Source organism: Paraburkholderia humisilvae (assembly GCF_902859855.1).
GTDB lineage: Bacteria > Pseudomonadota > Gammaproteobacteria > Burkholderiales > Burkholderiaceae > Paraburkholderia > Paraburkholderia humisilvae.
Map to the genome: position 1 here is coordinate 1 of NZ_CADIKH010000052.1, position 44,991 is coordinate 44,991.

Here is a 44,991-nt window from a genome sequence, read left to right on the forward strand (position 1 = left end):
CGGCAACATGGCGCGCTGGGAGGCGATCACGCCGCTGATGCGCAATGCGCGCGTGAACTGGGAGTGTGAGCTCGAGCGGGTCGGCAAGCTGCAGTGGTGGGACCAGGTGAAAGGCAAGGTTGAAGGGTTTCCGGATAGTCCGGTTGTGCATCATATTCATCCGGTTGCGCTGGTGGGGAATTTCTCGAGAAAACCCCTTATCACCGTAGCGATGCTGAGAAAAATTTGGAGCGGTCCTTCAGTGTCCGATGACCGATTGACGGAGTTGGCGAATGAAATTAATGCCAACATGGCCGATTACCGGTTAGATACCGAGCTTCGACTTGCACACTTTTTCGCTCAGGTGCGTCAGGAGGTCGGTCCTGCATTTTGGCTTGTGGAAGTACTGAGCTACTCCCCTGCTGGTCTAAAGGAAAACTTCATGTATTTCCGGAATCGACCATCTGAAGCAGAAGCGTATGGGAAAACCCCCACTCACGAGGCCGATCAGCAGGAAATAGCCAACCGAGCTTATAACGGCATTTCAGGAGTCGCGTCGCTTGGCAATGGTTCAATCGATAGCGGTGACGGATGGCGTTACAGAGGGCGTGGGTTGAAGCAATTAACGGGTAAATACAACTATCGGGAGTTCAATTCTGCCTATTCTTCAATATGGCCCGGTGAAAACGTTGACTTCTTGCGAAATCCGGATCTGCTCGCTCAGATGAAATATGGCGTCAGATCGGCTGTTTTCTTCTGGCTGAACGCCAGACTTTATGAAATTGCTGACCAGACAACGCCTGCAAACATGGACCAACAGGTCGACGACATCACACGTGCTGTCAATAAACATACTGGCAGCTATGCAAATCGTCGTGATAATTTTCACAATATCTTAAATAATAGAATTTTTAGGGAAATCGATCAATGAAAGAAATAACTTTAACAGTGCTTCTTTCATTGATTTGTTCGATCGCTTCGGCGTGCGGTGAGTTCGCAAATAATGTCACCAGCATGGTGCAAAATAATATCAGATCATCGCTAACTCAGAAATTCAGTGCTATCAATATTAGTTTTGATACGTTGCACTCACAGTGCAAGGTGTGGAAGCAGAGGCTTGATAAATCTATCATCGTTGTTCCGTATCAATATGAAATTCCGAGCGATAGGGCTGGATCGCAATATTTTGGCTTTACAGTGGTCGTTATTGACGAAGCCCGGAAGGCAATTGTCGGTAAATCTGATGAGCGGAAACTGTTTGTTGTGAATTCGGTTACGCCCGATTTAGTTGAGATTGACACGGCAAATTACAAAATTCGCGAATCGATACTGGCTTTTGGGGTTAGGCTCACCCGTCGAAATGGTTCGAGCGCAAGTAGCTTCCGCATGGAGTCTATGAATCTCTACATATTGGAACAGAATAAACTCAAGAAAATTATAGACGGGATTTTGATGTCATCTTATTTTGTGGAGGGTGATGGCCAATGCAATGTTGATGGAGTCAATAGTGAATCTACCATTGCGATAGGTAAATCTGTGTCTAATGGATATTCAGACCTTTTGATCAACAGAAAAACAAGGTATTTTGAGTCATCCAGGGACAAGACGAATTGCAATGCGGTTAATAGAAAATCCGGGTCTGAGAAATATATGCTCGAATTTGATGGTATTGCGTACAGAATTCCAGATGTTTTGCGAGCCCCGTTGGATTGATACTGCAAATGGAAATGTGTACAGGATTCCAGGCGGCTTGCCAGTCTCGTTCGAGTAAAAAAGGAAAAAAGCATTCCATTTCAGGTTATCAGTTTTTGCCTCCGTAGAGAGTAAATTGAACCGAACGCCTCCCCCAACCAGCAGCCAGCAGATCCGCTACTTCTCGCTCTTTCCAACCTACGTCCTCTGCTGCCCGGCAGAGAACGGGAAAGTGCAGGTCGCAGGCGATGACGACGAAACCGGCGCCGCAGTGGGTTGTTACGTCTCTCCAATCCACGCACAACTCGCTTATCGGTAGGCGCTTTGACGTGACGCACGCGGGCTGGATCGACCGCAAAGCATTTCGTACCGCGGACGGAGAAGGGCTGACCGCCGACCTTCGTCTTGCGTGGCCAGTCCGTAACGGGAAGATTCTTTTACGACCCGACGGTGGACTGGCTGTGCTCGCGCGCCGTATCGTTCATCGCACAAATACTTCAACTCCGCCCGCGTACTTCGAGATCAGTCAGGAGGCGCTCGACCAGATCGATAGCCTTCACGAACGCGCCGGATTGTTCGCATGGCGCGAAGCGTATCGCAACGTGACGAAATGGAGTTCGCGGCGCGTGACCGATGTGGTGACGCGGGCGGTCGCGTCAATGAAAGTGACCGAAGGGGATATCTCGCGATGCGTCGAGGCCGCGCTCTTCGATCCGGAGTTCGAACAGTGGCACATCGTGCCCTACGCGGTCCTCATCGGCTAAACATCGACTGCCGCACACACCAACAGGGAAAATACATGAGCATTCGCTACGACATCTGCAACGGCGACACCACGACTGCCGGCGGCCTTGTCATCGCCACCTCCACTCGCGATACGCTCCAGCATCGCGCTGTCGCTTACGAAGGCGACCTTGTACGCTGCGCAAAATGCAGCAGCACAGGCAAGATCGTCTGCAACGGCGCCGGTGCGCGCGATCGAGGCCCGGATGGTCGAATGTCGGCGCTCAGTGGCGATTGGTGCGTATGCAACTGTTCGGAACCCCCGTGTCTTGGCTTCGGTACCTTGACGATAACGCGGTATCGTTGAACCAAGTCACAGAAGAAACGATTGCGGTGTACCGGTCACACCTCGCATATGCGCGTCGCCCACAGACTGGCGAGCGCTATGCAAGCGCTACCGCTAACAACCGTGTTGTTATTCCTGTCCACTTCCATGCATGGGGTCAACGACGCGGAATGATGCCTTCGCCCCTCGGACGTTTTCTTTGTGACGACGCCACAGACGCATACTCGCGCCGATGTTCGGCGAATCCCCAATACGCCCCCCGAGAAACTTCGAAGATCCCCTTGCCTCGGTCGTGCGATCGTCAAGGTCGATGCCGAGGTATCAAGCGTCGAGCGCGAAAAGGATAGATTGCTCGTAGCAGTAAGGTTTATTAACAGCGGGCGATATCCAATCACGTTGCGAACGTCGGATCAGTGGCCATCCTCGAGACGTTACGCGTTCAGTATTGGGGGATCAGGTACCGACAATAAAAATGAATGGAGTGCCACTCTTGCTGGATTGCCTCTGGCCAACAAAACGGAATTCGTCGATGGAAAAGTGACGATATCGGCTGGAAGTGCAGTTACTTTCAAGTTTCTTGTCGTGCCGGACGCGAAGGTGCCGCGCGGTACCTATCGCTTGAATGTGTTCGTTGTTACGAATGCCCGTGCCCCTGATGTGATACCCAGCCTGGGCTATGTCGACTTTCATTCCGACCGTAGCAAACCCGCTACCGTTACCTTCGACCACGACTACCCGTCAACCCCCGGCGAGCGTGAAAACTACGAGGCCCAGAAGCGCGAAGCGATGTCATCGCAGCCCGTCTATCCCGGCGAACAGTTTGCCGAAACCGGCCGCTACCGTCTCGTTCCGAATGCCGTGCAACGCAGTCGCTTTCTGCAAAGGTTTAGCGCGGGTGAGCTGGCGCTCGGCATGGCAGATCTGGCGAAATTCGTCGGCACAGCGAACATCGAGGACGAACGCGGCCAGAAGATTCGCGTTATAGACGAGGGGTATGGATGGGTCTGGGAGGCTGATTCACTACCTGATGTGTTCGCGCCAGATATCCGGTGCGATCCGGGTGAGCCCTGTCCGCGTAGCGGGTGCTGGTTTGCGCGCGTTAAATCAAACATCACGTTCTTCACCTACGATGACAGCCTTGATGAAGTCATCCAATGCAGGGCCGGTCAGATCATGCCGACCTCAAGGAAATTCCCTGCGTGTGACAGGTTGCGCTGGGAATGGATAGGTGCCTGAACCATGCCACGACGCGCGTACACCATGCAGTTCGACAAAACGACAAGCGGCGGCCTCGTGCTCGAGGGCGATCCCGACATGCAGTCGCTGGGCCGCTGCTTCAGTTACCTGTACGCGAAGGTCTCGTGTCCAGTATGCAAAACGGTCGGCATCATCACGCCCAGTGGTGAACGCCCAGACGATCGCATGCTGGACAAACAACCCGTTTTGCACTGGGACATCTGCAACTGCGAGTGTGAACCGAAACCGCGCGTGATGGCGTCGCAGGACGATCTGGTTGTCTGGACCTGAGAGCTGGCCGTGCCATGGCAGCGCCCGGACGGGAATAGATCGCGCTACCATACCCATTTTTCCGCACCCCCACGCCTACCCCTCCATGCACTTCGACTTCGTCGACCTGAGCCTGATGACCGCGCTGGCGGACACAAAGAACCTCGCGCGCGCTGCGAGCCGCTGCCATCTATCCGCGCCGGCCGCAAGCAACCGCGTGAAGAACCTTGAAGAAGGGCTCGGGTTTCGTCTGCTCTACCGCACGAGCCAGGGCATGACGCTCACGCCTGCCGGCGAGACCTTCGTGCGCCACGCGCGCCTCGTGCTCGAAGAGACCGAGCGTCTTGCCGCCGACATGCAGGACTACGGCGAAGGCATCAAAGGACACGTACGAGTCTGGGCAAACACCACCGCAATCAGCGAATTCCTTCCCGCAGTGCTAAGCCAGTTTCTACGCGAGCATCAGGATGTCAACATCGAGTTGCGCGAAGTGTTAAGCGGCGAGATCGTCAAAGGCCTCACTGAAGGCGCGACCGATATCGGCATTGTTGCGGGTAACGTCGATACGGGCCACCTGGAAACGCTGCCGTATCGCGACGATCATCTCGTGCTCGTCACGGCGCTCGATCATCCGCTCGCGCAACGCGACACCGTCGATTTCGCGGAGACGCTCGACGAAGACTATATCGGTCTGCCGACGTCTAGCGCGATTCACTCGTTCATCAACATCGCCGCCGATGCGCTCGGCCGGCGCATCAAGCTGCGCATTCAGGTCGGCAATTTCGAGGCCGCGTGCCGGATGATCGCAGCAGGCGTCGGTATCGGCATCGTGCCGGGCTCGGTCGCATTGCGGCACGCAAACACGATGAACATCAAGATCGTTAACCTGAACGACGCATGGGCAGAACGCAAGCTGAAGATCTGCGTACGCAGCGTCAAGGACTTGCCGCAGTTCTCCCGCGAACTGATCGACATGTTGACCGCCGAAGCAGACTAGCCGCGCTGCAATCCCCGACCATTAGCCGCGCCGATGCCCGCATCGTGAACCAGAAAAACGCGCTGGTGAAGCCGCGCGGCTATGTCAAGCATTCGACCGATATGTCGTGATTCTCACGCCCCTGCATCTGTCCGACGGCAAGCGCGTGGCGTTCTATGGCGTGGTCAATCGCGGCCGCAAGTATGCGCAAGAGTATTTCATCGGCGGAAAAGGGTCACTCGATACGCGTCTCGCCGGCGCTGCTGCCGAACTCCCGATGCGACCCGACGCGCGACGCCGGGGATTGACGTGCGCCCACGGAACCGGCGGCGCCGCGAAGTGCGCCAACCGGCGAGGCGCCCGATCAGCGCGGTACATCGGCCTCAATCTGCGGAATCTTTACGGACGTGCGATGTTTACCCGCGCAGGAGTGAGGTGCCGCGTGACGCCGACGCGATGCCAGGGTTTCTACTGGTTTGCGAGGGGCTGACAGGTCTCTAGCATGAACGACTTGGTCTTCTGGTCGACCAGTAGACCAAATGAAGGGTTTCGAGAGCATGGCAGCGCGCGGGTGGTTGCAGATGCAAGCGGGGCGTAAGCGACGCAACGCGTCCGCGGCACGCAGCGGCATCCTTGGCGGGCTGAAGGAGACGTGATGAGTTACCTATACGACGAGAAGCTCGATGGAGCGCTCGAGTCGCACGATCGGGACACGGTCGTGGCGGAACTGCAGAAATTGCTGCCGGACCTGCAGTTGCTGCATTCGCGCGAAGAAGTGCGTCCGTTCGAATGTGATGGACTGTCGGCGTATCGCACATCGCCGATGCTGGTCGCGCTGCCGGAACGCGTCGAGCAGGTGCAAGCAATACTGAAGTATGCGCACGCGCGCCGTATTCCGGTGGTCGCGCGCGGCGCGGGCACGGGGCTGTCCGGCGGCGCGATGCCACTGGAAAAAGGCATCCTGCTGGTGATGGCGCGCTTTAACAAAATTCTCGAAATCGACGCGGATGCCGGCTTTGCCCGTGTCCAGCCCGGTGTGCGCAATCTTGCGATCTCGCACGCGGCCGCGCCTTACGGCCTTTACTACGCGCCGGACCCTTCGTCGCAGATCGCCTGTTCGATCGGCGGCAACGTCGCGGAAAACGCGGGCGGCGTGCACTGCCTGAAGTACGGGCTCACCGTGCACAACATTCTGCGCGTCGACATCATCACGATCGACGGCGAACGTCTGACGCTGGGCTCGAACGCGCTCGACAGCCCGGGCTTCGATCTGCTCGCGTTGTTTACCGGCTCGGAGGGCATGCTCGGCGTCGTCACCGAAGTGACCGTCAAGCTGCTCACCAAGCCGCAGAGCGCGAAAGTCTTGCTGGCAAGCTTTGACGATGTCGAAAAGGCGGGCGGCGCGGTCGCGAAGATTATCGGCGCGGGCGTGATCCCAGGCGGCCTCGAGATGATGGACAACCTGTCGATCCGTGCCGCCGAAGACTTTATCAAGGCCGGTTACCCGGTGGACGCGGAAGCGATCCTGCTATGTGAGCTCGACGGCGCGGAGTCGGATGTCGACGAAGATATCGCCTGCGTCGATGCGATCCTGCGCGAGTCCGGCGCGACCGACGTGCGGCTTGCGCAAAACGAGGCGCAGCGCCAGCGCTTCTGGGCCGGCCGCAAGAACGCGTTCCCCGCGGTCGGCCGCATTTCCCCCGACTACTACTGCATGGACGGCACCATTCCGCGCCGCGAACTGCCGCGCGTGCTGAAAGGCATTGCCGATCTGTCGACCGAATACGGGTTGCGGGTCGCGAATGTGTTTCATGCGGGCGACGGCAACATGCATCCGCTGATTCTGTTCGATGCGAATGTGCCCGGCGAAATGGATCGCGCCGAAGGGCTCGGCGCGCGCATCCTCGAGCTGTGCGTCGAAGTGGGCGGCAGCATTACCGGCGAGCACGGCGTCGGCCGCGAAAAGATCAATCAGATGTGCTCGCAGTTCAATAGCGACGAGCTGACGGTGTTTCATGCGGTCAAGGCGGCATTCGACGAGTTGGGCCTGTTGAACCCCGGCAAGAACATTCCGACGCTGCATCGCTGCGCGGAATTCGGTGCGATGCACGTGCATCGCGGCGCGTTGCCTTTTCCTGAACTGGAGCGTTTCTGATGCGCCGCGATTTCGAATCCGTGGACGACAGCCTCCGGCTGATCGACCAGGTCGCCGCGGCGGCGGCGCGGCGTGTGCCGCTGCGCATTCGTGGCGGCGATAGCAAGGCATCGCTGGGCCGGCCGGTCGAAGGCGAAGCGCTCGATATGCGCAGGCATCGCGGCGTCGTGAGCTACGATCCGACCGAGCTCGTGATCACCGTGCGCGCCGGTACGCCGGTCGCGGAGCTGAATGCGGTCCTCGATGACGCCGGCCAGATGTTGCCTTGCGAGCCGCCCGAGTTCGCCGGGCAGGCGACGGTCGGCGGCGCGGTCGCGAGCGGCCTGTCGGGGCCGCGTCGTCCGTGGGTAGGCGCGGTGCGCGATTTCGTGCTCGGCTGCCGGTTGATGACGAGCGAAGGCAAGTATGTGCGGTTCGGCGGCGAAGTGATGAAGAACGTCGCCGGCTACGATCTGTCGCGCTTGATGGCCGGCAGCTTCGGCTGTCTTGGCGCGATCGCCGAGGTGTCGTTCAAGGTGCTGCCGAAACCGCGCGCGCAGTACAGCTTGCGACACGCGATGAGCGCGGCCGATGCGCTCGAGCGGATCGTCGAATGGCGTCGGGCCGGGTTGCCGGTTACTGGCGCGTGTCATCTCGGCGATGCATTGTATGTGCGGCTTGAAGGCGGCACCGCGTCGGTGCGATCGGCGGCGCAACGCATCGGCGGGACCGAGATGGATACGTCGTTCTGGACCGATCTGCGCGAGCAGCGGCTGCCGTTTTTCTCGGGGCCCGAGTGCCTGTGGCGCTTGTCGGTGCCGAACGGGGTCGGCGCGGCAGCGTTGCCCGGCGAGTCGGCGCTCGACTGGGGTGGCGCGCAGCGCTGGCTAAAGAGCAATGCGCCCGCATCGAACGTCCGGCGTGCGGCCGAATCCGCCGGCGGACACGCGACGTGCTTCACGCCCGCCGCGGGCGTCGAACCGTTTCATCCGCTGCCTGCGCCGCTGCTGCGCTTTCACCAGCAATTGAAACGGAAGCTCGATCCGCACGGCATCTTCAATCCGGGGCGGATGTACGCCGAACTGTGAGCCCAATCGAGGGACAGCATGCAGACGAACCTTTCCGATCGCGCACGCGGCTTGCCGCGTGCCGAGGAAGCCGATGAAATCCTGCGCTCATGCGTGCATTGCGGCTTCTGCAACGCGACGTGCCCGACCTACCAGCTTCTCGGCAACGAACTGGATGGGCCGCGCGGCCGTATCTATCTGATCAAACAGTTGCTCGAAGGGGAAGCGGCGACTGAGAAAACGCAACTGCATCTCGACCGCTGCCTCACATGCCGCAATTGTGAAACGACCTGCCCGTCGGGCGTGCGTTACCACTCGCTGCTCGATATCGGCCGCGCCGAACTCGAAAGCCGGATCGAACGGCCGCTGCGCGAGCGTGCGCTGCGGGCCGGTTTGCGTCATGTGATTCCGCGTCCCGGCGTGTTCAATACGCTGCTGAAGGCGGGCCGTGCCGTGCGGCCGATGTTGCCCAAGGTGCTTGGCGAAAAGATTCCGGCGGACAACGTCGCGGCGAAGCCGCGCCCGGCTCGACGTCACGCGCGCCGCATGCTGATGCTCGAAGGCTGCGTGCAGCCGTCGCTGTCGCCGAATACGAATGCCGCGACCGCGCGGGTACTCGACAAGCTCGGCATCAGCATCGAAAACGCCCCGCAGGCGGGCTGCTGCGGCGCGACCGACTACCATCTGAATGCGCAGCAGGCGGGTCTGGAGCGTGCCCGCCGCAATATCGATGCGTGGTGGCCGGCTATCGACGCGGGCGCCGAGGCGATCATCCAGACCGCGAGCGGCTGCGGCGCATTCGTCAAGGAGTACGGACATCTGCTGCGCGACGATCCGCGCTATGCGGAGAAAGCGCGGCGTGTCAGCGAGCTCACACGCGATCTGGTCGAAGTGCTGTCGGCGGAAAATCTCAATACGTTGCGCACCACCGAAGCCGAGCGGCGCGTCGCATTTCACTGTCCGTGCACGCTGCAGCATGCGCAGAAGTTGGGCGGCGCAGTGGAGGGCGTACTGCAGCGGCTTGGCTTTGAACTCACCGCGGTGCCCGATGGACATCTATGCTGCGGTTCGGCAGGCACGTACTCGTTTACGCAGCCGGAATTGTCAAAACGGTTACGCGATAACAGGCTGGATGCGCTCGAGAGCGGCAAGCCGGATCTGATCGCGACTGCGAATATCGGCTGTCAGACGCATCTGGATGGTGCGGGGAGAACCAGGGTGCGTCACTGGATCGAGATCGTCGAGGAGGCGCTGACGGATGTGTGAGCGCGCGGTATCGCGTGCGTGGGTGCGCGTGTCCGCGTATCGGCGCGTTTGCGTGCCTAACGCGACGCGTTTTCGCGAATGAACTCGAGGTGGGTGCCGAGCGCACTGCGCGCGGCGCCCGGATCGTGCTTGCGAATCGCCTCGTAGATCGTGCGATGCTGCTGCACCAGATAGAACAGATCGGCATTGCGCTTCTTGAACGTCGCGTAGGTCTCTTCGATCGACTTCTGAACGAGATTGTGGATGCCGTGCATTACGTGCACGAGCACGATATTGTGCGTCGCGTCCGCGATCCGCAAATGAAACGCCGCATCGAGCTGCGGCAACGTTACGCCGCCGTCGGCGACGTCATACGGATGATCCTTGCTGAACGCGGCTTCCAGTTCGGCGAGTGCTTCCTTGATATTCTGGATGTCGGTCTTCGTGGCGCGCACCGCCGCCAGCTCGACGGCGACGGCCTCCAGCCCTTCGCGCATTTCCAGAATATCGCCAGCGGCCTTGCGATGGCGCGCCATCAGATGCGCGAGCGGGTCCGCGATCAGCGGCGCGGTGGAATTCGCCACGACGTAACCGCCTCCCGTCTTTGCCTGGATCAGCTTGCTGCCTTCCAGACGCAGTAGCGCTTCGCGCAGCGACGGCCGCGATACGTTGAGCTTCTGCGCCAGATCGCGCTCGGACGGCAGCGATTCGCCCGCCCGCAGCGTTCCGTCGACAATCAACTGCTCGAGCTGGTCGCAGACCGCGTCGGAGAGTCGAAAGCGTGGTGGCGGAACGATCGGGGAGTAGGACATCGGCGTGGTGCTCCTTCTGGCTTCCGGTTGTTATATCGGCGGAGGGTGCGGCTGGCGGGTCGCGAGGTCAGGATATTCCAGCCGTGACCGATGCTCTGTGCGTTCGGGAACCCACTCAAGCACGGCAATAATTTTCAACGGGGAACTGTAGCCAGTAACCGGAATGCGGTCAATTGTGGCTGACAGGGGGCAGGAAGGGGCGGAAAGGGAGCGGGACGGGGACGGCTGATCGGCTGTGGCAGGCACGCGCACGCTATGACGGCGATGCGCGGCGGGTGACCGATGCGTGAGTAGCACGGGCGCGTCGCGCCCGTTTGAGAAGGAGTTGGCCGGCGGACCGGCCGGGAAGGTTAGTGAACGGTCTGCACGGAAGCCGTGGGCGTTTGTTGCGTCGGCCGGTCTGGCGCCGCCACACCGTCGCTCACATGCTGCGCGACGTCGCGCTGCGCGAGCAATTCGATTTCCTGCTCGATTCGCGCGAGCGCGGGCGTCAGCTGTTTGCGCAGAAAGTCGACCAGCGTGCGCGTTTTCGCGTCCAGATAACGGCGCGATACGTAGAGCGCATAGACGTTCATTTGCCGCACCCGCAACTGCGGCAGCACGCGCACGAGTGCGCCGCTGCGCAAATCGTCAACCGCGTTGTACGGGGCCACCACGCCGATGCCGGCACCGGAATGCAGCGCGTAACGCATTGCGTCCGGCGAGTTGCTCTGGAAAGGGGATGTTTTCACGCTGACGATCGTCGAGCTGCCGGCGCCTTCCAGATGCCACTCGTCGACCGGCATACCCGGACAGGACAAACGCAGCAGCGTATGCTGCGCGAGGTCGTCGGCGCTGGACGGCATGCCGTATCGTTCGATGTAGTCGGGCGATGCGGCCAGTACCGCATGACAGGAGCCGAGCTTCTGTGCGATATAGCCGGAGTCGGGCAATTGCGTCGAACCGATCAGCGACACGTCGTAACCGTCTTCGACGAGGTTCGGCATGCTCTGCGCGATTTCGAGGTCGACTGACACGTCGGGGTGCGCGGCCTGGTACGCGATCAGCGCTGCAGTGACCGCTCCGCGCGCGAGACCCGGCGCCGCGTGCACGCGCAGCCGCCCATGCGCATGCGACATCGCATTGCGTGCTTCAACGTTGGCATTGTCCAGTTCAGCGAGAATCAGTTTTGCACGTTCGAAGTACTTCGCGCCGGCTTCCGTGACCGACAGATGCCGCGTAGTGCGATGAAGCAGCAGCGTGTGCAGTTCATCTTCGAGCAGCGAGACCGCGCGCGACACCTGCGCGGTCGTGATGTTGCTCTCTTTCGCGACGGCCGTGAACGTACCGGCTTCCACGACCCGCACGAACGTGCGCATGCTGTGAACCATGTCAACCATGATGAACCTCATCCGTGGCGAACTATCGCCCTATGTGAACGATGCTGCCATATTTAGACAGGAGTGTCAAGAATGGGGGCGCGGCGCTTCATGATTCGGCGCGATTACCGCAATCTGGGTAAAGAGTCTCTATCCGAGTAAACCCTTAAATGTCAGGCAGGTGATGACTACACTTCGAACCAATGACGAAATGCGAAGCGCGCATGGATCGTCGAGCATTAACCTGATCTTTACGAGGTGACTCATCATGAACATCCGACATCTTCTGATTGCATCTGTTGTGGCTTCTGCGTTGGCCGCGCCGGCTGCGGCATTCGCGCAGCAAAACTCCCCCGTCACACGTGCCCAAGTAAAGGCCGAACTGGCTCAACTGCGTGCGGCAGGCTATCAAGGCGATACGGAAACGTCGTATCCGGTCCAGATTCAGGCTGCTGAAGCGCGTGTTGCCACGCACGACGCTCAAACCGCGGCGGCTAGCTCGTATGGTCCGGGCACGGCCGGTACGTCTGCGGCGGGCGGCGGTGCTACGCCGGGCCTGAAGTCCATCTACTTTGGTCAGTAATCCGATTTTTCCAGGAGTTCAATGGAGCGGACCATGACCCGGGTTGATTCCGTGCGAATTGCCGAAGATTTTTGGCGGCGGGTGTGGCAGGCGCGCGATCCGAATGCGATCGACGCGCTTGTCGCCGAAGATTTCGCGTTCACGGCCGGCGGCGTGCGGGTCGGCTCGCGCGATGCATTCAAGAGGTGGGTTGCCACCTTTCTGTCGAGCATCGACGATTTCGAGTTTCACGTGCTGGAGATATTTCGGAGCGCGTCCGGGCGCCGTGTGGTCACGCACTGGCGGATCACCGGCAAGAACAACGGCTTTATGAGCTTCGAGCCGGACGGTGTGCCGATTGACATGACCGGCACGGCAGTATTCGACATGCGCGAAGACGGTTTGCTGCAACACAACTGGGTCGAGCGCAGTGCGCTTGAAGTGGAGCGCAATATCGAGCGATTCAGACGTGCGGCCTGAATTGGCATCGAGCCTGCGGGTAACAGCGCTCAGAGCGCCGCATCGACCAGCAGCGATGCTTTCAGATGCCGTATGCGCTGATCGACAAAGTAACCACCGCCTTCAACGTAACGCAAATAACAGCGGCCGCAAACGGTGCACTCAGCGACCGTGCATCGGTTATACGGGAAATAGCGCGGCGCGATCGGCGCATCCTCGGACCAGTACCGCGTGCCGTTCGGGTGGTATTCGGCGAAGGTGGCGTCGTCTTGCGGTTGCTCGGCGAGCGTGCCGGCTTCACGCAGTTGCGCTTCGGGCATCGACAGCGGCAGCGTTTGCCATCCGTCGGTGGGCGTCGCGGTGCATGTGCACGCAACGGTAGCCGCTTGCGAGCGCGACGCGAGTTCGGACAGGGTGGCGAAGTCGAGAAGGGATGGGGTGGTCATCGGAGCGTGAGTGGCATGCGTAGCGACGGGAGCAAGCGCGCGGCGGGGTGGTTCAGGCATTTGCGCGTCGAACCATGCGCCGCCGCGAATTGCGGCAAGCTTCGCACATTCGGGCGCGGGTTGCGAGCAATGCGGCGAGTCAATGTCGCACACCACGCCCTACACCACGCCGCGCCCGATGCTTGCGTCATTGCAGGGCGCTCGATTCCGCCAGCGCCTGGCTTTCCTTCACGACCGCCCGCTCGGGCAGCAGGAAGGCGATCAACGCGGCAAGGAACGCGGCCACCGCGAGCGCGATCAGCGCCGCGCCGAAGTGCCCGGTGAAGTCCTTGATGATGCCGACGAGCCACGGTCCGAGCAGCCCGCCGAACTGGCCGATCGTGTTGATCAGTGCAATCCCGATCGCGGCCGCCGCGCCCGTCAGGAATTCGCCGGTGAGTGTCCAGAACACGGCGAGACAGCCCCAGATGCCGCCTGCGGCAATGCACAGCAGCACCAACCCCGCGAGCGGCTGCGTCACGAATGCACACGCGAGCAGCGCGAGGCCGCCAATCGCCATGCAGATCGCAATGTGCATCCGTCGTTCGCCGACGCGGTCCGAGTGACGCGCGACCAGATACATCGACACGGCCGCGCAGCAGAATGGCAGTGCGCTGACGAAGCCAACCTGCAAATCAGACAGCGAGCCCATGTTCTTGACGATCTGCGGCAACCATAGCAACACGCCGTAGAACGCGGTGAGGAAGCAGACGAACAGCAGCGACAGGCTCCACACGCGCGGCATCACGGCGATCTTGATGAACGGCAGGCTCGCCGTCTTCGTGAGCTTCGATGCTTCGGTTTCGAGCTCGGCCACGAGCCACGCGCGCTGATCGTCGCGCAGCCAGGTCGCGCTCTGCGGACGGTCAGTCAGCCAGAACAGCACGAAAATGCCTAGCACCACCGCCGGCACCGCTTCGAGCAGCAGCATCCAGCGCCAGCCGGAGAAGCCGTGCACGCCGTCGAGCGCGTGCATCAGGATGCCCGACAGCGGCGAGCCGATCGCGGACGCAACCGCGGTGGCCATGATCACGCCCGCATTGGCGCGCGACCGGTAGCGCACCGGAAACCAGAAGGCGAGATAGGCCACCACCCCCGGGATAAAACCCGCTTCGGCGACGCCGAGCAGAAAACGCAGCACGTAAAACGAAGTCTGCGAATGCACGAACGCGAGCCCGGCGGACACGAGTCCCCATGTGACCATGATGCGCGAAATCCACATCCGTGCGCCGAAGCGGTGCAGCATGATATTGCTCGGCACTTCAAAAAGCGCGTACCCGATAAAGAAGATGCCGGCGCCGAGGCCGAACACCGATGCGCTGAAGCCGAGTTCATGGTTCATGCGCAGCGCGGCGAAGCCGACGTTCACGCGGTCCATGTAGTTGATGATGAGCAGCATGAACAGCAACGGCACAAGGCGCCGATAGATGCGGCTGATCGTGGATGCTTCGAGGGTGGGGTCCAAAATTGTCTCCTTTGCTGGCGCAGCCTTGCTGAGGCCGCGCGATCTTGAGTTTGTAGCGCAATCTGGGTGCGCGTGCCGCGAGCGTCGCGCGGGCCGCGCCGGACGAGGGCGCGGCCTGTGGCGTGCGCCTGCTCAGCCCGCCGCCGGGGCGACGGCGAGCGCTTGCGGATTGAGCACGTTGATCGGCGCGCCCGCGCGCCAGGCGAGCAGCTGATCGATTGCAATGCCGAAATAGTGCTCGTACGTGTCCTTCTCGACGTAACCGATATGCGGCGTCGCGAGCACATTGTCGAGCGCGAGCAGCGGATGATCGGCCGCATAGATCGGCTCATGTTCGTAGACGTCGACCGCGGCAAAGCCGGGCCGGCCCGCTTTGAGCGCGGTTTCGAGCGCACCCGGTGCGATCACTTCGCTGCGGCTCGTGTTGACGAAGAGCGCGGTGGGTTTCATCGCCGACAGATCCCGCAGCGTGATCGCGCCGCGCGTGGCCGGCAGCAGCCGCAGATGGCAGCACACGACATCGGCCTGCGCGAAAAACGTCTGCCGGTCGCTTTCGCTGCCGATGCCGTCAGCGAGCGCGGCTGCGCGCGATGTTTCGTGATCGTCGAGTGCGACGACGCGCATACCGAACGCGCGCCCGTAGCCGCCGACCACGCTGCCGATCTTGCCGTATCCGGCAATGCCGAGTGTACGGCCCTTGAGTCCAATGCCGAGATGTCCTTGCCATAGGCCCGCCTTCAGCCGGTTCGCTTCGACATGCACCTTGCGCATCGCCGCCATCACAAGCGCCCAGGTCAACTCGGCGGCGGCCGTCGTGGCCGAGCCTTCCGCGGATACCGGAATGCCGCGTGCGGTGCACGCGGCGAGGTCGACGTGATTCGCCGCGCGGCCGGTCTGACTAATGAACCTCAGCTTCGGCAGACGCGCGAGCAGTTCCGCCGTGACCGGCGTGCGCTCGCGAATCAGCAGCAGCGCGTCGGCATCGGCAAAGCGCGCGGCCTGCGCGTCGACGGATTGCAGCGTGTCGTGGTGAATCTCGACGTCGAATTGCGCGGCGAGCTTTGCGTAGCAATCGAGCGTGCGCACGCAGTCCTGGTAGTCGTCGGAAATGATCAACTTCATTGCGTCGGTCTCCTTGTGCGCATTCAGATCTTCGACCACGGCGCGGACATCACCAGCTGGTTTTCCTGACGCTGGATATAACCTTGCGCGGTCATCTTCTTGTATTCGGCCCAGTCCGGGTCCGCTTCCATCGCGGCGCGGCGCCGCAGACGGTCTTCGAAACTCTCGTAACCCCACAGGTGCACGACCTGGTTCAACGTGCCCACTTCGGAGATGAAATAGCCGAGCGGGTCGCCCACGTGCCGGCGCTGTACCGGCAAGCCGTACTTTTCGTACAACGCCAGATAGGCCTTCAACTGGCCAGGTACGATCGTGTAGCGGCGCAAATCCACCAACATCCGTGTCTCCTTTTGATGATTCATGCGGTGAGTCTAGAGGTGCCGGATGGAGTAATACAATCGATTAAATTCGCATGATTCACGAGCAAAATCGATGAATGACAAGTCCTTCAATTCAGCTTCCAAACGCCTTTCGATCCGGCATATCCGCGCGTTTGTCGCGGTCGCGCAGCATCGGAGCCTGACGCGCGCGGCCGAGACGCTGTTCGTCACGCAATCGGCGCTCAGCCTGACGATCCAGCATCTCGAAGACGATCTCGGCGTGATGCTGTTCGATCGCTCGACGCGGCGGCTCGATCTGACGCAGGCCGGCCACGAGTTTTTGCCGTCGGCTGAAAGGCTGTTGCAGGATTTCGATTCGTCGATCCGCACGATGCGCGCACTGGGCAAACGCGAGCGCGGCAAAGTGGGCGTGGCGGCGGTGCCGTCGGTGATGGCGCTGCTATTGCCGCAAGCGGTGGCGGCCTATATCGATGCCTATCCGAACATCGACATCTATTTGCGCGAAGACAATTCGGAAACGGTGCAGCAGCGCATTATCAGCGGCGATGTCGATTTCGGCATTTGCAGCCCGTGGGAGCATGATCCGGAACTCGTATTCGAACCACTCTTCGAAGACAGCTTCGGTGTCGTGTTTGCGCCGCACCACGCGCTTGCCGCAAGCGCCGGCGAGCTATCGTGGCAGGACGTCGCCGGCTATCGGATCATCGGCTTCAGTCCCGACCTCGGGATGCAGCATCAGTTGAGCCGCACGCCGGGCTTGAGTGTTGAAGTGCGCGAGCCGCGCTATCGTGTGTCGAATACGTCGACGATTGAAACGCTGGTTGCGCGCGGTGTCGGCGTGTCGATCATGTCCGCGCTGGCTGCGCAGCGCGCGCCGCTGGATACGCTGAAATTGCGCTTGCTGTCGCAGCCGGTGCTTACGCGGACGGTCGGTGTGCTGCGCCGCCAGGGCAAGTCGCTGTCGCCGGCCGCGGCGACGATGCTGCACTATGTGCGCGCCGCGGCGCCGCAGCTTGCGCGTTTTCCGGGGGTACGGGTCGAGCCGTCGCTCGCTGACGAAACCTTGCGCGTGTGAATCGGACAACGAACCGGCACGATGCCTGTGATACGACCGATCGTTAGCAATCGGCCTTCGGTGGTTTCCTGCGGGTTGCCTGCCGGTATTCCGCCCGTTTCGCCTTTCTGCGGCGCCTGATCAGCGTAGAGGCTGGCTTTGCCTGACTTGCGTTCACTTCAGTCGATGACCCGGCTGGCGCCGAGGCCCATCCCGACGCAGGAGTAGTCTTCGCTGTGTTCCTCCCACGTTCGCCGCGCTTCGCGCGCCTTGCGTGCGCGGCGCGCCGCGAGTGCTTTTTCAACGGACCGTTGAGCCATTCGCGTGTCGATCCGGTCGACGATGATCGCAAGCAGGGTCGAGATGACGCCGACCATGATTCCCAGTCCAATGAACAGTGAAAGAGAAGGGGTAAAGCTCATTTTCGACTCCTGAATGCAAACTTGGTTGGTCTGATTCGTCCGTTCGGCGTGGTGCGGCGAACTCGAATGCTGACAAGCGTAATGCCGCTCAATGAGGGCAAAGTTAGGGCACGCGATTCCCTATGCAGGAACCCGAAAGGTGCGATGTCGCTAAAGCTGGCGCAATTTGCACAGAGTGCGTTTGTCCGACTGATCACAATGAGGTGCCCGTTGAGAAATCGCACGGGTCATTTCATTTAGGGTCTGTTTACATCTGGAACGTACATGCGAATGCCCGAAATCGGCCGCGGGGCAGGGAGTAAGGAGCGCCGTTTGGCCGAGCCAAATTAGCGACGCGCGACGCCGCCATGCGGCCGATTTCGGGCATTCCCCTCGAAGGAAGAACAGAGTTGGGGTTGCCCCGGGAAGGGCCGCTCGCGGCGTCATGCTCCTTGCGAATACGTCGAGTATTCGCTGCGTCGCAGTCCTTGCGAGCGACCCTTCCCGGGGCAACGCATGCACGTTCCAGATGCAAACAGACCCTACCACCACGGAGAAGAGGGAATGTCCAAACTGGAACAATTCGACACGCTGATCCTCGGCAGCGGTCAGGGTGGCAAGCTGCTCGCGTGGCATCTTGGACGCTCAGGGCAGAAGGTGGCGGTGGTCGAGCGCCAATGGGTCGGCGGTTCGTGCCCCGCGGTTGCGTGCCTGCCGAGCAAGAACGAAATCTGGAGTGCGCGGGTCGCGCACCTCGCGCACCATGCAGCGGACTTCGGCACGATAACGGGTGCTGTGAAAACCGATCTCGCGAAGGTGCGGCAGCGCAAGCAGGATATGGTCGAGCGCGAGATCGCCGCGCATCTGCACTTGTATCGGTCGACCGGTGGTGAACTGATCATGGGCACCGGCCAGTTCATCGCGCCGAAGACGATCGAAGTCGCGCTCAACGACGGCGGCACGCGCACGCTGACCGGCGGCCAGGTCGTCGTCAACCTCGGCTCGCATGCAGCGATACCGGACATTGCCGGACTCAAGGACGCGCAGCCGCTCACGCATATCGAAGCGCTGGAGCTCGACGCACTGCCTGAGCACCTGATCGTGCTCGGCGGCGGCTATATCGGCATTGAAATGGCACAGGCGTTGCGGCGTTTCGGCAGCCGCGTGACGATCATCGATCACAACCCGCACCTGATGCATCGCGAAGACCCGGACATTGCCGACGAAGTGCAAAACATGTTGCGTGGCGAAGGAATCGAACTGCTGCTCGGCGCACAAACCACGAAAGTCGCCGGTCAATCCGGTAAGGACGTGCGCGTAACGGTCCGCGTGGCAGGCACTGAAAAGACCGTCGAAGGCAGTCATCTGCTGGTCGCGACCGGCCGCATTCCGAATACCGCCGGCATCGGCCTCGACAAGGCGGGTATCGAACTGGACGAGCGCGGCTATGTACGCGTGAACGACCGGCTGCAGACGAGCGCGCCTGATGTATGGGCGATCGGCGAATGCGCGGGCAGCCCGCAGTTCACGCACGTGTCGGTCGACGACTTCCGGATCGTGCGCGACAACATGGCGGGCGGCAAGCGCAGTACGCAGGACCGGCTGGTGCCGTACTGCATGTTCACCGATCCGCCGCTTGCGCATGTCGGTCTCAACGAAAGCGAGGCGAAGCGTCGCCAGATTCCGGTGCGGGTCGCGAAGCTGCCGATGAAGAACGTGTTGCGCGGCGAAGCGACCGACGAGACGCTCGGCTTCATGAAAGTGCTGGTCGGCGCCCACGACGATCGGATTGTCGGCTTCACGATGCTCGGCGCGGAGTCCGGCGAAGTGATGGTGGCCATGCAGACTGCGATGCTCGCGGACCTGCCGTATCCGAAGCTGCGCGATGCGGTGATCGCGCACCTGACCTATGCGGAGGGTCTTGGGCCACTGCTCGGCAACGTGCCGGCGCGCGCAAGCTGAGCCGGGTGCGGCCGGGACCGCGCGGCCGGCCGTGTTGCGCGGCTTGCGTTTCATCAGCGCTTCATCGAGCGCCTGCAAAGTCCGCATGAATGAGCGACGCAAACCCGGGCCGGGCCCACGTCAAACCTGGGCCGGACCCGATTCGTTACAATAGCGCCGCCCATTCACGAGGAGAACCTGATGAAATTCGCATTGTGCGCGCTGACCGCCGCCGTTTTCGCATCCGCTGCCGGCAGCGCGTGCGCCGCTCAAGGCTCGACCGAGAAGCTGCCGTCGGGCGTGATCGTCGAGCATGTGTCGCCCGGCACGGGGCCGCAGCCGAGCGCCACCGACGTCGTGCGCGTCAACTACCGCGGCACGCTTGCCAATGGCACCGAGTTCGACAGCTCGGCCAAACATGGCGGCCCGGCGGAGTTCCCGCTCAACCGTGTGATTCCGTGCTGGACGCAAGGCGTCGCGACGATGAAAGTCGGTGAGAAAGCAAAACTCACGTGTCCCGCCGCGACCGCCTATGGTTCGCGCGGGATCGGCATCATTCCGCCGAACAGCGATCTGACCTTCGAAGTCGAACTGCTCGCGATCGTCAAGTAAGACCGCGTTTGCGGTTTCCTTTTCGTTTTCCGTAGTCCGATCCGCCTGTCGCATCGGCGCCGTGCAACGCGCCGCCGATGCGGCGTTTCTGATGCGCGGCCGCCGTGTGTTGTGTGCTGCGCAACACGGCGTGTGACGGGGCAACCAGCGAAAAAGGCGTGTCGCGTGTTACTGTGAGCAGTCGTGCGCCGGCGCGGCAGCTTGCCGCGAAATCACCGGTGGGCAACGGCCGGCGCCTTCGTTTGACTTCACATGGAGGCGCCTTGGACCATCCTCTGATCATCGGTTACGCGATCATCGTTGTCGATCTCGCCGCATGGCGTTTTCAACTGCCAGGACAGGAAGTGCCACGGCTTCTTGTCCGCCTCGCGCTATTCGCGGTGCTCAGCTTCGTGCTGTTTGCTTCCGGCCTGAGTCCGTTCTCGCAGGCGCCCAGCTATGGGTCGATGCCACAGCACGTGGCCGGACAGGTACTTGAGATCATCTGGTGGCTGACCGGCGCGCGGCTGCTCGGTCAGGCGCTCGATACGCTGCTGCTGCCGCACGCGTGGCGCCGCCAGCGGCTGTTTCAGGATGTCTTCGGCGCGCTGGTGTTTCTCGCCGCGATCGTCGCGTCGCTCGGCTTCGTGCTCGAACTGCCGATTCGCGGGCTCGTCGCGACGTCCGGCGCGCTCGCCATCGTGCTCGGTCTGGCGATTCAAAGCACGCTTAGCGATGTGTTCGCCGGCATCGTGCTCAATACGACCGAGCCGTATCATATCGGCGACTGGGTATTGATCGACGACGTCGACGGACGGGTCGTCGAAATGAACTGGCGTGCGACGCATCTACTGACCTCGCAAGGCAATGTCGTGATCGTGCCGAACGCGGTGGCTGCGAAAACGAAGATCACCAATTACAATCGGCCCGGCGCGCTGCATGGCGTGAAGGTCAGCCTCGAGATCTCTCCGCAGGAGCGCCCAGCAAACGTGATCGGCGCGCTCGAGCGCGCGGTCGCGAGCGTCACGTCGCTGATGTCGGACCCGGCGCCGTATGTGACCGCGAAGCACAGCACGGTCAATTCAGTGCTGTACGAAGTGACCGGCTATATCGACGACATGGGCAAGAAAACCGCGGTGACGAACGAATTGTTTGATCTTTGCTATCGGCACCTCGCGTCGGCGGGCGTCGAATTGCGGGCGCTCGGCGTGCCGGCCGCGCCGCCGATGATCGACGATCCGCGCGAAGCGTTGCTGCGGCGCGTCGACCTGTTCTCGACATTGAGTCGCGACGAAATGCAAAACCTTGCGCCGCTGCTGCAACGCAAGGAATACGAGGCAGGCGACGTGCTGCTGACGAAGGAGGTGGTGGCGGAGTGTCTGACGATCGTCGAGTCCGGCATTCTGAGCGTGACGATGGACGATCCCGCCGTCGGCAGCATCGAAGTCTCCCGGCTCGGCCCCGGCGACACGATGGGCGAACAGGGGTTGATCGCGGGCATGCCGTTGCGGGTGAAGGTCACGGCGTTGAGCCCCGTGATCGTCTACCGGTTGAAGAAGGACGACCTGACGCCGCTGCTTAAGCGCAACCCCGATGTCGCGAAGCAGATGTGCGAGTTGCTCGCGAAGCGGAGCGACAAGTTAAGCCGCATTTCGTCATCCGAGGCGCCGGCCGCGCATACCGAGCAGGGGCTGTTTCAGTGGCTGCTCGACGGGATGCGCAAGTTGCACGATCTGACCTTCTGAGCGCACGCCCGCGTACGCGTCACAGATCGAGCACGAGCGGCGCGGCGCCGGCGGCTTCGGGGCTGGCGGGCACCGCGCAGCAGAGCAGCGCTTCGTGCTCCGCGACCGGATACTCCGGCGGGTTCGAATATGCAACCGCGCCGTCTACAATGCGGGTGCGGCAGCTTCCGCAACTGCCGCCCCGGCAGCTGAATTCCGGTGCTAACCCTTGCGCTTCGGCGAACTCCAGCAGCGTGCCGCGCGCCGGCTCCCAGCGCGCTTCTTTGCCCGATTTCGCGAACACGACCGGCGTGGACGCGGTCGCCGGAGTATGCGGCACGGCAGCCGCCGACGCGATGCCCGCGGCCTTCGCATCGCGCGTGCGCGTGACACCGGATGGCCCGAACGCTTCCGCATGAATCCGCGCGTCATCGATATTCAGCTTGCGCAAGCCGTCATAGAGCGACTGCATGAAACCGGCCGGGCCGCACAGATAGAAATCGTAGTCGTCGAGCGGCAGGGTTTCCCGCAGCAGCGCGATATCGATCCGCCCCGCGTGGTCGAAGTCCTTGCCTTTGAGCGCGCGTTGCGGATCGGATAGCGTGCGCACCACTTCCACCACGCCACCGGACACGCTCGCGAGATAGTCGATCTCGTCGTTGAACGCGCGCTCGCGCAGCGTGCGCGCGGACTGGAACAGCCAGGTCGGACGCATGTGGCGTGTGCGTAGCCCTTCATAGACGATATGCCGGAGCATCGCGATCATCGGCGTAATGCCGACGCCCGCCGCGAGCAGCACCGCCGGCCGCTGTTCGTGCGCATCGAGTGTGAAGCGGCCGGCGGGCGCGCGTGCTTCGAGCATGCTGCCCACGCGCAGCGTATCGTGCAGATGCCGCGACACGCGTCCGTCGCGCTTCACGCTGATCCGGTAGGCGCCGTCCGCAGGGCCCGACGAGATCGTGTACGTCCTGCGCCGCGTCGCCGCGGATGCGGGTGTCGTTGTTGCGCCCGTTGCGGTCGTATCCGGCAACACGACACGAATCGGCAAATGCTGTCCCGCCGCATGCGGAAGCACGCCGGCGCCATCGAGCGGCTCCAGATGAAACGATCGGATCGTCGCACTTTCGTCGACGATCTGCGTGACCCTGAACGGCCGCCAGGTGTCGGCGAGTGCCGCTGCTTTGCGGCGGTTTTCCGCTTCGGCCCAGTTGCCGGTCATCAGCGAATTCAGCGACCAGCCGTTTTCGTGAAATACCCAGCGCAGCGGCAGCGCGCCCGCGCGGTACACGACGCGCCGTGGCTTCACCCGCCACAGCCGCTCGGCGCCCTGAAATGCGGCGACTTCCGGCGAATCGAGGTCGACCGTTGCGTCGCCGCTGATCTGCAACAGGTCGCCGCTTGCGAAGTCGACGAACACGAGGCCCGCGCGGCCATTCACGAGAATATTGCCGAGTGTCGCGAAGAACGAGTTGCCGGCAAAGTCCGGGATCGTCAGCACACCGTCCGCGCCGACGCGCACAAAGCCGGTATTGCCGCCACGATGCGACACGTCGACCTCGCGACGAGACCCCGTACGGTCCGCGTACGATGCGACGAAGAACGTATCCGCGCTGGCGATCATTTCACGCGCGCGTTCCGATAGCTCGCCGCTGATAACGGGCTCGGCGTGCGCAGCGAGCGCGGGGTCGCGCGTGAACGCGAAATTGCGCATCTGGATGTACTGCGGGCAATTGCCGAAGCTTTGCGCGACATCGACCGCGAACCCCGTCGCGCCGCTGTCGCTGACGATGCCGTTCATCCGGTTGCGCCGGCGCGTATGCAGTTCGATGCCGAGCAGGCCGACCGCGGCGCCGTCATGGATGCCGGCTGCCGCGGGGTCGCGCGGTGCAGGCCGTGCGTCGATGCGCAGCTTGTGCGCGGTCGGCGCCTGCATGAAACCCGGCTTGCCGGCGACCAGCGTCGCCCATACGTCACCGTCGCGATCCACTGAACCGACCGCGACGAACGGCAGCTGCGCGAAAAACGCACGATGCTGATCGGGCATATGGTCGCGCACCACGCGTCGCCCGAGGTCCTTCATCCGCTCGGCGACGCCAGCCTGCCGCTGCAGCGCAACCTCGCCCGCGTGCCACGGCGAGTCGGCTTCATCGAACCATGCGGGTGAGGTCATGTCCATCATTGCGCTCCTTCAGAATCTGCGACGCATCGTCTGTTGCGCCGCGCGACCCAGCGTGCGGTCGCGCGTAGCGTACCGCTTACGGATTGGCTGCAAGCCCGGCCGGCGTTTTCTGGAACGGCACGAAGCCCGGCAATGCTTCGATGCGGCGCAGCCACGCGAGCACCTGCGGGTAACCGGACAAGTCCACGTTGCCTTCGGGCGCGCTTGAGATATAGCTGTAAAGCGCGATGTCCGCGATCGTCGGCGCGGTGCCGACGATATAGTCGTGGCCGCTCAGCGTCGTGTTAATCAGCCCGAGAATCCGGTGTGCGCGCGCAATCACTTCTGGCGCATTCAGCTCGCGGCCGAACACGGTGATGAGCCGCGCCGCGCAGGGTCCGTAAGCAACTTCGCCGGCGGCGACCGATAGCCAGCGTTGCACGCCCGCTTCATCGAGTGCTCCTTGTGGCAGCCAGTCAGTCTTGCCAAACTTGCGCGCCACGTAGACAAGGATTGAATTCGAATCGGGGATCACGGTATCGCCGTCGATCAGCACCGGAATCTGCCCGAAAGGGTTCAGCTTCAGGAACTCAGGCGACTTGTGCTCGGCGGCCGCGAGATTCACTTCAATCAGCTCGTGCGGAACACCAAGCAGCGACAGGCCGAGGTGAGCGCGGTGCGAATGGCCGGACAGGGGGTGGTAATACAGTTTCATGTCGCGAGTCTCGTGTCGAATGGGTGGCCCGGACCATCCGGACCCCTGGCTCGCAGTGTAGGAGCGTGGGGCGCGATTCTGAATAGACGGCTAGCCCAAAGCATTTTTCTCGTTGCGAGAAGAATGCGCGGACGATCGCATGCATGCGAGGTGTTTGAGCCGCGCAAGCAGATCGATGAGCCGTTTGGGCATGCCGGTAGGCAGGCTGTGCCGCTACACTTGCCGCGGGGGATCTGCGGTTTCGGAAACGGGTGCGCCAATCGATGAATCTTGGATTCTTTTCGCTGCCGCTGGAGCCGCTGATCCTGTTTGCGAGCGTGGTTGCGGCGCGGCTGGTATTCATCGGACGGTATCTGCCCGCTTATGAGGGCAATGCGATGAAGAGGCTCGACGTCGCCCATCACCCATCGCGCGTTGCCGCCGCGTCGCTACTGGTTTTCTTCACCTTTTGGATGGAGCCCGTCATGACTGCCCGAGCCGAAACTCCGGATGCCGTTCCCGCGTCGCTTGTCACCGTGCAGAGCCAGTACGATTTCGCGACCACCATTACGCGCTTGCGCGATACGCTTGCGGCGCGCGGGCTGACGTTGTTTGCCGATATCGACCAGAGCGAAGCTGCAGCGGGTGTCGGCCTGCCGTTGCGGCCGCCCCGGTTATTCCTGTTTGGCAATCCGAAGTCAGGCACGCCGGTGATGGCCGCCTACCCGCATGCGGCGCTGGAGTTGCCGCTTAGGGCAGTGGTGTGGGAGGACGCCGATCGGCGCGTTTACATCGACTATCAGGACGTGACGAAGACGCTCACTTCCTATGGTGTCGTTGCGTCACAGCTGGTTGCGTTGCAGCCGGTGCCGGCGTTGCTGCGTGCGGTGGCGGGGCAGTAGCGCGGCGCGTGTGGTTACAGCATACGTCGCGACTCGCACGCGCTAATCGAGACTGTTCGATAGCCCGTCGAGTTCTATTAACCGAATCCTCGCGCGGAGGATCTCCTCGGTGGTGCGCTCCACGTCAGCGTTCGCCGCAGCGATGCGGCTTCGTAGTCTGACACGCTCCGCACCAGCCTGATCGATCAGCCGCTGCAGCCCTGCTATCGCCCGTGTCGCGTCTTCGATCCGGTGGGCCATCCGCTCAAGTCCGCTCCTGAACGAGATGTCTGGGTCACCGCGCTCGATTTGTCGTGCAAAGTATTCAGCCATACCTCGGGAAAGAGCGAGCTCGCTGCGCGCCGCCGCGAGGCCAGCGCGGGTGTCCTCGCGAAACGTTTCGTGTTCGTGCAGCATGTCGCGAAGATCGAACATGTCGTGACGCTGGCCTATTCGTCGGACGGTGAGTTCGTGCAGCGTCGCTTCCGTTGCGCGCAGGTCGGACTGCAGCTGCGCGCGCGTTGGAAGCGGCTTGCCGCCCGGCCCGCCCGCGTCGCCATGCGGGTGCCAGTTGCCCGCCGCATCGCGCCGGATCGGAATGCCCGGCTTGACCGGCTCCTGCAACTGGACCGCGCGCCATGTGCCGTTCGTTGTGTCGCTGCGTACCGCGTAGTAGTGGCCGCCGACCGGAACATACGGTTGGCCTGTTTCGTCGATGAGCACGCCCGCGTGACGTGGATCGGACTGCAAATCGCCTTTGGGTACGCCGATATAGGCGTCGGGCAGGTAGCCGGTCGCGTTGCCGGCGGCTCCTGTCGCGGCACGTGCCGGCCGTCCGTGCACAGGCGATCCAGCGGATGGGAGCGGGCCGCCCGCCGTATGTCCGGTACTTCGCCGAGTCTGTTCGGCTCGTGCCGGCTGCTGGCTTTGAAGGTCAGGGACATTCGTTTCCGGCGTACCGATGCTGCCTGGCTCGACACGCGTGCCGCCGTGGAAGGTGGAAAATCTGATCATCGCGAAACGCTCCGGGTGAGGGTGCAGGCGATCCGGTCGCCCGCCAGGGCTCCGGCGTCACCGGCTGCATCGTTTCAGTGCGATTAACTCAGAGATTCGACCTTGGATGTAGTGATATCAGCGAGCGTCGCGAAGACGCGTGCCGCCAGCCCGCGAAGGCGCGACGACGAGCCGCCGTCGTCCGTTCAGAACTTCTCCGGGTCTTGTTCCCATGCGAGCTCGATCGCATGCAGCGCACCGAGCACGATCGAGCGGTTCAGCGCCGCGGCCAGCACGCCGTCGCGTTCCTCGTACGCCTGGCACAGCCGCTGGTGATCGGCGCACGAACGCTGCAGACGGCCAGGCAGCGACGCGCTCAGATGCCGCAGCCGGTTAGTGCGCATCTTCAGCGTGTCGAGCACTTCCTTGTAGATGTTGTTGCGGCTCACGCGCAGCTCTTCGTCGCGAAATGCGACGTTCGCCCAGAAATAGCCGTCCACGTCCTCGCGTGCCGCGACATCGGCGAGGCGCTTGTGCGTGCGCCACAACGCGGCGATATCGTCGTCGGTGGCTTGCTCGACGATCGCGTACGACACCTGCGCGTACAACACCGCGCGCAACTGGTAGATCTCGCGCACGTCCTTGATGTTGAGTGTCGACACGCGCGGCCGCCGCCGCGGGGACCAGTCGACCAGTCCTTCGCGGCTCAGCACGAACAGCGCCTCGCGTACCGGCGTGCGGCTCACGCTGAAGCGCTTCGCGAGATCGACCGAGTTCAGGTCGTCGCCGGGCCTCAGACGTCCTTCGATGATGCCGCGCGCGACCCAATCGACGATTTCCGCCACGCGCGGCGAATCCGCTTCTTCGAGCGGCGCCGTGCCCGCACCCGCACTGGCCGCCGCGTGCTTCTCCCCATCTCTGACCATGTTCTGTTCCTCGCTCAACTGCAGCCGCTGCGTTGCACGGCGCCAGATTCTAACAAACCGGCGCCGCCCGGCGACAAACGCCCCGGTCGTTCCGGAACTTAAAGTGTGCACACTTCATCAAGGTTTAACTTGAGTTTACTCGAAACTCCTTGCATACTGGGTATAAGTGTCGACAGTAATGTATTCAAGGCACACACTTTCCGTTGAGAAGACAGGAGACGTCGATGTACATGGACAAAGAACTCGCAACGTCCGGGTATGGCAATGCGAGCGTATCGGCGCGGCTCGACCGGCTGCCGCCCACCCGCTATTTCAGAGGACTGGTCGCGCTTATCGCGGTAGGCGGCTGGTTCGAGTTCTATGAACTTTTCATGGCGGCGTATGTGTCGCTCGGTTTGATCCACAGCGGCCTGTATCGCGCAACGACCGCGGGGCTCTTCGATATCAATGGCTTTGCGAGCTTTCTCGGTTCATTCTTCGCCGGCATGTTCGTCGGCACGGTGGCGCTGGGCGGGATCACGGACCGCTATGGGCGCCGCGCGGTCTTTACCGCGGCGATGGTGATCTATTCGATCGCGACGTTCGTCGCGGCGTTCCAGACTTCGCCGGAGGCGCTCGACGTATGGCGTTTCGTGGCCGGCGCGGGCATCGGCGTGCAATTGCTCACGGTCGATACCTACATCTCCGAGCTCACGCCGTACAAGACGCGCGGCCGCTACATGGCGTTCAGCATTCTCGTGATCCTCACGTCGGTGCCGGTCGTCGCGGTGCTCGCGTATGGGCTCGTGCCGCGCACGGTGTTCGGCCTCGAAGGCTGGCGCTGGGTGATGATTATCGGCTCGGCCGGCGCGATCGCAATCTGGTTCGTGCGGCGCGGCTTGCCGGAATCGCCGCGCTGGCTCGAAAGCAAGGGGCGCCATGGTGAAGCGCATGCGATTGTCGATGCGATCGAAGCGCGTGTGGTTGCGGAAACCGGCCAGCCGCTCGCACCGCCGCAAGCTGATGCACCGGCCGCCGCGAACGCGCACGCGCCTGCGGCGCGCAAGGAACAGGGCTCGTGGTCCGAGATGTGGAAGGGCCGCTATCTGCCGCGCACGGTCATGCTGTCGTTCTTCAATTTCTGCCAGACCTTCGGGGTGTACGGTTTCGGCTCATGGGTGCCGGTGCTGCTGTATTCGAAGGGCATCACGATCACGCACTCGCTGCTGTACACGATGGTGATCGCGTTCGCGACGCCGCTTGGCGCGATCGGCGCGATGACCTGCGCGGAACGCATCGAGCGCAAGTGGCAGCTGGTCGGCTGCGCGCTCGTCGTCGCGGTCGCGGGCGTGCTGTTTGGCCTCGCGCGCGACACCGCGACGATCCTGATCTGCGGCAGCGCGGTGACGATCGCGAACAACTGGCTGATCGGCATTTTCCATACGTATCAGGCCGAGCTGTATCCGACCCGTATCCGCGCCCGCGCGGTCGGCTTCGTATTCAGCTGGAGCCGGGTCAGTTCGATTTTTGTGGGGTTCTGGGTGGCGGCTCTGCTCAAGCATTCGGGTGTGACCGCCGTGTTCGTGCTGATTTCGTCAGCCATGTTAGTGATCGTCGTGATGGTCAGCGTGCTCGGTCCGAAGACCAACGGCGTTCGTCTCGAGGAGTTGTCTCAATGAGTTTTGTCGCCGCCGCATTTGCGCAGGGCCTCCATGCGCTCGCGCAGCGTCCGCTGTCCGCGGAAGTCCAACGGGAGGCACGGCGTTCGTTTATCAATGTGGTCGGAACGTCGATCGGTGCGTCGCGCCACCCGGGTGTCGATGCGATTCTGTCCACCGCGCGCGAATTGCACGTGGGCGCGCTCGCGCCGGTGCCGGGCCGCACCGAACGCGTCGATGTCCACTTCTCGGCGCTCGCCACCGGCTTTGCCGGCCATCTCGACGATTTCGACGACACTCATCTCGCGACGGTGATTCACCCGGCCGCGTCGGTGCTCGCGGTGCTCACCGCGCTCGCGCCGGAGACGAAGCCGGATGGCGCGCAGGCGCTCACCGCGTTCGCGCTCGGTTGCGAGGCGCAACTGCGCGTCGGCGTGTCGATCTCGCCGGAGCACTACGATCGCGGCTGGCATATCACCGGCACGTGCGGGGTGATCGGCTGCGCGGTGACCGCGGGGTTGCTGCTCGGTCTCGACGAACAGCAGCTCACGCATGCGGTCGGGATTGCCGCGTCGATGTTCGTCGGCCATCGCGAAGCGTTCGGCACGATGACGAAGCCGTACCACCCGGGCAAGGCCGCGTCGAACGGCATCGCGGCCGCGCGCCTCGCGCAGGCGGGGCAGCACGCGCAAGCCGATATCTTTGAAGCGCAAGGCGGCTATTCGCACTCGATGTCGACCAAGGTCGATTTCGATCTGATGAACGGCGCGTTCGGCGAGCGCTGGGAACTGCTGTTCAACACCTACAAGCCGTATCCGTGCGGCATCGTCGCGCATCCGGCGATTGACGGCGGCCTCGCGCTGTCGGAGAAGATCGCGAATCCGGCTGATATCGACGCGATCACGTTGCGCTGCCATCCGCTCGTGCCCGAGCTGATGGGCAATCCGCAGCCGAAGGATGGCTTGCAGGCGCGTTTCAGCGCGATTCATGGCGTCGCGGCGGCATTGTGCGACAAGGTGGTCGGCATCGCGCAATACGAAGATGCGCGTGTCGTGCAGGACGACGTGAAGGCGGTGCGCGCGAAAACGACCCTCGCACCGGATACGTCGGTGAATCGCGATGAAGTATTCATCGAAGCGCGGCTGAAAGACGGCACGACCGTCAAACATCACGTCGAGCATGCGCGCGGCAGTCTGGCGCGTCCGCTGACCGACGACGAACTGCTGAACAAGGTGCGCTTGCTGGTGGATCCGCTGCTTGGCAACGGTACGGCGATGAAGCTGGCTGCTGTCGTCGACGGTATCGCCGACGCGAAGAATCTCGATGCGCTTTTCGCGCTTTGCACTCCGACGAAGGAATCGAATCATGCATAACCCCGCTACCCATTCCGCCGTATCCGATGCGCTGATCAAGTTCGCATCGGGCCCGCTGACCGAGCAAGGCGCGCCGGCCGTCGCCGCTGCGGCACGCGCGGTCGCGCATGCGCGCTCGAATCTCGCGTCGCTCAACCATGCGGGACGTCAAACCGCCGCGCTGTTGCTATCGCAGGGCAGCGGCCCGAACGACACGCGCGTGCAAGCGTGGGCGCTCGGTGCGACGCTCGCGAACGAGCAACCCGCGACCACCGCGACGCCGGTGCTGGCGGCGGTCGTCGCGACCGGCGAACTGATGTCCGCCGATGCCGATGAGCTTGCGGCGGCGGCCGCGGTTGGTATCGAGGCGGCGCTGCGCATTCGCAATGCGGTCGACAGCGATGAGTTTCGCGCGCGCTGGAATGTCGCGTCGGCTGTCGGCGTGCTCGGCGCGGTGCTTGCGGTGACGCGCTTGCTGAAGCTCGACGGCACGCGCATGCGCAACGCGCTTGGCATCGCGGCGACCCAGTCGGCAGGGCTCGCGCACAACGGTGGTCAGCCGCTTGCCGCACTCGAAGTCGGTAAAGCCGCAGCGGATGCGATCGAGGCGGCGTTGATGGGTAAGCACGGCTTTACCAGTGCGCCGGCTTCGATCGACGGGCGGCGCGGTTTCGCGGCGCTGATGGCGTACCGGTTCGACGCGGCGTCGATTATCGACGGCCTGGGCGACCAGTGGCTGTCGCTGCGCTGATGCGCATACGGCGTAGGTTAAGTGCGGTACGGCGTGCGGTCCGTGGTTCGGGCGGCCGCTGTCCGCACGGTGCATGAATGAAATCGCTGCGGTGCGACCGGCGAAAAATACGAACAGAAAGCCGGTTCGCTGCCATCGAAAATTGTGTGATGAAAAAGCGCTTGCTCAAAGCGCCTTCCCGCTCGCCCTCGGTGACACCTCGCTGACATAGCTACGACGGCGTCAATCTGGCGGCGCGGGCCGGCACGCCCGCGCGCAAGGGCGCGAACTCAACGGAATAAACGTTTCCCGCCAGGCGTTCGGTTCGATATGCGGTGCTGAATAGCGTCGGTTTGCCCGAACGTGATCGGATCGTATTGTCCGTTTTCAATGAGCGAATTTAATCATGCAAGTCAATGCTGCGGCCCGAGTCCGCTTTTCTTCCGCCTCGTATCGTTTGGACGACTTCCTTTCTTGCCATTTCCATCTGCCCCAACGCCCGTTCGTTCGCGGATCGCTTGTCGCACTGGCCACGGTCTTCGGTGTTGCGTGCTCAGGCGCCGCATTCGCGCAGGAGCCTCCGGCCGGCATCAAGATTGAAACACTGCTGAAAACCGACAAGGCGTGGGATGGCACGCGCTATCACTCCTATCCGTCAGGGCAACCGCAACTGTCGGTACTGAAGATCGACATCCCCGCGCATTCGGTGTTGCCGTGGCATACCCATCCGATGCCGAATGCCGGCTATGTGCTCGCCGGCGAGATCACCGTCGAGAAGGAGAATGGCGAGAAACAGACCGTGCGGGCAGGGCAGGTGCTGCCTGAAACCGTCGGCAGTGTGCATCGCGGCGTGACGGGGGATAGCCCGGTCACGCTGATCGTCTTCTATGCGGGCGTGCAAGGGCTGCCGCTTTCACAACATCCGTAAGCCGGCTTCGCGAATAATAGCGGGCGGACGGCCGCGTGCTGCGCGGCTGTCGGCAATTTATTTCGCCTGCTTCGCGACCTTCAACGGAGAAAAAATGACTGGCAAGACGGCTCAAGCGCGCCGGCTGACGGCTGCGCGCGCCGCGCTCGCGGCCATGGCGGCACTGGCGCTGTGGCACGGCGCACCGCGAGCGGCGCACGCGGATACGACGCTGCTCAACGTGTCGTATGACGTGGCGCGCGAACTCTACAAGGACATTGATCCTGCCTTCACCGCCGAATACAGGCAGAGAACCGGCGAGACGGTCGACGTGCATCAGTCGCATGGCGCGTCGAGCGCGCAGGCGCTGTCGGTGCTGCAAGGCCTGCCGGCGGACGTCGTGACGATGAACCAGCCGAACGATATCGATCTGCTCGCGCAGCAGGGGCATTTGCTGCCGGAGAACTGGCGTACGCGTCTGCCGCGCGACAGCGCACCGTACACGACGACGATGGTGTTCCTCGTGCGCAAGGGCAACCCGAAGCATATCCAGGACTGGGACGACCTCGCGAGGCCCGGCATCGAGGTGGTGATTCCGAATCCGAAGACGGCCGGCAACGGCCGCTATACGTATCTGGCCGCGTGGGGTTATCGGAAGATGCACGGCGGGACCGACGCGCAGGCGCTTGATTTCGAAAAAGCGATCTTCCGCAATGTGCCGGTGCTCGACACTGGCGGGCGCGGCGCGACCACGACCTTCACGCAGCGTGGCATCGGCGACGTGCTGGTGACGTTCGAGAACGAGGTGGCGTTGATCGACAGCGGGGTTGGCGGCGGTGGGTTCGATGTGGTCTACCCGTCGCTGAGCATTGTCGCGGCGCCGCCGGTGGCGATCGTTGACAAGGTCGTCGACAAGCGCGGCACGCGTAAGGAAGCGCAGGCGTTTTTAGACTTCCTGTATTCGCCCGCCGGGCAGGAGATCATCGCGAAGCATCATTTGCGACCGACTGATCCGACCGTGCTCGCAAAGCACGCGAGCGAGTTCAAGCCGATCAAGACCTTTACCGTCGAGCAGATGTTCGGCAACTGGCAGAACGCGCAGCAGGTGCATTTCGCGGATGGGGGGACGTTCGATCGGATTATTGTGGATCGGAAGTAGGGGGGGCGCCGCGCGGGGCGTATGCCTGCGCGCGTTGCGCATCGTCGTCGCTCATCAGAAAGGTGCTCCGTCGAAGTCGATGCGCGGATAGAGGGACTCTTTGCCGTCAACGCTCAGCATCAGTCGTATAGAATGGTGGACGCTCGCGTAGCGATCGAGGAAGCGGCTGAGTACGTCGCCAAACAGCACCGCATCGCCTGGCCCATCAAAGGCGGTCGAGTCGAGCTCGACGTATGCGTGGAGTTCGCTAAGCATGTATCCGCGCGCGACTACGTTCTGCGCGGACAGTCGCACGTTCCGGATCGCGTCGATGCGTCGCGTAATCCCGTCGTCCGGCGTCCAGTCATAGAGTTCCAGCGTCTCACGCAGCGCCGGTGCGCCCTCCGTGTGGATGCGGTTCAGCTCGTTTGCGCCGCCCGCAGTAAAGTGGCCCAGCACGCGCCAGTCATATCCCGGGTAATGGCGCGGCGGATAGAGCGGCGGGGTCGGCGCCGTCAGGTTGCGCACCGACGCGATACCGGTGAAGCCCGACACCGTCGCGGTGATCGTTGCCTTGGCCAGTGCCATACGTGGCAGACGCCCGTTGTTCGCGAGCGCGCGCGCGGTCAGGTAGTGATCTGGATGGGGACGGTCCTCATCGCCCTGCGCGTCGCGGCGCGTCCCCGCCCACAGCTGGCCCTCTAGCGTGACCCACAGTTCGCGTCCCCGCACGCCGAAACGTGTCGAGGTATGGAAGTACCGCTCCGGTTTCTCGTAACGCAGTGCCCAGCCGCGATGCCGGAAGCCCGCAAACGCCTGGTAGGCATGCCGTGCACTGTCCTCAGGGTCTGCGGCAACGACCGCGAGCACATCGTATGGCTCGACATGTTCAGCCAGCGAGGGCTGCATGCGGATGCGGTGCTCGCGGTCATGCCAGTCGGCGGGCTGCAGCGGTTGTGCATCGACCTCGAACAGGTTGATCACGGGCGTGCAGAAAAGACGGAAGCTCTCCCGGCTGACCGGATAGTCGCCCGGCATGCGAGCGTCCAGTTCGATCTCAAAGGTCATTTGCGCTTCGCCTGCTGGCAGTACCGAGGAATCGAAGCCGCACAGGTCCACGAAGTGGAATTTCTGCGGAAACGCGAAGTACTCCAGCAGCGTCTGCTCGCGGTCCAGCTGCTGATCGCGCATGGGGTCCATGACCGGCCACAGCCGCGTCGACGGGCCGAAGCCCGATGCCTCGAAGCGCACACGATCGAGGCGCTGCAGTTCTCCGTTGCGCACCGACGGCAGGCGCAGGCTGATTGACGCGACCTGGCGAGTCAACGTCGCGTACAGCACGGCAGCAGCGGGCCGGTCACCATGCAGGTAAAGGCGGATGCGCGAGAGGTCCGTGCGCTCACGCTGGTCTTCGAGCCGGTGGCCGAACGTCAGGCGGATGACCGAGCGTCCGTCGTCGCGTACCGCGACGTGCGCGTCGTCTACCGAGAGCGGCAGCAACTGGACTGCCTGCGTCGTCCGGTACAGGCACCGCACCTCGTCGGGACCGATCGGTGTCGAGCGCACCACGGCTCCGGCGGGGATCTGCGACGCCGTTGAGCCCGTTCGGTCCAGGGGCATGCATTCGATGATCGACAAGGAAGGAATCGCCCGCGCCGCATACTCGTACAAATTATCGAGCAGCGCATCGGTGACTTCCGGCATGCCATCGTCGAGCTTGCTGCGCAGCCGCGCCGCGAGCATCGCAAAGGCTTCAAAGACCGCACGGACCGGTCCCTCGGGTTCGCCGTTGAGCATCCCCGCACGCTGAGCGGCGTCAGGATGCTCCTGTGAAAATTCGCGGCTTGCCTCGCGCAGATAGCGCATTTCCCCATCGAAATACCTGAGGAATGGCGTCTCGTGTTCAAGCGGATCCTTCTTCCACGGCGCGGTCATGGTTGTCATTCCGGTGGCAATGGTGGCAGGGAAGGCAGCCCGGAAATGACCCCGGCGCGTCCCGTCACGAAGATGCGCTCCGGCATGCGGAAGCCGCGTAGCTTGAGCAGCTCCAGTGGTCCAGCGCCGGCCTGCGTGCGCAGCACATAGCGCAGTGGCACCGTCGTGTTGTCCGGAGTGTCGCCGGTCGTGGCGGAGTTCTCGCTCACGGCCCCGGCATTCCACACCAGTTCGTAGCGCGTATCGTCGAGCGGTTTCGTCCGGGCGCTCTCCAGCAGCCGCAGGAATGCCCACTCGCCCGTGGCGTCGAACGCGATGCGCAGCCCTGCATTCAGCGAGTGCCAGGTCAGCAACGCGTGGCCGTTCAGGCCGTTGCCTGGCCAGGTGAGCGGCGACCAGGTCTCCTGCTGGTTGAAGTAGATGACTGGTTGCCCGTCTACGGTCAGTTCCGTGCGCGTTACGCTGGGTGTCGGCTGCGGCATGATCTCGAAGCGATAGCCAGCCTCGCCCCGCGCGTAGAGGCGCGCGCCCAGCGGGCCGATCAGCCGCAGCATGGCGAGGAACTTCGGGTCGAACCGCAGCGACTGCGGCGCGAGTGCGTTGGGCACCCACTGGTCGCCTTGACGCTTGAGCACACCGGATAGCTCGACTTCGATAAAGCGGTTGATCAGCCCCGCATCGGGTCGCACGTAACGACCGAACTCGGCAAGGGATGCGTCGGCCGTCGCCGGTGAGAACGGATAGCGCGAGGCGAACGTCGACGTGAAGGGGGTTGTTACACTCGCGCGCCAGGCGTCGTTCAGGCTCGCGGCGGCGGGCTGAAGCACGGCCTGCCACGCCGCGTCGAGCGGTTGCACGAACATCGTCTGCCCGAAGCCTGCCCACTGTGCGCCAACGCTCGCGGCGGTGAGCGCTGCGTCGTCACGCGCTTGCGAGAGGTCCGAGAGCTTGCCCTGGAATACCGCCTGCGCGAGCGAGCGTGCCATCGACTGCGCATCGGGACTCGTCTGGATCTGCTGCAGCTTCAGGCGCACGGTCGTGTCGGCTGTCAGCACGCGCGCGAGGCTGACGCCGCTGAAGGCGGTGGCGTTGGCTGCCTGTCCGTTTCCCGCATTGCCGTTGGCCGCAGCCGGGCTGTTGTCGCCGAGCAGCGCGAGTAGCGGGCCGAACGAGCGGTCCAGCGGATTCACCGCGGGTGCCTGCATCGGGTCGCGGTCGCTGCCGCCGAGCAGTCCCTGTGCCTTGCGCACGAGCGTATCGGTGAGCGCCTGCGAGGGGCGGCCCGCCTCGCCCTGGTACTGCACCGACTTCATGATTGCCAGCAGTGGCGAGGTCTGCGCATCGGTCATACGCGTCAACTGGTCGACCACGCCGGAGAAACTGTTCGCGGGTATCCACTGGAAGCTGTTGAGCAGGGTTGCCCAGGCCGCCGTATAGTCGCTGAAGTACCGCGTGCGCAGCCGCGTTCGAAGGGCGTCGGTCTCGCGCTGCGCGTCGAGCGACGTGCGCGCCGCGCCGACTACCCCTTCAACCACGGTGGTGCTTATCCGGGCGGTCGGCTGATCGCCGGTCAGCACCCAGTCTCCGTCGACGACGTGCTGTCCCTTGGCGTTGTCGTCGATAGCCTTTTCGATGACGCCATCCCAGGCCGCGCGCGTGTAGATGCCCGGCACTGTCCGCGTAGTCGTGAAAAGCCCGTGCGCATCGGTTCCCGCGAGCAGCGTCGCAAGCGATACGTCTGCGTACTTGCCGCGCGCTTCATCGAGTACACGCTGATAGAGCACGTCGTCGCTCGCCGCGAGGCCGATCTGGTTGACGAGTGTCGAGCGCATCTGCGTGACGAGCGGTACCGACGCGCTGATCCGCCAGTCAGGATGCGCGTTCAGGTGTTCGGACCAGAAGCGCGCGAGCTGCTGCGAGGTGTCGAGCCATTCTCCCGCGCGCATGCCGGCGGGGGCGGGCCATACGTCCAGCAGTTGCGTTTTGAGGAAAGACGCGTTGGTATGCGCCGGGGTAGCGAGCATCAGGTATGCCTTGAGGCGGTTGTAGGCGAACTGCCGCGCGTCGTGGCTTTGCTGCTCGTCGGCGCGGACCCGGGAGAGCTGCGCGAGCTGTCTTTCTAGCGCCTGCACGACTGGTTGCCGTAGGTTACGCAGGGCGACGGTTCGGTAGGGCGGCCACAGTGCGTCGAGCTGGTCGTCGTTGCGCGAGAGGCCTGCGCGCAGATACCAGGGCACACCGTGCTGCCGGCGGTATTCGAACGTGTCGATCTGCTGTTGCAGGGCAAGCTGCGCGCGCAGCGCGGGCGGCGCACCGGGCGTGGCCGCAAGCGCCGCGGCGGCAATCGTTTCGGCCTTCGTGACAAGTGTCCGGTTCCCCGCACCCGAGATCACCAGTAGCACGATCCACACGGTGGCTGCGGCGAGCGCGCACAGCGCGAGCACATCCGGCCAGTACAGGCCCGCGCGGCGGCCTCGATACCGGGGTGCACAGGCCGCGATTTCCCGCCAGACCGGCAACATGGCTCGCGGCTGCTCGCGCGTGACCCTCTCCACGAGCACCGCCGCGACGGGCTCGCCGGGCGCGGCGTCTGCGTTGGCGACAAGGACCGGCACGACGGACACGCGCGGAAAGACCGGCGCGAACATGACACCCGCAAGCGGCGCGCGCAACCACTTCGACGCGGCCAGCGTGCGCAGGCTCAGAGTTATCCGCGCGGCGTGCTCATGGATGTACGCCGAGATTTCCAGCATCCAGGTGATCCAGTTCGGTTTACCGCAATGAACCACCCCGATGTCCGCCGTCTTCTGCTCGAGTTCGCCCAGCATGTCCGGCAGCCTGGCGGCAGCGGCCTGCGCCTGCTTGCGTGAGGCGTTCGGCATGAATGCGCCCACTGCGTCGATCTGTGCGGGCGGGTCGCCGTTCGCGTCCACCGGATGCAGGAAGATAACCGGCGCGGCCCAGCCCAGCGCGGTGGCGATTCCCGAGAGGGCGCGGGGCAGTTCGGTATCGATGGCGTCCGCGCGGGCGACGTGCACGAGGCTATCGACTGGGCGGCGGCGGCGCAATTGCCGGATCTGGCCCAGCCACTTCGCCGCCTCGACCCCATCCGGTGATGCATGCACCAGCACGGTCTCGTCCACATGCATGATGCCTGCCTGCTTGAGGCCGGGGGCGACCTGGTCAACGCGTTCATCCGTGCCGCTCACCAGCAGCCAGCGAAGACGACGACGCCAGAACCAGCCGTGCGAGACGCGTAATTCTTCGTACATGCGCTGAAGGCGTGCATCGCGCTTTGAAAAGGGCGCGGGGTTCGTTGACTTACCAGAGTCTTTTCCGTTGTCCTGTCGGAATACCGCTCCCGCGATATAGTGCGCACCGACGCGCGTTGCAAAGACGTGCAGTAGTACGACCACAAGCAGAATGCCGAGAATCCAGAGACTCAGTGTTTTCTTCGCGTCCAGGGTGGTCGCATGGACCAGTTCACCGAACACCCACACCATCACCAGGGCAACTGCCGCCATAAGCGCGGCGAATGCGGGAATCGCCCAGGTCAGAAGCGAGCGTGCCGCAGGCAACGGTGGGACAACGCTTTCGGGCGTTACGACAGATTCGGTACTCATGACGTTCGTGAATGGGCTTGCAGGAGCACCGCCTGACAGGCAGTCGGCGTGCGGTTCAGGAGGAGTTGCGGAGCATCGGCCCCGTGCTCGGCCGCCGCAGCGATGACAAGCCAGTCGGCCGCGAGGCCCGCGTGACCGAGGATGCTGTCGGGCAGGCGGCGAGCTTCGAATTTCGTCAATTGGTCCAATGCGGCGCGACGGCACGCCTCGGTCACTTGCGTCTGCTCGTTGGCGCCGAAACCGGTTAGCCATGCCTGTCCGATCGCCGGCGAAGAAACCCGTCCCCAAAGCATCGCGAGCGCGAGTCCTTCAGCCAGGTCCTGTGGCGGTACGGCCACGGGTCGGTAAAGTGCTGCGCAAGACGTTACCGTATCGGGCAACGCAACCGTCTGTGGCAGGAACAGCAGAGACACGCCGGCCTCCGCGCTATCCTCCGGCGGTCTGTCGTACAACTGGACCGCGACTACCAGTAGCGGACGCGTTTCTCCCGCATCGAGCCACGCGTCGATCGGCATCAGCCCGTCTGCGGCGGCAACTGTTTCACAGTCCGGCAGATACAGGTTCATCGCACGGATAACAGTACGCAGTTGCCTCAGTGCGTCGCTGGGACTCGTCGGGTCGGTCACTACCAGCCGTATGGCGGGGGTCAGTCCGGCCTTTAGCAAAGGCCGGAAAGTCGTTGCGAGGGGTACCAGAAGTTGCGCATACAGTCTGCCTACGCGATCAAGCGGGACCTGCTGGAGCACCTGGGCAAGCCGCGGATCAGTGGAGGCCATATCGGTTTCGTCAGGCAGCCGTGCATGCCTCGCAGTCGCAGTGCCGTCCCTGAGCGTCTGGGCCTTGATTACCGGCACGCCTTCCGCGACCGTACGGGCCAGCTTTCCGTTCGCTACGGGGAACTGGTAGCTGAAATCAAGTAAGCGCACGTATTGCTGGCCGCGCTCGATGAGGCTGCGACGGTGCTTCTCGCGATGATTGTTGTAGTACATCGCATGCAGGTATGCGTCTTCATAGTGCGCGCGACCCAGTATGACGATTGTCAAAAACAGGACGTTGGGCAGGCCGGCAACCGGCAGCCAGAAGGGTGCGCCTCGCGCGGGCCAGTCAGGCGGCCAGAACAGGAGTGTCGCGCCGCCTACAACGACAACGCAGGCAATCCATAGGGCGAACCCGACACGCATTCCTGGGACGCGCGGAGGATAGGGTTTTGGCGGCCCAAGCTGTTTCACGTCAACCGGCATCGGAATGCGTCTCCCCTGTGCCGGTTGCACGCGACGCCGAAAACGCGCGGACTCCGCACTCGAAGTGCGGCAAATATTCAACGCTCTGCATATGCGCGATCATGCGCAGGATACCGAAGTGGTCTGCGAGGGAATGAGTACGGGCGATGGCTCGCATCGGCACAGGCACAGATCGTCAGCAAGCGCCGGGCGTTTGCCGTCGGGACCGATCTCGTTCGCCCGCACGCCAGCGCAGCCGATGCGTCCATAGGTACCGCACTTCGGACACCAGACAGGATCGTCCTCGTAGGCCGCAATGTGGCCATCGAGTATGTCCTTGCGTTCGGGCGTTTCGACATGGCCGCCGACATTGGTCGCGTCGCCGTTTCGGATATATGGCCTTCTACTCATTCTTGGCTCCAGAAGCAGGATTTATCTTTGACATAACACCAGGTTGAGAGCGATGAATGATTCGCAGAGGACACTTTCCCGGAATTGCGGTAGCTGGTACACGTTCATATCGTTGACTCCCTGAAAGTAACCTGTCGTCGCACAGGAAAGTGCCGCTCAGAATTGGCGCTTCCTGAGCGTGTACGCATAAAGCGCGTACTGCGTGTTGGTCAGGGAATCGAACCAGCCTCCCTGCATCATTCCGTCGTCGATGTCTTTCCAGGATTTGCCGGCGTTCTCGCTATAGAACGTGATGGTATGCGGTGCCCCCGCGCGGCTGGAATCGGTGGCGTAGACAAGCATGACGCCGCGCTTACCTACGCTAAGGCTACCGACGTTATAACGCTCGTTGAAGGCACGCAACTGCTCGACGGTCGGATTCCTGTCGCTCGGCCATGACGAAATTGAGCCGGTTCTGTTGCCTTTATCGTTGTGGTCGCTGTAATTCCTCGGAGGCCCGAGGCGCGACAAGGCATAGACCGAATAGGCATATCGTGGCGGCTCATTTGCTGAAACAAGCTGCTTGACTACCTGATTGTGCAATACCACGTCAGGCTCAAAGTGCGTGTCCCCCCAGCGTAGCCGGTACACGACGCTCGAAAGACTTACGTCGCCGAGCATTCCGACATAATAGGCGACACGCAGGGTCCCGTCTGGACCAAGGTCGACAGCGTCAAATATTTTGCGCGGCAGGCGGTAGTCGGTCGCCATTGGCGGCAGAGCAATCTCCTGCCACGTCTGACCGCCATCTACTGTACGCCATATATGAGGTCCCCAGCCGATCGCGTAACCCCGCTGCGAATCCAGAAACCTGAGGTCACTGATGTTGTTATCCTCCGGCCATTTCAACTGTGCCCATGTCTTTCCGCCATCAGTCGAGCGCCAAAGTGTGGCAATGTGCGGTGCCGGTCCCTTCTTTGGGTCAGCTGTCTTGTAGTTCATCCAGTCGGTAGCGATGTAAATCGTGCTCCAGTCCGTTGAATACCACCAAGCTGCGTTCTGAGCGGGTTGCTGAAAAAAGCGGCACATCTCACCGTCCAGGGAGCCACGCAGAAAACTCACTGTGGATCGGTTAAGCAACTCCAGCGTGCCGTCCATCCAGGGTTCCGTCGGTTCAGCAACCAGCGGGTCCTTAAGCTGCTCAGCCCGTTTAAACGTAACGATGGGATCAGCGACCTTTAGCGTCATAAGCTCGCTTTCCCGGAAGCGAAACGCACCACCTCCATACGGCTTATCGTTCAGCATGAAGCCTGTTGTAACCGTTGTCCATTGCGGAGTTGTCATCGTCCGATATCCATAGGTTGCAACGGCTGCCAAAGCTAAGCCACCTAAAATTAGTTTCCAGTACGTCGGCGTGCGCACTCTATTTCCTCATCAGGAAATAGAGTACTTCGTTTACCAGAGTATCGGTCCCGGATGAAACCGCGTCCGTCCCATCGCCAACCCATGCCTTTGTCGCGCCCCAGACCGTTTGAGCAACCTGCTCAGCCGTATCCCTACTACCCCATTCCTGCATTCTGGGTTGCATCATGATGCGAGCGAGATCCGTCGGGGGAAGACGAGCGATTCCTCCGTCCAGATAGGCCAGCGGGTGCGTATTGAAGGCGAAATCCTTGAACATCTGTTCGTCCAACTCCAGTTGATACTGAGGCACACCCATCGAGAATCTCGCGCTGTCCGGCAAATGCCCGCTCATGCTTATCTGCTGTCCTTGCATGTTTTGGGCCAAACCCTTTTCCATGTTCTTTTGCAGCCACCATCTTGCACTTCTTAACCAAGCCTGCCCTGCCAGACTCAGCTTCGGAAAAAGTTCAGCCCCGTAGTGGGAGCAATAGTAGTAGCCGTAACTGATGTAGTACGACGGAGGCCGGTGTCCGCAGCCGACGTGTCTCATCATGAAATTGCTGTGGCGCGACCAGTCTGAGTCAGTGCAGTTTGGCGGAATCAATTGCTCGCGACGATAGAGTAGACGGTGAACCAGTTCCTCATCCGTCCACGGATCCCACGATGTTGCGAATGCCTTTACGGTTTGCCACGCGCTGGAGGTACTGACCTTATCAACGGTTTCCGAATATGCGCATCCGAGCGGACGGTAGTAATACTCGCAGTGCCCGATGATCGAGTCGGCCGCAGGGGGGACGTGCAGGTCGCATACGGTCCTGTCGGCCTGGGCACGCTGCGTGTAGGCCGCCGGCGTCATATAGGAACGGAAAACGCCCGCGACATTGGTGTCATCGTTTCCGGCCATGGGTTCAGTTATCCAGAAGTTCGGCATTGGACATGCTTAAAATTGGCGCTTCCTGAGCGTGTACGCATAAAGCGCGTACTGCGTGTTGGTCAGGGAATCGAACCAGCCTCCCTGCATCATTCCGTCGTCGATGTCTTTCCAGGATTTGCCGGCGTTCTCGCTATAGAACGTGATGGTATGCGGTGCCCCCTTGCGGCTCGAATCGGTGGCGTAGACAAGCATGACGCCTCGTTTTCCTACGCTAAGGCCATCGACGTCATAACGCTCGTCGAAGGTGCGCAACTGCTCGACGGTCGGATTCCTGTCGCTCGGCCATGACGAAATTGAGCCGGTTCTGTTGCCTTTATCGTTGTGGTCATCGTAATTCCGCGGAGGCCCGAGGCGTGACAAGGCGTAGATCGAATAGGTGCGGCCAGGCAATTCATCAACCGAAACAAGCTGCCTGACTACCTGATCAGGCAACACTACGTCCTGTTCGAAGTGCATCTCGTCCCAAAGCAGCCGGTATACGACGCTTGAAAGACGTATATCGCCGAGCATCCCGACGTAATAGGCGACACGCAGCACTCCATCGGGGCCGAGGTCGACGGCGTTGAATGTCTTGCGAGGTTGACGATAGGCGGTCGCCATCGGCGGCAGAGCAATCTCTTGCCACGTCTGACCGCCGTCAGCAGTACGCCATACGTGAGGCCCCCAGCCGATCGCATAACCGCGCAGTGAATCGAGAAACTTGAGGTTGCTGATATTGCGATCCTCCGGCCAGTTCAATTGCGTCCATGTCTTGCCGCTATCAATTGAGCGCCAGAGTTTGGCGATATGCGGAGAGAGTCCATCTTTCGGCTCGGGAAGTTTGTAGTCGGTCCAATCCGTAGCGACATAAATCGTCGCCCAGTCCTTCGAATACCACCAAATACCGTTCTGTGCTTGTTGCTGGAAATAGCGCGACAGGTTACTCCCCACGTTCCCTCGTAGAAAGCTGACAGACCTGCGGTTAAGCCGCTCATCCACTTTGTCCATCCATGGTTCCTCGGGCACGGCCTTGGCAACGTCATAGCCCTTTTCTAGCCCTACAACATGAAAGCGGAGTTCTGGATCTGCGATCTTGAGTGTCATTACTTCGTTATTGCGAAGACGAAACGCTCCACCTCCATAAGTTTTGTCATTCGCCATAAAGCTTGTGGTAACCGTTGTCCATTGCGGCGCTGTCATCGTTCGATATCCATAGCTTGTGGCGGCCATTAAAATGAGGATGCCAATTAGAGCCTTTGTGCGATTGAGCTTGTACACTCTTACTTTTCCGTGAGGCGATTGAGCGCCCGGCGAATGAGATATTCCGTTCCGTCATGGGCCTCGCCAACCCACGTCTTTGTGGAGCCCCACCCGGTGCTGATGACCTGGTCATACGTACCCAAACTGCCCCATTCCTGTAGTCTTGGTTGCATCGTGATGCGAATGAGATCCGTCGGTGGAAGATGAGCGATCCCACCATCGAGATAGGCCAGTGGATGAGTCCTGAAGGCAAAGTGTTTGAATGCGTCGTGGTCCAGTTCGAGCTTATACCGTGACACATCCATCGAAAAGTCACCGTTATTGGGATCTCGACTTGCCATTTGAATAACGTCGCCTTTCATGTTTTGCTTAAGACCGTTCTCCATGTTTATTTGGAGATATTTCCTTGCCAAAATAAGCCACACCTTCCCGGCAGGGCTCAAATCCGGGAAAAGCTCCTTGCCGTAGTGTGAGCAGTAGTAGTAGCCGTAGCTGATGTAATACGATGGCGGATTATGCCCGCACCCAATATGGCGCATCATGAAATTGCTATGGCGCGACCAGTCCGCGTCGGTGCAATTCGGCGGAATCAACTTCTCGCGACGGTTGAGCAGGCGCTCCGCCACCTTCAAATCCGTCCACGGATTGAAGGTATAGGAGAACGTCTTGATAGCAGCAAAGGCTACGGCTGATGTCGCACGAGACAGAGTCACTTTCTCGACCGTATCGGTATAGGCACAATGCAGCGGACGGTAGTAATACTCGCAGTGCCCGATGATCGAGTCGGCCGCAGGGGGGACGTGCAGGTCGCATACGGTCCTGTCGGCCTGGGCACGCTGCGTGTAGG

The 44,991-nt window shown here is 62.2% G+C and carries 41 protein-coding genes; 22 read left to right on the forward strand and 19 right to left on the reverse strand.

Going from position 1 to position 44,991, the window contains the following annotated elements:
* The 10 genes from HV796_RS32630 to glcF all read left to right on the forward strand — a co-directional run.
* On the forward strand, positions 1–910 hold a 910-nt coding region (locus tag HV796_RS32630; protein ID WP_425497105.1), incomplete at its 5' end, for a glycoside hydrolase family 19 protein.
* Positions 907–1,692: a PA3715 family protein gene (locus HV796_RS32635; RefSeq protein WP_175232027.1), complete on the forward strand. Its 786-nt coding sequence runs from the start codon at positions 907–909 to the stop codon at positions 1,690–1,692. The genes HV796_RS32630 and HV796_RS32635, both read left to right, overlap by 4 nt.
* A 227-nt stretch (positions 1,693–1,919) precedes the next feature.
* Positions 1,920–2,435: a hypothetical protein gene (locus HV796_RS32640; protein WP_175232028.1), complete on the forward strand. Its 516-nt coding sequence runs from the start codon at positions 1,920–1,922 to the stop codon at positions 2,433–2,435.
* A 35-nt stretch (positions 2,436–2,470) separates the two neighbouring features.
* Positions 2,471–2,761 (forward strand): PAAR domain-containing protein, encoded by a 291-nt coding sequence (locus HV796_RS32645; RefSeq protein ID WP_175232029.1) that lies wholly within the window; start codon positions 2,471–2,473, stop codon positions 2,759–2,761.
* Between the two features lie 180 nt (positions 2,762–2,941).
* Positions 2,942–3,976 (forward strand): hypothetical protein, encoded by a 1,035-nt coding sequence (locus HV796_RS32650; protein ID WP_175232030.1) that lies wholly within the window; start codon positions 2,942–2,944, stop codon positions 3,974–3,976.
* A gap of 24 nt (positions 3,977–4,000) precedes the next feature.
* Entirely contained in the window at positions 4,001–4,267 is a 267-nt protein-coding gene (locus tag HV796_RS32655; RefSeq protein WP_175232031.1) for a PAAR domain-containing protein, read from the forward strand.
* An 85-nt stretch (positions 4,268–4,352) separates the two neighbouring features.
* Positions 4,353–5,243 carry a LysR family transcriptional regulator gene (locus tag HV796_RS32660; RefSeq protein WP_175232032.1) on the forward strand — a complete coding sequence of 297 codons (891 nt, stop codon included), beginning with the start codon at positions 4,353–4,355 and terminating at the stop codon, positions 5,241–5,243.
* A 634-nt stretch (positions 5,244–5,877) separates the two neighbouring features.
* Positions 5,878–7,377, forward strand: a complete 1,500-nt coding sequence (glcD, locus tag HV796_RS32665; RefSeq protein WP_175232033.1) for a glycolate oxidase subunit GlcD — start codon at positions 5,878–5,880, stop codon at positions 7,375–7,377.
* A complete protein-coding gene (gene glcE, locus HV796_RS32670; protein WP_175232034.1) occupies positions 7,377–8,444 on the forward strand; it encodes a glycolate oxidase subunit GlcE in 1,068 nt (355 codons plus the stop codon). The genes glcD and glcE overlap by 1 nt, the downstream gene beginning before the upstream one ends.
* A gap of 18 nt (positions 8,445–8,462) precedes the next feature.
* Positions 8,463–9,689, forward strand: coding sequence for a glycolate oxidase subunit GlcF (gene glcF, locus HV796_RS32675; RefSeq protein WP_175232035.1), 1,227 nt, complete (start codon positions 8,463–8,465; stop codon positions 9,687–9,689).
* 56 nt (positions 9,690–9,745) lie between these two features.
* Here the strand turns inward: glcF and HV796_RS32680 are convergent, their stop codons facing one another.
* A complete protein-coding gene (locus tag HV796_RS32680) occupies positions 9,746–10,480 on the reverse strand; it encodes a FadR/GntR family transcriptional regulator (RefSeq protein WP_175232036.1) in 735 nt (244 codons plus the stop codon).
* Positions 10,481–10,830: 350 nt separating this feature from the next.
* Entirely contained in the window at positions 10,831–11,859 is a 1,029-nt protein-coding gene (locus tag HV796_RS32685) for a LysR family transcriptional regulator (RefSeq protein ID WP_246356155.1), read from the reverse strand.
* A 247-nt stretch (positions 11,860–12,106) separates the two neighbouring features.
* On the opposite strand from HV796_RS32685, the gene HV796_RS32690 reads away from it, so the two are divergent.
* Together HV796_RS32690 and HV796_RS32695 are read left to right on the forward strand one after the other, a co-directional pair.
* Positions 12,107–12,421, forward strand: a complete 315-nt coding sequence (locus HV796_RS32690; RefSeq protein ID WP_377691943.1) for a DUF4148 domain-containing protein — start codon at positions 12,107–12,109, stop codon at positions 12,419–12,421.
* Between the two features lie 33 nt (positions 12,422–12,454).
* Complete coding sequence (locus HV796_RS32695; RefSeq protein ID WP_175232037.1) at positions 12,455–12,880, forward strand: ester cyclase; 426 nt, start codon at positions 12,455–12,457, stop codon at positions 12,878–12,880.
* 29 nt (positions 12,881–12,909) lie between these two features.
* Here HV796_RS32695 and HV796_RS32700 read toward each other — a convergent pair whose 3' ends face one another.
* From HV796_RS32700 to HV796_RS32715, 4 genes are all read right to left on the reverse strand, one after another.
* The gene (locus tag HV796_RS32700; RefSeq protein WP_175232038.1) at positions 12,910–13,305 is read right to left on the reverse strand and encodes a hypothetical protein; all 396 of its coding nucleotides are present in this window, start codon (positions 13,303–13,305) and stop codon (positions 12,910–12,912) included.
* Positions 13,306–13,492: 187 nt separating this feature from the next.
* On the reverse strand, positions 13,493–14,809 hold the full coding sequence (locus HV796_RS32705; RefSeq protein ID WP_175232039.1) for an MFS transporter: 1,317 nt from the start codon (positions 14,807–14,809) through the stop codon (positions 13,493–13,495).
* 132 nt (positions 14,810–14,941) lie between these two features.
* Positions 14,942–15,931: a D-2-hydroxyacid dehydrogenase family protein gene (locus tag HV796_RS32710; protein WP_175232040.1), complete on the reverse strand. Its 990-nt coding sequence runs from the start codon at positions 15,929–15,931 to the stop codon at positions 14,942–14,944.
* A 23-nt stretch (positions 15,932–15,954) separates the two neighbouring features.
* On the reverse strand, positions 15,955–16,269 hold the full coding sequence (locus HV796_RS32715; RefSeq protein ID WP_175232041.1) for an NIPSNAP family protein: 315 nt from the start codon (positions 16,267–16,269) through the stop codon (positions 15,955–15,957).
* A 94-nt stretch (positions 16,270–16,363) separates the two neighbouring features.
* Between HV796_RS32715 and HV796_RS32720 the strand changes: the two genes are divergently transcribed.
* Positions 16,364–17,347 (forward strand): LysR family transcriptional regulator, encoded by a 984-nt coding sequence (locus tag HV796_RS32720; RefSeq protein ID WP_175232042.1) that lies wholly within the window; start codon positions 16,364–16,366, stop codon positions 17,345–17,347.
* 158 nt (positions 17,348–17,505) lie between these two features.
* Here HV796_RS32720 and HV796_RS32725 read toward each other — a convergent pair whose 3' ends face one another.
* Entirely contained in the window at positions 17,506–17,748 is a 243-nt protein-coding gene (locus HV796_RS32725) for a hypothetical protein (RefSeq protein WP_175232043.1), read from the reverse strand.
* Between the two features lie 543 nt (positions 17,749–18,291).
* Here HV796_RS32725 and HV796_RS32730 point away from each other — a divergent pair.
* The 3 genes from HV796_RS32730 to HV796_RS32740 all read left to right on the forward strand — a co-directional run bounded on the left by HV796_RS32730 (position 18,292) and on the right by HV796_RS32740 (position 22,004).
* Positions 18,292–19,689: an FAD-dependent oxidoreductase gene (locus HV796_RS32730; protein ID WP_175232044.1), complete on the forward strand. Its 1,398-nt coding sequence runs from the start codon at positions 18,292–18,294 to the stop codon at positions 19,687–19,689.
* Positions 19,690–19,869: 180 nt separating this feature from the next.
* On the forward strand, positions 19,870–20,280 hold the full coding sequence (locus HV796_RS32735; protein ID WP_175232045.1) for an FKBP-type peptidyl-prolyl cis-trans isomerase: 411 nt from the start codon (positions 19,870–19,872) through the stop codon (positions 20,278–20,280).
* A 263-nt stretch (positions 20,281–20,543) separates the two neighbouring features.
* On the forward strand, positions 20,544–22,004 hold the full coding sequence (locus HV796_RS32740; protein WP_175232046.1) for a mechanosensitive ion channel domain-containing protein: 1,461 nt from the start codon (positions 20,544–20,546) through the stop codon (positions 22,002–22,004).
* A gap of 19 nt (positions 22,005–22,023) precedes the next feature.
* Here the strand turns inward: HV796_RS32740 and HV796_RS32745 are convergent, their stop codons facing one another.
* Together HV796_RS32745 and HV796_RS32750 are read right to left on the reverse strand one after the other, a co-directional pair.
* The gene (locus HV796_RS32745; RefSeq protein WP_377756680.1) at positions 22,024–24,162 is read right to left on the reverse strand and encodes a 2Fe-2S iron-sulfur cluster-binding protein; all 2,139 of its coding nucleotides are present in this window, start codon (positions 24,160–24,162) and stop codon (positions 22,024–22,026) included.
* Between the two features lie 76 nt (positions 24,163–24,238).
* The gene (locus HV796_RS32750) at positions 24,239–24,856 is read right to left on the reverse strand and encodes a glutathione S-transferase family protein (protein WP_175232048.1); all 618 of its coding nucleotides are present in this window, start codon (positions 24,854–24,856) and stop codon (positions 24,239–24,241) included.
* Positions 24,857–25,119: 263 nt separating this feature from the next.
* Here HV796_RS32750 and HV796_RS32755 point away from each other — a divergent pair, with 263 nt between their 5' ends.
* Complete coding sequence (locus HV796_RS32755; RefSeq protein ID WP_246356156.1) at positions 25,120–25,737, forward strand: DUF302 domain-containing protein; 618 nt, start codon at positions 25,120–25,122, stop codon at positions 25,735–25,737.
* 42 nt (positions 25,738–25,779) lie between these two features.
* On the opposite strand, the gene HV796_RS32760 is transcribed toward HV796_RS32755, so the two are convergent.
* Entirely contained in the window at positions 25,780–26,730 is a 951-nt protein-coding gene (locus tag HV796_RS32760; RefSeq protein ID WP_175232049.1) for a hypothetical protein, read from the reverse strand.
* A 185-nt stretch (positions 26,731–26,915) separates the two neighbouring features.
* Entirely contained in the window at positions 26,916–27,635 is a 720-nt protein-coding gene (locus HV796_RS32765) for a GntR family transcriptional regulator (protein WP_175232050.1), read from the reverse strand.
* A 224-nt stretch (positions 27,636–27,859) separates the two neighbouring features.
* Between HV796_RS32765 and HV796_RS32770 the strand changes: the two genes are divergently transcribed.
* From HV796_RS32770 to HV796_RS32790, 5 genes are all read left to right on the forward strand, one after another.
* Positions 27,860–29,293 (forward strand): MFS transporter, encoded by a 1,434-nt coding sequence (locus tag HV796_RS32770; RefSeq protein ID WP_175232051.1) that lies wholly within the window; start codon positions 27,860–27,862, stop codon positions 29,291–29,293.
* Positions 29,290–30,645 carry an MmgE/PrpD family protein gene (locus HV796_RS32775; protein WP_175232052.1) on the forward strand — a complete coding sequence of 452 codons (1,356 nt, stop codon included), beginning with the start codon at positions 29,290–29,292 and terminating at the stop codon, positions 30,643–30,645. The genes HV796_RS32770 and HV796_RS32775 overlap by 4 nt, the downstream gene beginning before the upstream one ends.
* On the forward strand, positions 30,638–31,375 hold the full coding sequence (locus HV796_RS32780; protein WP_175232053.1) for an MmgE/PrpD family protein: 738 nt from the start codon (positions 30,638–30,640) through the stop codon (positions 31,373–31,375). The genes HV796_RS32775 and HV796_RS32780 overlap by 8 nt, the downstream gene beginning before the upstream one ends.
* A gap of 385 nt (positions 31,376–31,760) precedes the next feature.
* Positions 31,761–32,282 (forward strand): cupin domain-containing protein, encoded by a 522-nt coding sequence (locus HV796_RS32785; protein WP_175232054.1) that lies wholly within the window; start codon positions 31,761–31,763, stop codon positions 32,280–32,282.
* 94 nt (positions 32,283–32,376) lie between these two features.
* A complete protein-coding gene (locus tag HV796_RS32790; RefSeq protein WP_175232055.1) occupies positions 32,377–33,420 on the forward strand; it encodes a sulfate ABC transporter substrate-binding protein in 1,044 nt (347 codons plus the stop codon).
* 54 nt (positions 33,421–33,474) lie between these two features.
* On the opposite strand, the gene tssF is transcribed toward HV796_RS32790, so the two are convergent.
* From tssF to HV796_RS32830, 8 genes are all read right to left on the reverse strand, one after another.
* Positions 33,475–35,334, reverse strand: coding sequence for a type VI secretion system baseplate subunit TssF (tssF, locus tag HV796_RS32795; protein ID WP_175232056.1), 1,860 nt, complete (start codon positions 35,332–35,334; stop codon positions 33,475–33,477).
* Between the two features lie 5 nt (positions 35,335–35,339).
* Positions 35,340–38,957, reverse strand: a complete 3,618-nt coding sequence (locus HV796_RS32800) for an ImcF-related family protein (protein ID WP_175232057.1) — start codon at positions 38,955–38,957, stop codon at positions 35,340–35,342.
* Entirely contained in the window at positions 38,954–40,138 is a 1,185-nt protein-coding gene (locus tag HV796_RS32805; RefSeq protein ID WP_175232058.1) for a hypothetical protein, read from the reverse strand. Before HV796_RS32805 ends, HV796_RS32800 begins: the two co-directional genes overlap by 4 nt.
* 159 nt (positions 40,139–40,297) lie before the next feature.
* Positions 40,298–40,588, reverse strand: a complete 291-nt coding sequence (locus HV796_RS32810; protein ID WP_175232059.1) for a PAAR domain-containing protein — start codon at positions 40,586–40,588, stop codon at positions 40,298–40,300.
* 156 nt (positions 40,589–40,744) lie between these two features.
* A complete protein-coding gene (locus HV796_RS32815; RefSeq protein ID WP_175232060.1) occupies positions 40,745–41,911 on the reverse strand; it encodes a WD40/YVTN/BNR-like repeat-containing protein in 1,167 nt (388 codons plus the stop codon).
* A 79-nt stretch (positions 41,912–41,990) separates the two neighbouring features.
* Positions 41,991–42,902: a hypothetical protein gene (locus HV796_RS32820; protein WP_246356157.1), complete on the reverse strand. Its 912-nt coding sequence runs from the start codon at positions 42,900–42,902 to the stop codon at positions 41,991–41,993.
* A 9-nt stretch (positions 42,903–42,911) separates the two neighbouring features.
* Positions 42,912–44,162, reverse strand: a complete 1,251-nt coding sequence (locus HV796_RS32825; RefSeq protein WP_246356158.1) for a WD40/YVTN/BNR-like repeat-containing protein — start codon at positions 44,160–44,162, stop codon at positions 42,912–42,914.
* 2 nt (positions 44,163–44,164) lie between these two features.
* On the reverse strand, positions 44,165–44,991 hold an 827-nt coding region (locus HV796_RS32830), incomplete at its 5' end, for a hypothetical protein (protein WP_175232062.1).

Excerpts from the sequence above, each read along its gene's own strand:
- HV796_RS32635 (WP_175232027.1), top strand. The coding sequence starts at position 907 with ATGAAAGAAATAACTTTAACAGTGCTTCTTTCATTGATTTGTTCGATC.
- HV796_RS32640 (WP_175232028.1), top strand. The coding sequence starts at position 1,920 with ATGACGACGAAACCGGCGCCGCAGTGGGTTGTTACGTCTCTCCAATCC.
- HV796_RS32645 (WP_175232029.1), top strand. The coding sequence starts at position 2,471 with ATGAGCATTCGCTACGACATCTGCAACGGCGACACCACGACTGCCGGC.
- HV796_RS32655 (WP_175232031.1), top strand. The coding sequence starts at position 4,001 with ATGCAGTTCGACAAAACGACAAGCGGCGGCCTCGTGCTCGAGGGCGAT.
- HV796_RS32660 (WP_175232032.1), top strand. The coding sequence starts at position 4,353 with ATGCACTTCGACTTCGTCGACCTGAGCCTGATGACCGCGCTGGCGGAC.
- glcD (WP_175232033.1), top strand. The coding sequence starts at position 5,878 with ATGAGTTACCTATACGACGAGAAGCTCGATGGAGCGCTCGAGTCGCAC.
- glcE (WP_175232034.1), top strand. The coding sequence starts at position 7,377 with ATGCGCCGCGATTTCGAATCCGTGGACGACAGCCTCCGGCTGATCGAC.
- glcF (WP_175232035.1), top strand. The coding sequence starts at position 8,463 with ATGCAGACGAACCTTTCCGATCGCGCACGCGGCTTGCCGCGTGCCGAG.
- HV796_RS32680 (WP_175232036.1), bottom strand. The coding sequence starts at position 10,480 with ATGTCCTACTCCCCGATCGTTCCGCCACCACGCTTTCGACTCTCCGAC.
- HV796_RS32685 (WP_246356155.1), bottom strand. The coding sequence starts at position 11,859 with ATGGTTGACATGGTTCACAGCATGCGCACGTTCGTGCGGGTCGTGGAA.
- HV796_RS32690 (WP_377691943.1), top strand. The coding sequence starts at position 12,107 with ATGAACATCCGACATCTTCTGATTGCATCTGTTGTGGCTTCTGCGTTG.
- HV796_RS32695 (WP_175232037.1), top strand. The coding sequence starts at position 12,455 with ATGACCCGGGTTGATTCCGTGCGAATTGCCGAAGATTTTTGGCGGCGG.
- HV796_RS32700 (WP_175232038.1), bottom strand. The coding sequence starts at position 13,305 with ATGACCACCCCATCCCTTCTCGACTTCGCCACCCTGTCCGAACTCGCG.
- HV796_RS32710 (WP_175232040.1), bottom strand. The coding sequence starts at position 15,931 with ATGAAGTTGATCATTTCCGACGACTACCAGGACTGCGTGCGCACGCTC.
- HV796_RS32715 (WP_175232041.1), bottom strand. The coding sequence starts at position 16,269 with ATGTTGGTGGATTTGCGCCGCTACACGATCGTACCTGGCCAGTTGAAG.
- HV796_RS32720 (WP_175232042.1), top strand. The coding sequence starts at position 16,364 with ATGAATGACAAGTCCTTCAATTCAGCTTCCAAACGCCTTTCGATCCGG.
- HV796_RS32725 (WP_175232043.1), bottom strand. The coding sequence starts at position 17,748 with ATGAGCTTTACCCCTTCTCTTTCACTGTTCATTGGACTGGGAATCATG.
- HV796_RS32730 (WP_175232044.1), top strand. The coding sequence starts at position 18,292 with ATGTCCAAACTGGAACAATTCGACACGCTGATCCTCGGCAGCGGTCAG.
- HV796_RS32735 (WP_175232045.1), top strand. The coding sequence starts at position 19,870 with ATGAAATTCGCATTGTGCGCGCTGACCGCCGCCGTTTTCGCATCCGCT.
- HV796_RS32745 (WP_377756680.1), bottom strand. The coding sequence starts at position 24,162 with ATGATGGACATGACCTCACCCGCATGGTTCGATGAAGCCGACTCGCCG.
- HV796_RS32750 (WP_175232048.1), bottom strand. The coding sequence starts at position 24,856 with ATGAAACTGTATTACCACCCCCTGTCCGGCCATTCGCACCGCGCTCAC.
- HV796_RS32755 (WP_246356156.1), top strand. The coding sequence starts at position 25,120 with ATGAATCTTGGATTCTTTTCGCTGCCGCTGGAGCCGCTGATCCTGTTT.
- HV796_RS32760 (WP_175232049.1), bottom strand. The coding sequence starts at position 26,730 with ATGATCAGATTTTCCACCTTCCACGGCGGCACGCGTGTCGAGCCAGGC.
- HV796_RS32765 (WP_175232050.1), bottom strand. The coding sequence starts at position 27,635 with ATGGTCAGAGATGGGGAGAAGCACGCGGCGGCCAGTGCGGGTGCGGGC.
- HV796_RS32770 (WP_175232051.1), top strand. The coding sequence starts at position 27,860 with ATGTACATGGACAAAGAACTCGCAACGTCCGGGTATGGCAATGCGAGC.
- HV796_RS32775 (WP_175232052.1), top strand. The coding sequence starts at position 29,290 with ATGAGTTTTGTCGCCGCCGCATTTGCGCAGGGCCTCCATGCGCTCGCG.
- HV796_RS32780 (WP_175232053.1), top strand. The coding sequence starts at position 30,638 with ATGCATAACCCCGCTACCCATTCCGCCGTATCCGATGCGCTGATCAAG.
- HV796_RS32785 (WP_175232054.1), top strand. The coding sequence starts at position 31,761 with ATGCAAGTCAATGCTGCGGCCCGAGTCCGCTTTTCTTCCGCCTCGTAT.
- HV796_RS32790 (WP_175232055.1), top strand. The coding sequence starts at position 32,377 with ATGACTGGCAAGACGGCTCAAGCGCGCCGGCTGACGGCTGCGCGCGCC.
- tssF (WP_175232056.1), bottom strand. The coding sequence starts at position 35,334 with ATGACCGCGCCGTGGAAGAAGGATCCGCTTGAACACGAGACGCCATTC.
- HV796_RS32800 (WP_175232057.1), bottom strand. The coding sequence starts at position 38,957 with ATGAGTACCGAATCTGTCGTAACGCCCGAAAGCGTTGTCCCACCGTTG.
- HV796_RS32805 (WP_175232058.1), bottom strand. The coding sequence starts at position 40,138 with ATGCGTGTCGGGTTCGCCCTATGGATTGCCTGCGTTGTCGTTGTAGGC.
- HV796_RS32810 (WP_175232059.1), bottom strand. The coding sequence starts at position 40,588 with ATGAGTAGAAGGCCATATATCCGAAACGGCGACGCGACCAATGTCGGC.
- HV796_RS32815 (WP_175232060.1), bottom strand. The coding sequence starts at position 41,911 with ATGACAACTCCGCAATGGACAACGGTTACAACAGGCTTCATGCTGAAC.
- HV796_RS32820 (WP_246356157.1), bottom strand. The coding sequence starts at position 42,902 with ATGCCGAACTTCTGGATAACTGAACCCATGGCCGGAAACGATGACACC.